The 56,217-nt window shown below is 66.9% G+C and carries 57 protein-coding genes, 3 pseudogenes and 1 riboswitch (2 of these 61 only partly in view); of the genes and pseudogenes, 39 read left to right on the top strand and 21 right to left on the bottom strand.

All coding sequences use genetic code 11. The features are described from left to right. The 3 genes in view from A5651_RS03020 to A5651_RS03010 are tightly spaced (at most 37 nt apart) and all read left to right on the top strand, a layout consistent with a single transcriptional unit that may run on beyond the window. Positions 1–201: the end of an acyl-CoA dehydrogenase family protein gene (locus A5651_RS03020; RefSeq protein ID WP_066975396.1), read on the top strand. It extends 762 nt beyond the left edge of the window; only the last 201 of its 963 coding nucleotides appear in the window; its start codon lies beyond the left edge, outside the window; it ends in the stop codon at positions 199–201. A 13-nt stretch (positions 202–214) separates the two neighbouring features. Beyond that, positions 215–1,930, top strand: a complete 1,716-nt coding sequence (locus A5651_RS03015) for a thiamine pyrophosphate-binding protein (RefSeq protein WP_066975394.1) — start codon at positions 215–217, stop codon at positions 1,928–1,930. A gap of 37 nt (positions 1,931–1,967) precedes the next feature. Continuing rightward, positions 1,968–3,395 carry an aldehyde dehydrogenase family protein gene (locus tag A5651_RS03010; RefSeq protein WP_066975392.1) on the top strand — a complete coding sequence of 476 codons (1,428 nt, stop codon included), beginning with the start codon at positions 1,968–1,970 and terminating at the stop codon, positions 3,393–3,395. On the opposite strand, the gene A5651_RS03005 is transcribed toward A5651_RS03010, so the two are convergent. The 4 genes from A5651_RS03005 to A5651_RS02990 are packed head-to-tail and all read right to left on the bottom strand — an operon-like array spanning position 3,392 to position 7,803. Continuing rightward, positions 3,392–3,868, bottom strand: a complete 477-nt coding sequence (locus A5651_RS03005; protein WP_066975390.1) for a (2Fe-2S)-binding protein — start codon at positions 3,866–3,868, stop codon at positions 3,392–3,394. The two genes, A5651_RS03010 and A5651_RS03005, sit on opposite strands and share 4 nt — an antisense overlap. Continuing rightward, on the bottom strand, positions 3,861–4,757 hold the full coding sequence (locus A5651_RS03000) for a xanthine dehydrogenase family protein subunit M (RefSeq protein WP_066975388.1): 897 nt from the start codon (positions 4,755–4,757) through the stop codon (positions 3,861–3,863). The genes A5651_RS03005 and A5651_RS03000 overlap by 8 nt, the downstream gene beginning before the upstream one ends. Next, complete coding sequence (locus A5651_RS02995) at positions 4,754–5,449, bottom strand: SRPBCC family protein (RefSeq protein ID WP_066975386.1); 696 nt, start codon at positions 5,447–5,449, stop codon at positions 4,754–4,756. The genes A5651_RS03000 and A5651_RS02995 overlap by 4 nt, the downstream gene beginning before the upstream one ends. A gap of 2 nt (positions 5,450–5,451) precedes the next feature. Continuing rightward, the gene (locus A5651_RS02990) at positions 5,452–7,803 is read right to left on the bottom strand and encodes a xanthine dehydrogenase family protein molybdopterin-binding subunit (RefSeq protein ID WP_066975384.1); all 2,352 of its coding nucleotides are present in this window, start codon (positions 7,801–7,803) and stop codon (positions 5,452–5,454) included. Positions 7,804–7,965: 162 nt separating this feature from the next. Here A5651_RS02990 and A5651_RS02985 point away from each other — a divergent pair, with 162 nt between their 5' ends. After that, positions 7,966–8,433: an SRPBCC family protein gene (locus A5651_RS02985; protein ID WP_066975382.1), complete on the top strand. Its 468-nt coding sequence runs from the start codon at positions 7,966–7,968 to the stop codon at positions 8,431–8,433. Between the two features lie 6 nt (positions 8,434–8,439). On the opposite strand, the gene A5651_RS02980 is transcribed toward A5651_RS02985, so the two are convergent. Then, positions 8,440–8,865: a hypothetical protein gene (locus A5651_RS02980; protein WP_066975381.1), complete on the bottom strand. Its 426-nt coding sequence runs from the start codon at positions 8,863–8,865 to the stop codon at positions 8,440–8,442. Positions 8,866–8,956: 91 nt separating this feature from the next. Between A5651_RS02980 and A5651_RS25625 the strand changes: the two genes are divergently transcribed. From A5651_RS25625 to A5651_RS02970, 3 genes are all read left to right on the top strand, one after another. After that, positions 8,957–9,133 carry a hypothetical protein gene (locus A5651_RS25625; protein ID WP_197496517.1) on the top strand — a complete coding sequence of 59 codons (177 nt, stop codon included), beginning with the start codon at positions 8,957–8,959 and terminating at the stop codon, positions 9,131–9,133. 63 nt (positions 9,134–9,196) lie between these two features. Further along, positions 9,197–9,760 carry a hypothetical protein gene (locus A5651_RS02975; protein ID WP_066975379.1) on the top strand — a complete coding sequence of 188 codons (564 nt, stop codon included), beginning with the start codon at positions 9,197–9,199 and terminating at the stop codon, positions 9,758–9,760. A 59-nt stretch (positions 9,761–9,819) separates the two neighbouring features. Next, the gene (locus A5651_RS02970) at positions 9,820–10,194 is read left to right on the top strand and encodes a DUF732 domain-containing protein (RefSeq protein WP_156662545.1); all 375 of its coding nucleotides are present in this window, start codon (positions 9,820–9,822) and stop codon (positions 10,192–10,194) included. On the opposite strand, the gene A5651_RS02965 is transcribed toward A5651_RS02970, so the two are convergent. After that, positions 10,191–10,940, bottom strand: a complete 750-nt coding sequence (locus tag A5651_RS02965) for an SGNH/GDSL hydrolase family protein (protein ID WP_066975478.1) — start codon at positions 10,938–10,940, stop codon at positions 10,191–10,193. The genes A5651_RS02970 and A5651_RS02965 overlap by 4 nt on opposite strands. A gap of 29 nt (positions 10,941–10,969) precedes the next feature. Beyond that, positions 10,970–11,770: an LmeA family phospholipid-binding protein gene (locus A5651_RS02960; protein ID WP_066975377.1), complete on the bottom strand. Its 801-nt coding sequence runs from the start codon at positions 11,768–11,770 to the stop codon at positions 10,970–10,972. Between the two features lie 88 nt (positions 11,771–11,858). Here A5651_RS02960 and A5651_RS02955 point away from each other — a divergent pair, with 88 nt between their 5' ends. From A5651_RS02955 to A5651_RS02945, 3 genes are all read left to right on the top strand, one after another. Beyond that, entirely contained in the window at positions 11,859–12,590 is a 732-nt protein-coding gene (locus A5651_RS02955; RefSeq protein WP_156662543.1) for a hypothetical protein, read from the top strand. 87 nt (positions 12,591–12,677) lie between these two features. Beyond that, on the top strand, positions 12,678–13,997 hold the full coding sequence (locus tag A5651_RS02950; protein WP_066975373.1) for an NAD(P)/FAD-dependent oxidoreductase: 1,320 nt from the start codon (positions 12,678–12,680) through the stop codon (positions 13,995–13,997). Between the two features lie 36 nt (positions 13,998–14,033). Continuing rightward, positions 14,034–14,225 (top strand): hypothetical protein, encoded by a 192-nt coding sequence (locus A5651_RS02945; RefSeq protein WP_066975476.1) that lies wholly within the window; start codon positions 14,034–14,036, stop codon positions 14,223–14,225. 4 nt (positions 14,226–14,229) lie between these two features. Here the strand turns inward: A5651_RS02945 and A5651_RS02940 are convergent, their stop codons facing one another. Genes A5651_RS02940 through A5651_RS02930 form a run of 3 tightly spaced genes read right to left on the bottom strand, consistent with a single transcriptional unit; the run spans position 14,230 to position 15,686 of the window. Further along, positions 14,230–14,451, bottom strand: coding sequence for a hypothetical protein (locus A5651_RS02940; RefSeq protein WP_066975371.1), 222 nt, complete (start codon positions 14,449–14,451; stop codon positions 14,230–14,232). Positions 14,452–14,455: 4 nt separating this feature from the next. Continuing rightward, positions 14,456–14,824 (bottom strand): hypothetical protein, encoded by a 369-nt coding sequence (locus A5651_RS02935; protein WP_369803903.1) that lies wholly within the window; start codon positions 14,822–14,824, stop codon positions 14,456–14,458. 10 nt (positions 14,825–14,834) lie between these two features. Continuing rightward, positions 14,835–15,686 carry a family 16 glycosylhydrolase gene (locus A5651_RS02930; protein WP_231988522.1) on the bottom strand — a complete coding sequence of 284 codons (852 nt, stop codon included), beginning with the start codon at positions 15,684–15,686 and terminating at the stop codon, positions 14,835–14,837. A gap of 60 nt (positions 15,687–15,746) precedes the next feature. Here A5651_RS02930 and A5651_RS02925 point away from each other — a divergent pair, with 60 nt between their 5' ends. After that, entirely contained in the window at positions 15,747–16,232 is a 486-nt protein-coding gene (locus A5651_RS02925) for an NUDIX domain-containing protein (RefSeq protein ID WP_066975367.1), read from the top strand. A 28-nt stretch (positions 16,233–16,260) separates the two neighbouring features. Here A5651_RS02925 and A5651_RS24775 read toward each other — a convergent pair. From A5651_RS24775 to A5651_RS02905, 4 genes and pseudogenes are all read right to left on the bottom strand, one after another. Next, positions 16,261–16,650: pseudogene (locus A5651_RS24775) on the bottom strand (nuclear transport factor 2 family protein); the annotation flags it as partial. 79 nt (positions 16,651–16,729) lie between these two features. Next, positions 16,730–17,758 (bottom strand): annotated as a pseudogene (locus A5651_RS02915) (serine/threonine-protein kinase); the annotation flags it as partial. 20 nt (positions 17,759–17,778) lie between these two features. After that, the gene (locus A5651_RS02910; protein WP_066975360.1) at positions 17,779–18,882 is read right to left on the bottom strand and encodes a PDR/VanB family oxidoreductase; all 1,104 of its coding nucleotides are present in this window, start codon (positions 18,880–18,882) and stop codon (positions 17,779–17,781) included. Further along, the gene (locus A5651_RS02905; RefSeq protein ID WP_066975358.1) at positions 18,882–19,781 is read right to left on the bottom strand and encodes a metal-dependent hydrolase; all 900 of its coding nucleotides are present in this window, start codon (positions 19,779–19,781) and stop codon (positions 18,882–18,884) included. The genes A5651_RS02910 and A5651_RS02905 overlap by 1 nt, the downstream gene beginning before the upstream one ends. Before the next feature lie 92 nt (positions 19,782–19,873). Between A5651_RS02905 and A5651_RS02900 the strand changes: the two genes are divergently transcribed. Beyond that, complete coding sequence (locus A5651_RS02900; RefSeq protein ID WP_066975356.1) at positions 19,874–20,719, top strand: lysophospholipid acyltransferase family protein; 846 nt, start codon at positions 19,874–19,876, stop codon at positions 20,717–20,719. Further along, on the top strand, positions 20,719–21,153 hold the full coding sequence (locus tag A5651_RS02895) for an SRPBCC family protein (protein ID WP_066975354.1): 435 nt from the start codon (positions 20,719–20,721) through the stop codon (positions 21,151–21,153). Before A5651_RS02900 ends, A5651_RS02895 begins: the two co-directional genes overlap by 1 nt. On the opposite strand, the gene A5651_RS02890 is transcribed toward A5651_RS02895, so the two are convergent. Both A5651_RS02890 and malQ read right to left on the bottom strand, forming a co-directional pair. Continuing rightward, positions 21,150–21,557, bottom strand: coding sequence for a hypothetical protein (locus A5651_RS02890; RefSeq protein ID WP_066975352.1), 408 nt, complete (start codon positions 21,555–21,557; stop codon positions 21,150–21,152). The genes A5651_RS02895 and A5651_RS02890 overlap by 4 nt on opposite strands. A gap of 79 nt (positions 21,558–21,636) precedes the next feature. After that, positions 21,637–23,781 (bottom strand): 4-alpha-glucanotransferase, encoded by a 2,145-nt coding sequence (gene malQ, locus A5651_RS02885; protein WP_066975350.1) that lies wholly within the window; start codon positions 23,779–23,781, stop codon positions 21,637–21,639. A 71-nt stretch (positions 23,782–23,852) separates the two neighbouring features. Between malQ and A5651_RS02880 the strand changes: the two genes are divergently transcribed. Beyond that, entirely contained in the window at positions 23,853–25,052 is a 1,200-nt protein-coding gene (locus tag A5651_RS02880; protein ID WP_066975348.1) for an MFS transporter, read from the top strand. Here the strand turns inward: A5651_RS02880 and A5651_RS02875 are convergent. Then, positions 25,024–25,347: a multidrug efflux SMR transporter gene (locus A5651_RS02875; RefSeq protein ID WP_066975472.1), complete on the bottom strand. Its 324-nt coding sequence runs from the start codon at positions 25,345–25,347 to the stop codon at positions 25,024–25,026. The genes A5651_RS02880 and A5651_RS02875 overlap by 29 nt on opposite strands. Then, positions 25,347–25,685 carry a multidrug efflux SMR transporter gene (locus A5651_RS02870; protein WP_066975346.1) on the bottom strand — a complete coding sequence of 113 codons (339 nt, stop codon included), beginning with the start codon at positions 25,683–25,685 and terminating at the stop codon, positions 25,347–25,349. The genes A5651_RS02875 and A5651_RS02870 overlap by 1 nt, the downstream gene beginning before the upstream one ends. Positions 25,686–25,755: 70 nt before the next feature. Here A5651_RS02870 and A5651_RS02865 point away from each other — a divergent pair, with 70 nt between their 5' ends. The 10 genes and pseudogenes from A5651_RS02865 (at position 25,756) to A5651_RS02825 (ending at position 35,497) form a co-directional block, all read left to right on the top strand. Beyond that, complete coding sequence (locus tag A5651_RS02865) at positions 25,756–27,303, top strand: carboxylesterase/lipase family protein (RefSeq protein ID WP_066975470.1); 1,548 nt, start codon at positions 25,756–25,758, stop codon at positions 27,301–27,303. Positions 27,304–27,385: 82 nt separating this feature from the next. Further along, complete coding sequence (locus tag A5651_RS02860) at positions 27,386–28,273, top strand: sterol desaturase family protein (protein ID WP_066975344.1); 888 nt, start codon at positions 27,386–27,388, stop codon at positions 28,271–28,273. Positions 28,274–28,312: 39 nt separating this feature from the next. Then, the gene (locus A5651_RS02855) at positions 28,313–29,719 is read left to right on the top strand and encodes an FAD-binding oxidoreductase (RefSeq protein ID WP_066975343.1); all 1,407 of its coding nucleotides are present in this window, start codon (positions 28,313–28,315) and stop codon (positions 29,717–29,719) included. A gap of 96 nt (positions 29,720–29,815) precedes the next feature. Further along, positions 29,816–30,508 carry a hypothetical protein gene (locus A5651_RS02850; protein ID WP_197496516.1) on the top strand — a complete coding sequence of 231 codons (693 nt, stop codon included), beginning with the start codon at positions 29,816–29,818 and terminating at the stop codon, positions 30,506–30,508. 152 nt (positions 30,509–30,660) lie between these two features. Continuing rightward, positions 30,661–31,131 carry a VOC family protein gene (locus tag A5651_RS02845; RefSeq protein ID WP_066975341.1) on the top strand — a complete coding sequence of 157 codons (471 nt, stop codon included), beginning with the start codon at positions 30,661–30,663 and terminating at the stop codon, positions 31,129–31,131. Beyond that, on the top strand, positions 31,128–32,621 hold the full coding sequence (locus A5651_RS02840; protein ID WP_066975338.1) for an FAD-binding protein: 1,494 nt from the start codon (positions 31,128–31,130) through the stop codon (positions 32,619–32,621). The genes A5651_RS02845 and A5651_RS02840 overlap by 4 nt, the downstream gene beginning before the upstream one ends. Positions 32,622–32,671: 50 nt before the next feature. Then, a pseudogene (locus A5651_RS26370) lies at positions 32,672–33,627 on the top strand (FAD-dependent monooxygenase); the annotation flags it as partial. Positions 33,628–33,756: 129 nt separating this feature from the next. Further along, the gene (locus tag A5651_RS26365) at positions 33,757–34,182 is read left to right on the top strand and encodes a hypothetical protein (RefSeq protein WP_369803905.1); all 426 of its coding nucleotides are present in this window, start codon (positions 33,757–33,759) and stop codon (positions 34,180–34,182) included. Further along, positions 34,179–34,844, top strand: a complete 666-nt coding sequence (locus A5651_RS02830; RefSeq protein WP_066975336.1) for a TetR family transcriptional regulator — start codon at positions 34,179–34,181, stop codon at positions 34,842–34,844. Before A5651_RS26365 ends, A5651_RS02830 begins: the two co-directional genes overlap by 4 nt. Then, positions 34,841–35,497 carry a hemerythrin domain-containing protein gene (locus A5651_RS02825; RefSeq protein WP_066975334.1) on the top strand — a complete coding sequence of 219 codons (657 nt, stop codon included), beginning with the start codon at positions 34,841–34,843 and terminating at the stop codon, positions 35,495–35,497. Before A5651_RS02830 ends, A5651_RS02825 begins: the two co-directional genes overlap by 4 nt. Before the next feature lie 68 nt (positions 35,498–35,565). Here the strand turns inward: A5651_RS02825 and A5651_RS02820 are convergent, their stop codons facing one another. Further along, a complete protein-coding gene (locus A5651_RS02820; RefSeq protein ID WP_066975333.1) occupies positions 35,566–37,494 on the bottom strand; it encodes an ABC transporter ATP-binding protein/permease in 1,929 nt (642 codons plus the stop codon). 46 nt (positions 37,495–37,540) lie between these two features. Further along, positions 37,541–39,451: an ABC transporter ATP-binding protein/permease gene (locus A5651_RS02815; protein ID WP_066975331.1), complete on the bottom strand. Its 1,911-nt coding sequence runs from the start codon at positions 39,449–39,451 to the stop codon at positions 37,541–37,543. A gap of 171 nt (positions 39,452–39,622) precedes the next feature. Here A5651_RS02815 and A5651_RS02810 point away from each other — a divergent pair, with 171 nt between their 5' ends. The 15 genes from A5651_RS02810 (at position 39,623) to A5651_RS02740 (ending at position 55,114) form a co-directional block, all read left to right on the top strand. Next, positions 39,623–41,275, top strand: a complete 1,653-nt coding sequence (locus A5651_RS02810; RefSeq protein ID WP_066975329.1) for an acetolactate synthase — start codon at positions 39,623–39,625, stop codon at positions 41,273–41,275. A gap of 64 nt (positions 41,276–41,339) precedes the next feature. After that, on the top strand, positions 41,340–42,188 hold the full coding sequence (locus A5651_RS02805; protein WP_066975466.1) for a GNAT family N-acetyltransferase: 849 nt from the start codon (positions 41,340–41,342) through the stop codon (positions 42,186–42,188). Positions 42,189–42,325: 137 nt separating this feature from the next. Further along, positions 42,326–44,671 (top strand): accessory Sec system translocase SecA2, encoded by a 2,346-nt coding sequence (secA2, locus tag A5651_RS02800; protein ID WP_066975327.1) that lies wholly within the window; start codon positions 42,326–42,328, stop codon positions 44,669–44,671. Between the two features lie 9 nt (positions 44,672–44,680). Further along, the gene (locus A5651_RS02795) at positions 44,681–45,280 is read left to right on the top strand and encodes a CDP-alcohol phosphatidyltransferase family protein (RefSeq protein ID WP_066975325.1); all 600 of its coding nucleotides are present in this window, start codon (positions 44,681–44,683) and stop codon (positions 45,278–45,280) included. After that, positions 45,273–46,187, top strand: coding sequence for a DUF881 domain-containing protein (locus A5651_RS02790; RefSeq protein ID WP_066975323.1), 915 nt, complete (start codon positions 45,273–45,275; stop codon positions 46,185–46,187). The genes A5651_RS02795 and A5651_RS02790 overlap by 8 nt, the downstream gene beginning before the upstream one ends. Continuing rightward, a complete protein-coding gene (locus A5651_RS02785) occupies positions 46,184–46,516 on the top strand; it encodes a small basic family protein (RefSeq protein WP_066975321.1) in 333 nt (110 codons plus the stop codon). Before A5651_RS02790 ends, A5651_RS02785 begins: the two co-directional genes overlap by 4 nt. Before the next feature lies 1 nt (position 46,517). Further along, positions 46,518–47,342 carry a DUF881 domain-containing protein gene (locus A5651_RS02780; RefSeq protein ID WP_066975318.1) on the top strand — a complete coding sequence of 275 codons (825 nt, stop codon included), beginning with the start codon at positions 46,518–46,520 and terminating at the stop codon, positions 47,340–47,342. Positions 47,343–47,364: 22 nt separating this feature from the next. Further along, entirely contained in the window at positions 47,365–47,760 is a 396-nt protein-coding gene (gcvH, locus tag A5651_RS02775; protein WP_066975316.1) for a glycine cleavage system protein GcvH, read from the top strand. 200 nt (positions 47,761–47,960) lie between these two features. Then, the gene (gene garA / locus A5651_RS02770; protein WP_066975314.1) at positions 47,961–48,440 is read left to right on the top strand and encodes a glycogen accumulation regulator GarA; all 480 of its coding nucleotides are present in this window, start codon (positions 47,961–47,963) and stop codon (positions 48,438–48,440) included. Positions 48,441–48,500: 60 nt separating this feature from the next. Then, the gene (locus A5651_RS02765) at positions 48,501–49,232 is read left to right on the top strand and encodes a MerR family transcriptional regulator (protein ID WP_156662537.1); all 732 of its coding nucleotides are present in this window, start codon (positions 48,501–48,503) and stop codon (positions 49,230–49,232) included. Positions 49,233–49,280: 48 nt separating this feature from the next. Further along, positions 49,281–49,775: a bifunctional nuclease family protein gene (locus A5651_RS02760; protein WP_066975312.1), complete on the top strand. Its 495-nt coding sequence runs from the start codon at positions 49,281–49,283 to the stop codon at positions 49,773–49,775. A 214-nt stretch (positions 49,776–49,989) separates the two neighbouring features. Continuing rightward, positions 49,990–50,610, top strand: a complete 621-nt coding sequence (locus tag A5651_RS02755) for a MerR family transcriptional regulator (protein WP_066975310.1) — start codon at positions 49,990–49,992, stop codon at positions 50,608–50,610. A 72-nt stretch (positions 50,611–50,682) separates the two neighbouring features. Next, a riboswitch (glycine riboswitch) is annotated at positions 50,683–50,780 on the top strand. A 131-nt stretch (positions 50,781–50,911) separates the two neighbouring features. Continuing rightward, on the top strand, positions 50,912–53,749 hold the full coding sequence (gene gcvP, locus A5651_RS02750) for an aminomethyl-transferring glycine dehydrogenase (protein ID WP_066975308.1): 2,838 nt from the start codon (positions 50,912–50,914) through the stop codon (positions 53,747–53,749). Next, positions 53,749–54,228, top strand: a complete 480-nt coding sequence (locus A5651_RS02745) for a hypothetical protein (protein ID WP_066975306.1) — start codon at positions 53,749–53,751, stop codon at positions 54,226–54,228. The genes gcvP and A5651_RS02745 overlap by 1 nt, the downstream gene beginning before the upstream one ends. Positions 54,229–54,241: 13 nt before the next feature. Then, positions 54,242–55,114: an alpha/beta fold hydrolase gene (locus tag A5651_RS02740; RefSeq protein WP_082943550.1), complete on the top strand. Its 873-nt coding sequence runs from the start codon at positions 54,242–54,244 to the stop codon at positions 55,112–55,114. Here the strand turns inward: A5651_RS02740 and A5651_RS02735 are convergent. Beyond that, positions 55,111–56,217 carry the 3' portion of a hypothetical protein gene (locus A5651_RS02735; RefSeq protein WP_066975304.1) on the bottom strand. It continues 948 nt past the right edge of the window, so 1,107 of the gene's 2,055 nt are visible here — the last part of the coding sequence; its start codon lies off the right edge, out of view — the gene reads right to left on this strand; the stop codon is at positions 55,111–55,113. The two genes, A5651_RS02740 and A5651_RS02735, sit on opposite strands and share 4 nt — an antisense overlap.

The following is a 56,217-nucleotide window of genomic DNA, read 5'->3' as shown; positions in this document are numbered from 1 at the left end:
GATGTGGCGGCAGCCATGGCCAAATCTCACACGTGCAGTACTGCCGTCGACATCGCCGGCAAGGCCATGCAGCTGCACGGCGGCATCGGCTACACGTGGGAGAGCGGCATCCACGTGTACCTGAAGCGCGCCGCGCTCAATCGCTCGTTGTTCGGCTCTCCCGCATCACATCGTCTTCAGCTCGCAAAACGCTACGTCTAAAAGGAGTTTCACCATGGGTGTGCCCGTCTACAAACGCATCCTCGACCTCTTCGAGGCCGAGGGCGTCAACACGCTGTTCGGTATCCCCGACCCCAACTTCGTGCACATGTTCACCGAGGCCGAAGCGCGCGGCTGGTCGGTTGTGGCGCCGCATCACGAGCTGAGCGCCGGGTTCATGGCCGAGGCGGCGTCACGCATGACGGGAAAGCCGGGGCTGTGCATCGGCACGCTCGGACCGGGCATGGCCAACATCGCCGGCGCCATCCAGTGCGCGCTCGTCGAGAACTCACCCGTCGTCTTCCTTGGCGGCCAGCGGGCCCGCGTCACCGAGCGCCGAGTGCGCCGCGGACGCATCCAATTCGTGCAGCAGGAGCCCCTTTTCGCCGCATCGGTGAAGTACAGCAGCTCCATCGAGTACGCCGACCAGACCGACGAGATCATCCACGAAGCGATCCGCAAAGCGATGTCGGGCACGCCGGGACCGACCTACGTCGAATACCCGTCGCACGTCATCCTCGAAGAGCTCGACGTGGCGGATCCGTTACCGCCGCACCGCTACCGCCTCGTCAACCAGGGCGCCGGCAGCCGCGAGGTCGCCGAGGCGGCCAAGCTGATCCGCGAGGCGAAGAGCCCGATCCTGCTGGTGGGCCACGGCGTACACACCTCCCGGACGCAGCGGGAGGTGAAGCAGCTTGCCGAGCTGATGAACTGTCCCGTCATCCAGACCTCCGGCGGCACCTCTTTCATCCCCGGCCTGGAGGACCGCACCTTCCCCTACTTGTTCTCGCCCGCCGCGAACGAGGCCGTGGAGCAATCGGATCTCTGCGTGGCGCTGGGCACCGAACTCGGTGAGCCGATGCATTACGGCCGGACCCAGCACTGGGCCGGCAACGACGCCAACCGCAAGTGGGTGATGGTCGAGCAGGACCCCACTGCCATCGGCGTCAACCGCCCGATCGACGTGCCGCTGGTGGGCGATCTGCGCGGTGTTGTGCCTCAGCTCGTCGAGGCGCTGCGCGACACGCCGCGCGCCGCGTCGCCCGACCTCGAGACCTTGGTCAAGGCCGACGCCGCCGAGCTCGCGCGGGTGGCCGAAGAAGCTCCGAGCGGGCGCACCCCGATACACCCCGCCCGCTTCGTCGTCGAGGCCACCAAGGCGTTCAACGAATTCACCGAAGACGGCATCATGGTGCGCGACGGCGGCGCGACCGTGATCTTCCAGTGGACCTACTCACAGACAAAGCCGCGCGACGTGATCTGGAACCAGAACTTCGGTCACCTGGGCACTGGGTTGCCGTACGCCGTCGGTGCGTCGGTCGCCGAGGGCCGCAAGCGCCCCGTCATGCTGCTGACCAGTGATTCAGCGTTCCTGTTCCACATCGCCGAACTGGAGACCGCCGCGCGGGAGAACCTGCCGTTGGTCTGTGTCGTCGGGGTGGACCACCAGTGGGGCCTCGAGGTCGGTGTCTACAAACGCACTTTCGCCCAGCCGTCGCCACAGCCGGGGGTGCATTGGAGCAAGGACGTCCGGATGGACAAGATCGCCGAGGGCTTCGGTTGCCACGGCGAGTTCGTCGAGAAGGACGACGAGATCGGCCCGGCGATCCAGCGGGCCTTCGCCAGCGGCAAGACCGCCGTGGTGCACGTGTGCATCGATCCCAAAGCCAACTCCGAGGAGATGCCCAAGTACGACCGATTCCGTACCTGGTATGCAGAAGGAACCCAGTAAGGCCCCGGCACGCGACGATTTAAGAGAAGGTAGAGCCATGCGTGATTATCTGAAGTTCTACATCGACGGCCAATGGGTTGACCCGACCGAGCCCAGGACGCTCGACGTCGACAACCCGACCACCGAGCAGGTGTCGGGAAAGATCGCGATCGGCTCGGCCGCCGACGTGGACAAGGCGGTCAAGGCGGCACGGAAAGCGTTCGGGACGTGGGCGGTTACCACCCGCGAGGAGCGGCTGGACCTGCTGGGCGCGATTGCCGCGGAGTACCAGAAGCGGTCGGGTGATCTGGCAGACGCGGTGCACGAGGAGATGGGCGCGCCACCGTCGCTGGCCTCGGGCCCGCAGGTGATGATGGGGTTGGGCCATCTGATGGGCGCCATCGACGCGTTGAAGAACTTCTCGTTCGAAGAGCAGCGCGGGTCATCGTTGATCGCCAAGGAACCCATCGGCGTCTGCGGTCTGATCACTCCATGGAACTGGCCCATAAATCAGATTGCGTGCAAGGTGTTTCCGGCGCTGGCCACCGGCTGCACGATGGTGCTCAAGCCGTCGGAGGTCGCCCCGTATTCGGGCCAGATCTTCACCGAGGTGATGGATACTGCCGGTGTGCCCGCCGGTGTCTACAACATGGTGTTCGGTGATGGTCCCGGTGTCGGCGCGGCGATCTCGAGCCACCCCGACATCGATCTGGTGTCGTTCACCGGCTCGACCCGCGCCGGCGTCGACGTCGCCAAGAACGCGGCCGCCACCGTCAAGCGGGTGACCCAGGAACTCGGCGGCAAGAGCCCGAACATCGTGCTCGACGACGAGAAGTTCGCCGACAGCGTCGCCGCTGGCGTGACCGCGATGATGCTCAACACCGGCCAGAGCTGTAATGCGCCGTCGCGCATGCTCGTTCCGCGCAGCCGCATGGCCGAGGCCGCCCAGATCGCGCGCGGTGTGGCCGAGTCGGTGGTGGTGGGGAATCTGGAGGACAAGCGCGCGATCGGCCCGGTGGCTTCCAAGGCGCAGTTCGACAAGGTCCAGGGGTTGATCCAGAAGGGCATCGATGAGGGCGCGACGCTGGTGGTGGGCGGTCCGGGACGGCCGGACGGGCTCGACAGCGGCTACTACGTCAAGCCGACGGTGTTCTCCGACGTCACCAACGACATGACAATCGCCCGCGAGGAGATCTTCGGACCGGTGCTGTGCATCCTGGCGTACGACGACATCGATCAGGCCGTCGACATCGCCAACGACACGGATTACGGTCTGGCGGGCTATGTTTCGGCTGCTGACCTGGAGGCCGCGCGTTCACTGGCGCGCCGGATCCGGGCGGGCCAGATCGCCATCAACCATGCGTTCGACCTGAACACTCCGTTCGGCGGATACAAGCGCAGCGGCAACGGCCGCGAATGGAGCGAGTTCGGATTCGACGAGTACCTGGAGATCAAGGGCACGCTGGGATACGCGCCCGCGTCCTAACCAGCGGGCGTTTGCGCCGCGCGGTGCACCGCATTGATGATCCCCTGATACCCGGTGCACCGGCAGAAGTTGCCGGACAGACCCTCCCGGATCTCCTCATCGGTGGGCTGCGGGTTGTCGCGCAGCAGTGCGGTGATCGAGGTGACGAAACCCGGTGTGCAGAAGCCACATTGCAGTCCGTGGCATTCGCGCAGCGCGGCCTGCACCGGTGACAGCTCACCGTCATCGCCCGAGATGCCTTCGACCGTGGTGACCTCCTGGCCGTCCACCTGCACGGCGAAGATCAGGCAGCCCCGCACGGCCTGGCCGTCGAGCAGCACCGTGCACGCGCCGCACGCGCCGTGCTCACACCCAAGGTGGGTACCGGTGAGCCCGCATTTGTCGCGCAGGAAGTCGGCCAGCGTCAGCCGGGGCTCGACGACGTGCCGGTGCGCGCGTCCGTTGACGGTCAGCTCGACCGGCACCTCATGCATGAACAGCCTCCGTTTCGGATGTCTGCGCCTGCCGCGCGGCCGCGGCCCACGCGCGCGCCACCATCGTGGCGCCGACGCGGGACCGGTATTCGGCAGATCCCTGTAGGTCGGCGGGAATCTCACTGAGCCCACCCATCGCAATCCTCCCGATCTCGTCGGCGGTGACGGCATCGACAGGCTGGCCGACGACGGCCTCCTCGGCGGCCGAGCCGCGCAGTGGCGTCGAGCCAAGGCCCAGCAGGCCGATGCCGCAGCGCGCCACCCGGTCGTCGCCGTCGAGCTCGACCGCGACGGTGGCTCCGGCGATGGCGAAATCTCCGTGCCGCCGAGCGAATTCCTCCACCGCGAAGCCCGACCGTCCGCCCCACACGGGGAACCGGACGGCGGTCAGGATCTCGTCGGGCGCCAACGACGTCTCCCACAGGCCGGTAAAAAAGTCGGCAGCGGGAATCTCGCGTCGCCCCCGCGCCGACGCCGCCTCGATCGTCGCGTCGAGCGCGAGCGCGACCGCCGCGTACTCGGCGGCGGGATCGGCGTGTGCGATCGCCCCGCCCAGCGTGCCCCTGGTCCGAATCTGAAAGTGGCCGATGTGCGGCGTCGAGAGCGTCAGCAGCGGAACGGAATCGGCGACCTCGTCGTCCATGCCGACGAACACATGCGGGGTACCCGCCGCGACCGACAGCTCGTCCCCGCGTAACTCGATGTTCTTCAGTTCCTCAATACGCGAGATGTCGATCAGGTTGTCGAAGTGGGTCAGCCGCATGGCGAGCATCGGGACCAGGCTCTGGCCGCCGGCCAAGATCTTGGCGTCGTCGCCGAACTCGGCGAGCATCTGGACGGCCTCCGACACCGTGGCGGGTCGGTGATAGGCGAACGCTGCAGCCTTCATGACAACAGCCGCGCGAGAGCCGTCTGGAGCTCGTCGGCGAGGTCGGCAGCGGGGTGCGACCGCTTGCGCCGGCCCAGCAGGAAGCCGACCGCCAGACCAGCCGCCACGGCGGCGAGCGCCGGCGCGTACCGCTTGGCTACCGGCACCGCAACGACTTTCAGCAGATCCACCGATTCGCCTGTGCCGGTCGGAGCTGCCGCGGCCGTGGCAGCCTCCGTCGAAAACGGCGCTGCGCCCGACGGTGCCGCGCCGCCGAGAAGTTCCGCCTCGAGGTTGCGGGCGAACTGGCCGATCAAGTTCGTCGACACGTCGGCAAGGACGCCGCGGCCGAACTGGGCGGCTTTACCGGAGATGGTGAGGTCGGTGGTGATCACCACGCGGGTCGCGGACCCCTCGTCCTTGAGCTGGGCGGTGACGAGCGCGGCGGCGTTACCGCTGCCCCTGGTCTCCTTGCCGCTGGCCTTGATGACCACCCGCTGCGCGGCAGCATCCTTCTCCTGGAAGGCGGCCTCTCCCTTATAGGACACCGTGATCGGACCGACCTTCACCTTCACCGCGCCGGTGAAGTCGTCACCGTCGACCGAAAGCAATTGGGCCCCTGGGATACACGGCGCCACCCGCTCCACATCGGTGAGCACCTGCCATGTTTTCGCCGCGGGCACCGCGACTCGGAATTCGTTGTTCAGCTCCATCTCTAGTGGTCCTTTCCGGCTGCGGCGGCTCTGGCCTCTTCGATGAGTTCGACGATCGCGGCGGGGCTGGCCGGCAGCCGGGTGAGCGTCACACCCAACGGGGCCAGCGCGTCGTTGATGGCGTTGATGACCGCGGGCGTCGAGCCGATCGCACCGCCTTCGCCGCAGCCCTTGTATCCGCCGACACCGGGGCCGGGAATTTCGACGTGGCCGTACTCAATCGGCGGCACCTCGGTGGCGGTCGGCAGCAGATAGTCGACGAACGTCGACGACAGTGGGTTGCCGTCGTCGTCGTAGACCATGCTCTCCAGCAGCGCACCGCCGATGCCCTGGACGGTACCGCCGGCGATCTGCCCCTCGACGACGTTGGGGTTGATCATCGGTCCCACGTCCTCGCTGACGATGTATCTGGTCAGCGTCACGTGGCCGGTCTCGACGTCGACCTCACAGGTGCACGCGTGGGTCGCGTTGGCCCAGTGGATCATTGCCTGCGACGTGAACCGCGCGGTCGCCTCGAGCGTCGCCGCCGTTCCTGGCGGCAGCTGCGCCGGCTCGTAGTAGGAGCGGTAGGCGATGTCGGCGAAGCTGACGCTCTTGTCCGGGTCGTCGCGGACGCTGGCCCGGGAGTGGGCCAACTCGATGTCGGACTCCTCGACCTCCAGCCGATGGGCCGCCATCGCGACGATCTGCTTACGCAGGATCGCAGCCGCCTCGTTGACCGCACCTGCGGTCATCGGTCCGCTGCGGCTGCCCTGGGTGCCGGCGCCGTAGGGCGTAACCGCGGTGTCGCCCTGGATCGTTGACACGTCCTCGATGTCCGCACCCAGCGCGTCGGCGGTCAGCTGGACCACCGTCGTCTCGATGCTGTTACCGGTCGATCCGCCGTTGACGTAGACATTGATCTTTCCGGTGGGCTCCATCCGGATGGTCGCGCCCTCGGTGGCGAGGTGACCGGTCGCGGCGCCGGTCGGCTCGATGTAGGCCGAGAATCCGAGGCCGAGATAGCGGCCCTGCTCCAGCGCGTCCTTCTGCTCCTTGCGGAAGCCCTCGTGGTCGAGGATCTTGACCGCCTGCTCGAACGTGTCCGCCGGCGCGACGTGTTCATAGGGCATGCCGTTGGCGTTGAAGTAGGGCATCTCGTCACCGCGCAGGATGTTGCGCCTACGCAGCTCCACCGGGTCCATGTCCATCTGCCGGGCCGCGATGTCGAGAAGTATTTCGCGCGTGAGGGTTTCGTACTGCCACGGACCGCGATAGGCCGCCAGCCCCGCCGTGTTGGAGAACACCGTCTTGTAGTTGAAGCTGGCCTTCGGCACGCGGTACGGGCCGGGGAAGAACATGCCGATGGCGGCTGTGGTCAGCACCGGATACGGCGTCGGGTAGGCGCCGATGTCCTGCATGAAGTCGATGTCGGCGGCCAGGATGTTGCCATCGCCGTCGAACGCCATCCGCGCGTCTCCGTCGACGTGACGGGCCTGTCCGGCCGACATCAGGTTTTCGCGGCGGTCCTCGATCCACTTCAGCGCGGCGGAAACTTTCCGTGCGGCCAGCATGATGCACATGTCTTCGCGCATCGGGACGACCTTCTGGCCGAATCCGCCGCCGGTGTCGCGCATGATGACCCGAACGTTCTGGGCCGGGATTCCGAGCAGGCGGGCGGCAAACGCGCGCAGCTCGTGCGGGGTCTGCGTGGACGCCCACATCGTCAGTTCGCGGGACGCGGCTTCCCACTCGGCGACAAGGCCGCGTGTCTCGATCGGGACCGGAGCGTAGATCTGCTGGTAGACATGCGCCGACGCGACGTGTGCGGCCGCCGCGAAGGTCTCCTCGTCGGGCGGCGCACCGCCCATCCCGCCCGCCACATTGTCGGGATACGCGTCGTGCACGACGGGAATCCCGGCCTCGGAGCCGCCCACGGCTTTGGTGAAGTCGGCGACGGCGGGCAGCGGGTCGTAATCCACATCGACCAGCTCGACGGCATCCTCGGCGACGTACCGCGATTCGGCTACGACGAGCGCGACGGGATCGCCGACGAACTTCACCTCGCCCTCGGCCAGCGGCGGGCGTGGCGTGTCGGGGATGTCCTTGCCCGCGACGGCGTGCCAGGCTTCCTTCACCTCCGGGTTCAGGTCCGCGGCCACTAACACCGCGTGCACCCCCGGCAACGCAAGGGCCGCGGCCGCGTCGATGCCGTTGATGCGGGCCCTGGCAAACGGGCTCCGGACGAAACAGGCGTGCAGCATGCCTGGCCGCGAGATGTCGTCGACGAACGTGCCATGGCCGGTGAGCAGGCGGGTGTCCTCGACTCGAGGAACGCGCGCCCCGGCATACCGGGCGGCGACGGTCTCGGTCATGGCGAACGCTCCATTCCGTCGTCGGTGGGGACCCCCAACAGGCTGCTAAGCAGTTGCTCAGCGAGCCTACCGGATACGCGATTCTCGCTATTGAGCATATGACATTCTCGGGCGCGTTCCGGGCAGGATCAAGCGTCTGCAGTTGTCGTCTACATTGGCCGAGTGGGCCGCTGGATCACCGAATCGGAGCACACGTTCACCGAAGACGTTCCGGCTCCGCCGGGCGACGTCCGCGCGTTCTACGTCGACCTCGACAACATCAGGCTGGTGCACCCGCTCGTGGTGTCGGTGCGGTCGCTCGACCGCACGCAGACCGCGGGCGGGTATGTGCAGACCTATCTCGTCGGCGACCGAATCCCAGTCGGGCGGCTGCGGCTGCGCACCAGCTATGTTGCGCGGCTTCATGTTCCGGCGGCAGGCGAGGTGCGCTCCGAGGCCAGGCAGTTTCCGCGGGTACGGCTGCGCAGCACTGTGTCGTTCGAACCCACCGCCGCGGGGACGCGCGTCGTCGAGCGAATTGTGATCGAGGCGCCGCGCCCGCTCGCGGCGCTCACCACCCGCAAGGCCGTCGAGGCGCACACGGCGATGCTCGCCGGCATTCGTCGGCGATTCGCCACCGCGTCGAGCTAGTGGGCTTTATGTCGGCCAGTACCCGGTGCCGGTGAAGAAGCCGGGCTGCCAGCCCTGCTCACCGAGGCAGAGCAGCGGGCGACCGTCGGGGGCCTGCGCGGCGGCCTGATCGCTGGGGCACGGCGTGCCGATCTCCTGCACGCCGTGAATCTCCGGTGAGATCTGCCAGAAGCCGGTGTACACCGGCGGCCACTGGTTGGGGATCCAGTGGCACTGCAGCGGTTCGCCGCCGGGCCCGCGGCCGAACGTATTGATCTCGAAGTTGTCGCACGGGGCGGACAGGCGCGCCTCATAGTTCATGAACGGCACGTCTGAGGCGTAGCGGCCTGGCTTGTCGAAGTACAGGTTGTCGTTCGGGTCGGCCAGGGCGACAGGTGCACTACCGACTGCGGTGCATGCCAGTGCGGCGGCGATGACTGCTTCGCGGATCATTGTCCCACCTTTCTCGAAGGAGAAGCCTATCGGTCCAGCGCGGGTCAACGCGAGAGTTTGGGTCGCTCCGCTAAGTGGTAGATACGGCGTCATGACCTCAGGTGACGACGAAAAGAGCGAAGAAGACGTTCAGAACGACCGCAAGGTCGCGAGCTCGCGGGCCGGCAAGGACGGCGACGACGGCAGCTACGTCGGGGAAACGTCCTCCGACGACGCCATCGATGCAGGCGAGACGGGAGCCGAGGCCCGCAGCGAGAACAACAGCTGACCGGGGCCGCCGTTCGGGAGCAATGGACGAGTTATGGCATCGGGCATGAGACGGTAGACACCTATGGATGGCTACGAGTACGTGTCCTACGAGGAATTCGGCCGCAGGTTCTTCGATGTCGCGGTGAGCGAGGAGCGCGTCGGCGATGCGATCGCCTCGATCGCCGGCGACGAGTTCGAGATGGGGCCGATGGGACAAGGACCGGGCAAGATCGCCAAGGTCACCGCCAAGGTCAGGATCCAGGAGCCTCGGGTCACCCGCGAGGTGGGTGAGCTGATCACGTTCTCGATCCGCATCCCGCTGGAGATCGACATGGTCATCGACCTGAAGATCGACCGGCCGAAGTTCATGGTCTACGGCGAGATCGCCCTTGGCGCCACCGCGCGGGCGGCCACGCCGCTGCTGCTCATCCTCGATGTGCAGAAACCGCGGCCGTCCGATATCGCGATCCACGTGACGTCGAAGTCGCTGCGGGCGGAGCTGCTCCGGATCGTCGCGGGTGTGGACGCCGAGGTCCGCCGGTTCATCGCCGCGCACGTGGCGGGGGAGATCGACAGCCCTGAGTCGGTCAAGGCCAAGGTCATCGATGTGGCCCAACAACTCGACGAAACCTGGACGGGCGTCTAGCTCTGGCGCGGTGACGTGCTGGTTAGTGCCGGCGCGTGTGCTCCATTACGCTGCTGCAGGTGCGCAGATTTTCTCGCCCCGTCCGGGTGATCCCCGTCCTGGCTGGGCTCGCCGCGACGGCTTCCCTTCTCGCGGCTCCGGCGCAGGCCGAGCCAGATACCGACGCGTTCCTCAACGCGGTGACCAGCGCCGGCCTGGGCGCGGGCACTGATCCGTCAAGCCTGGTGGCAGCAGGCCAATCGGTCTGCCCGATGCTGTCGGACCCCGGCCAGAACGCGGCCGACGTCGCGGCGAAGGTCGCGGACTCGACGGGCATGTCGGTCGGTGGGGCGAACATGTTCACCGGGCTGGCGATCTCCTTCCTCTGCCCACGGGTGATCGACTCGGTGGCCAACGGGCAGTCACCGATTCCGCTGGGTCTCCTGGGTTTTTAGCGGCTTCGAGACAGGCTCTCCATGCTGGGCCTTTTGGGCGCCCGGCCGTCGCCGCTGGAGATGCCTCGGGCGTGGTGCCACAGCCACGGCGCCAGCATGTTCTTGGTCCACAACAGCTGCGAGTAGGCGCGCGACCGGACCATCGGACGTTCCGCACCGGGGTCGGGATATGCCCAATCATGGCTGCTGCCAGGCAGTTCCAGGGCCTCAGCGGCCGCGGCGGCGAAAAGGATGTGGCCCTTCGTGGACCCGTGCACGCGGTCGGCGCTCCATACGTCGGGCTCAACCATCGACGGCGCGTGATACAGGTCGACGAGCCTGAAGCCGTAGCGGTCGGCCGCCGCGGTGATGGCGTCGTTTGCGCGGTGCAGCCGCGACGACATCACTCTTCCGATCGGCACGATCTGCTCGATGTCGGGGAACGTTGTGGTCAGCACGGTCGCGCCAGACTGGGCGAGCCGTTCGTGCACGAGCGCGAGATCGGCCAACGCCCGATCGAATTGCAGTCCGGGTTGGGTGATGTCGTTCATTCCGACGCACACGCTGACCAGGTCGGGACACATTGCGAGCGAATGAGGGAGTTGGTCGTCGAGGACGTCGCGGATCCGACGGCCGCGGATCGCCAGGTTGGCATACCGTAGGCCAGGATTCAGGTCGTCCAGCATGGCGGCCAACCGGTCGGCGAAGCCGACGATGCCCTGGCAATCATCTCCGTCCCACAAACCTTCGGTCTGGCTGTCGCCCATGGCGACGTAGCGGGTGTACACGCCGTGCGCTACCCGCGGGCCAGCCGCGACAGGTTCAGCGGCCGACCCACCATGCTGAGCTGGTTGATCACGTCTTCCAGGCGCGTGCGGGGGGCGTCGATGCGCCACTCCGTCAACGTGCCTGCCAGACATAGCGTGTCGGGCTGAAAGCTGATGTCGGTCAACCGAAGTCCGTGGGGCAGGTCTGGCAGCTGGACGCGGTAGGCCGGCGTACGCGGGGGTAGGCGCAACCGCTTGCGGCGCAGCACCAGGGCGCGGGGTTTTAGCCACAGCGTGGAATCGTCCAGGTGCGCGTCGACCTCGAGATGTCCCAGCGACGGCCGGCGCGCCAGCCGCAGCCGTGCGATGCCGTCCTGGTCGATCTCGCCAACCAGCCGTGGCGCGACCAGGCGGAACAGGTCGTCGAGTGTCTCGGCGGGCAGCTCGACGGTCAGGTCGACCGGCGCTGCCACCAGCGCCGACGGCCGCAGCTGCACATTGTGCAGCACAGCAGTGGCGCGATCCAATCTATTTGTGTCCCAACGGATATCGCGTGCCGCCAGCCGAACATCGCTGAGCTGGCCGACCGTCAGCCCGCGCACGTCCACCCGGGAGTCGAACTCGGTGACCGTCAGGGTGATGTCGCCCTCGTCCAGACGGACCGACAGTTCCCGCCCCACCACCATCCGGCGCAGGGTCAGCAAGAGCGTCCGGTAGGCCGCCGTCGCGCCGGTGCTCAGCGGTGCCGTCGCAGCCGTCGACCACACCGACATCAGCATGTCGAGAGGCCGGAACACATCCCATCGGCGCAGCGGGCGCGGCCCCGTCATGAAAGCCACTCTCCTCGCTTTAGCGACCTGGTGACCGAACTATGCGGTTCGCCCGCGACACCAACGTAACCTATCGGATCATCGCGTTGTGGATACTTCCATAGCGCTCGCCCTGATCGCAGCGATGACCAGCCTCCTCTCGTCGATCTGGACCTTGCAACGCCAACATCAGTCGCGGCAGGCCCTGGCGGAGGTGCAGCACCGACTCGACATGCGATCACGCGTCGAGGAGCGCCAGTATGCCGCACGAGAACAACTCGACAAGTATCGCGAACCGCTCATCGCCGCTGCCGAGGGCCTGAAGTACAGGATCGAGAATCTTCGCACGAGAGGGTTCGGCCAGATCTATTTCAATCTTCGGGATGACGAATGGCGCACCCGTATCGCGATGCTGGGAACGCTCTACCGATTCGGTAGCTACTGGAGCGTCGTGGAACAACTGGCTCAAGCGGTCAACCAGCTCCGGTTCGAGACGGAGGACGAGACCAAGGCCGTTGCCGCTCTAGTGACTGCTATCAAGAACACCTTCGGCAGCGACGCGCCAGACCACGAAGGTCGCAGTCTGATGGTTTGGCGGGAGGAACAGCGCGGGATCGCAGAACTAATGCGTTCAGCCGAAACTTCAGGAACAGTCGCGACGATTGGTTTCGCCACCTTCGTCGAGATCTACGAGTCGCGTTTGTCCAACTGGTTCGCCGAATTAGAGATGGGCTTGCGATCGGCCGGATTGAGCGCGCACGGTCGGTTAGCGGAGTTACAACGTCTTCTCGATGAGCTCATCGCCGCGCTGAAGCGGGGCCGCCGACTCGCGTTCGACTAGCGGGCCAAACCGACGACCACGTGACCGCGTCGGAAGTGGCCGAGAATCACCACGCTGATTCCGGCCGATAGTGGGTAGACCCGTACCGTGAGTTCTAAGACATCGGTCGTCATCGTTGGCAGTGGTTTCACCGGATTCGAGTGCGCCCGTCGCCTGTCGCGGATAGTGCGCAAGCACGACGCGAACGTGGATATCAAGATCGTGTCGCCGGTCGACTACATGCTCTACACCCCGCTGTTGCCCGACGTCGCGGGCGGTCTTGTCGACGTCCGGTTCGTGACGGTTCCGTTGGCGAACACGCTGCGCGGCGTTCGCGCCATGCGCGGGCGGGTCGACAGCGTCGACTTGGACGGCCACAGCCTGACCTACTGCGATCCGGAGCAGAGGTCGCACACCCTGACCTGGGACCGGCTGGTACTGACGCCGGGTTCGGTCACTCGGCTGTTCGACATACCCGGCCTCGCCGACTGCGCCCGGGGGCTGAAGTCGCCGGCAGAGGCGGCTTATCTGCGCGATCACGTGCTCGAACAGCTCGAGCTGGCCAACAGCGACGACGACGAGGCCCGCATTAGGGCCAGGCGAACGATCGTCGTCGTCGGCGCCTCGTACTCGGGCACCGAACTGGTGGTGCAGCTGCAGGCATTGGCCGACGCCGCGGGCAGGCAGATGGGCTTCGATCCCGCGGAGGTGAAGTTCCTACTGCTCGACCTCGCCGAGCAGGTGATGCCCGAGGTCGGGGACAAACTCGGCGAAAGCGTGCAGCGGGTATTGCGCAAACGGGGCATCGACGTGCGGCTGGGCGTCACCTTGAAGGAGGTCTACCCCGATCACGTTGTGCTGAGCGATGATTCGCGCGTCGACACCCATACCGTGGCCTGGGTCACCGGCGTCACCGGCGCGCCGTTGATCGAAAAGCTCGGCCTCGAAACCGAGCGGGGCCGACTGAAGGTGCAGGCCAACCTGCAGGTCCCAGGTCATCCCGATGTGTTCGCCGCCGGGGATGCCGCCGCGGTGCCGGATCTGACGCAGCCCGGCAAGATCACCCCGCCCACGGCGCAACATGCGATGCGGCAGGGGAAAGTGTTGGGCCGCAATGTTGCCGCCAGCCTCGGTTACGGCAAGCCCAAAGACTATCGGCACCGCAACATGGGCCTGGTCGTCGACCTCGGTCCGCACTACGCGGTGGCCAACCCCCTCAACATCCATCTGTCCGGATATCCCGCCAAGTTCGTCACCCGGACCTATCACCTCTACGCCATGCCGCGCTTCGTCAACCGCTGGGCGGTGTCGCTGGCGTATTTGACCGACGTGTTCTTCGATCGCTCAGTCGTCTCGGTGGGTCTGTCCAGTCAGGACGACGCGAGGTTTTCCACCAGCGAAGGGATCCCGCTGCCGAAGGCCAATTGACGTGTGAAAGACCGCCAATCGGGAACCCCGTTGGGCATGGCTACCTATCGCGTATTGAACCCGAAGGGCGATGTCGTCGACACCAAGGACATCGAGAGCGCGGACGACGCGCACGCCTGGTTCGTCGACCAAAAGGCCGACAATTCCGAACTCGGCTGGCGCATGGAAGTCAAGGCCGACGACGGCCACTGGGCTTTCTTCGACGATACCGAGGGTGACCGGAAGTAGCGCCTCACTCCTCGCCGGTGACGTACCACTTGCCGATCGGCGGCGCGTGGCTGCTGCGGACACGCAGAAGCCCGGGCTCTTCGACCATGAACGACGGATAGTCACCTAGACAGCAACTCTCGCCGGTGGTGATCTTGGTGATGGTCGCTGTCGTCGAGTCGAACGCGACGGTGACGTCGTCGTCGACGTTGAGCCGCCAGCGCGGTTCGAAGTGGTTGTCGCTCATCTCATCACGCGATAGTCAGGGTGACATTGTTCAGGGATATCGCGACGTCGGTCGGCAAGATGTCGACGAACGTCGGCTGGTCCCGGATGGCTTCGCCGCTGGCGATGATATGGGCAGGGAAATTCCCCGCGCACGGGAAGTTGTTGCAGCGCAGCCAGAAACCGGGCGGGCTCAGATAGGGGTACATGCTGGGGGACTGGTCCACGCGGTACCTGCCCGGCGGGATGCTGGCGGTGGCCCAGCCCTCCGGCGGCTTGGCACCGACGCCGAACACGCCGTTGCTGCCGTAGGTCACAGGATCGGCCTGTGCCGACGCGGCTCCCGCACCGGCCAGCACTACGCCCGCTGCGGCTACCACCAGCGCCGTATTCACGAATTCACCGTTACCAGACGCGCACGTAGTCGACAAGCATCTCCGGGGTTTCGAACGGGCCGAACTGCGGATCACCGCCGCCGGGACCGCCGACCGCAAGGTTGAAGATCGTGAACAGCAGATAGTCGGGTGCGTTGAACGGCCATACCCCGTTGATCGGCGCCGCAGGGACTGTGAAGAACGGGGCGCCGTTGACGTCGTCGCGCCAGAACCGGAAACCGGCGTCGTCCCACCGGACCCGGTAGGTGTGCCAGTCGCCGTCGACGGGCCACCTGTTCTCCTTCCAGGTCCTGCCGTCCGAGCGTGCGTGGACTGCGGTGCCCGGGGCCCACTTGCCGTTGCCGTACCACTCGAGGATGTCAACTTCACCGTCGGGCAACGGGCCCCGTCCGTCCGGGGTCGGCTCCCGATTGACCAGCCAATAGGCCGGCCAGCAGCCCGGGACCAGGCAGTTCAGCTTGATCCGGGCTTCCCAGGTGTGCCCGATGCCGATCTTCATCCGGCTCTCCACCCGGCCGCTGAAGTACGTGTCGCCCTCCCGGGTCGCGCGCAGCGCCAGATTGCCGTTGCCGTCGAGGCACACGTTGCGCCGGTCGTCGCGGAACAGACCGAGGATCGGCGGGGTCACCGGTTCGTTCCAGCCCACCACCGTCCACCTCGACAAATCGGGTGCAGCGCCCGCCGGTCCGTCGAAGTCGTCGGCGAAGATGTAGTCGACGGGTGCCGGGTTGGCGTTGGGCGCGGGCGCGCTCGGATTTTCGGGCTGACCTGGCGGGAGCGGCTCGGCTGACGCAGAGGGCGAGGTAACGGCGGCTCCCAGCGCGGCGGCGCCGGTCATGAGCATCAGGTTGCGGCGATTAATCTTGTGCACAGACGAACCTTATCCTCGCTTAATCAAAACGTTAACTAGGCTCGGGCCACAATGCCGAAATTGAGTGCGGGCCTCCTGCTCTACCGCCTGATGGGCGGGTCTCTCGAGGTGCTGCTCGGCCATCCGGGCGGCCCGTTCTGGGCCAAAAAAGACGATGGGGCCTGGTCCATCCCCAAGGGCGAGTACCTCGAGGGTGAAGATCCCTGGCTGGCCGCGTGCCGGGAGTTCGAAGAGGAGCTGGGCAAGCCGCCGCCGCAGGGCCCGCGCATCGATTTCCCGCCGCTGAAGCAGCCCAGCGGGAAGATCATCATCGCGTTCGCGGTGCGCGGCGACCTCGACCTGGACGGCACCGTCAGCAACACGTTCACCCTGGAGTGGCCGAAGGGGTCGGGGAACGTCAGGGAGTACCCGGAGATCGACCGGGTGGGCTGGTTCTCCGTGCCTGCGGCGCGGTCGAAGCTGCTGAAGGGTCAGCGCCCGCTTCTCGATCGGCTGACCGATGCGGTCGCAGCCGCCGAATCGGCCTCGCCTCAATAGCATTGATCGTCAGCGCCCGGCCGTGTATGCGCCAGCCCGAACGCGTTCGCAGATACTCGTCGTCGTAGCGCAGGTGCCACACCAGATCGGAGGGCTCGTTGCCGGTGGTGAAATGGTGTGCGACGCAGGTGATCCGGCCCAGTGCGTAGTCGGCGTCCGTGCCAGGGGCGTAGACCTCGCCGACGATCGCATGCTCGGTGCGCGCCACGTTCGACAACGCCGCCATCGCCGTGCGGACACCCCCGCGGCCTTGGTGATGACGGACGGGATCAAGCGAGCGGGGCGGATCGGGTAGCCGCAATTCGGCTGTTTCGGTGAACAATTCGACGACATCGCCGAACCGGCGGTCATCGACCGCCGCCGCGTAGAGGTGGACGAGATCGGTCAGCGCCAACCGGTCGGCGACGGCGAGGCTCATGTCGCCGTCACGGCGCTGGGGCCCGCGGAGCGGTAACGGCGGGCGACGGCGGCGGAGTGTACTGATCGTTGAGCAGCCGCTCGATCTCGTGGAACTGGATCAGCACCAGCGCGATCGCGATCACCAGCAAGACCGCAAGGACGGCGAGCACGATGTACACCGGGCGCAGGTACTTTCCTCGGCCCCCCTGCGCCTCGTGCTTGCCCCCGCGAGCCCTCGTGGCGATGGGCACCGAGGCTGCAGTCAGCTCGTTGTCGGCGTTCGGCTCCACACCCAGCCGGTGGGCCAGCGCCCGCGCGAAGTCCATGCAGCTGTTGAACCGGTCCTTCGGATCCTTCGACAGCGCCTTGCTCAAGACGGGGTCCAGCGCCGACAGCTCGGGGCGACGGTCGGCGATGGGCGGCGGCGAGGCGGTGAGGTGCTGGCTGATGACGACCGTCGGATTCGAGTGGTGAAACGGGGGCGACCCGGTCAGCAGATGGAACGCGGTAGCGGCCAGCGCGTACTGGTCCGCGCGCCCGTCGATCGCCTCACCCATCAGCTGTTCGGGCGCGGCGTAAAAGACCGTGCCCACGGTCATGTTGGTCGCGGTGAGGTTGCTGGTGTCGTCGACCCGTCGAGCAATACCGAAGTCGCCCAACAAGATTCGCTGCTCGCCTGCGGCTGCGTCGGTCAGCATGATGTTGGCGGGTTTGACGTCGCGGTGCAGCAGGCCCTGTTGATGCGCATAGTCGAGGGCACCACCGACCGACGTCATGATGTCGAGGACTTCTTCCTTGGGCATGCCGTCGGGATACCGTTCGCGCAGCAACTCTGCGGCGTCCGTCCCATCCACGTAGTCCATCGAGATCCAGATCTGGCCGTCGACGTCGCCGCGGTCGTGCACCCCGACGATATGCGGGTGCCACAGGGTGGCGGCGAGGTCGGCCTCGCGGTTGAACCGCTCGCGATATTCGTGGTCGGCGCAGACGTCGGCCGGCAGCACCTTCAACGCGTCCCGCCGGGGCAGCCGAGGATGCTCGGCAAGGTAGACCTCACCCATGCCCCCGGAGCCCAGAAGCCGCACGATGGTATAGCCCGCGAAGGTCTGACCAGCGGCTAATGGCATGGCCGAATAGTACAGACGGATCAGAGATCCAGGATGATCCTCTCGCCGTTCTGCGCCCTGGAGACGCACACCAGCATCAGGCCGTTCTCGCGTTCCGGCGTGGTCAGCAGCGTGTCGCGATGATCGACGGCACCGGCGAGGACGCGGGTGCGGCAGGTACCGCAGAAACCCTGTCGGCACGAATACGGCGTGGCGACACCTGACCGCTGCAGCGCCGCCAGCAGCGTCTCCGCGGCACCGACGACCACCTCTTTGCCGGTGGAGGCGACGGTCACCGTGAATTCCTCGCCGTCGACCACGGGCGGCTCGGCGAACCGTTCGAAGTGCAGCTCGACGTCGTCGCGTCCCGCCAGCTCCGCACGGATAGCCGTCAGCATGGGCGCGGGCCCGCAGGCGTACACCGTGGTGCCCTCGGGGCAATCGCCGAGCAACGCGGCGGCGGTCGGGATTCCGCTGACGTCGTCGGTGCGCACCTCGACGCGGTGGCCGAACCGGCTCAGCTCGTCGAGGAACGGCAGGGTGTCGCGGCTGCGGCCGGTGTACACCATCGACCAATCCACGCCGAGCCGCTCGGCATAGGCCAGCATGGGCAAGATCGGCGTGATGCCGATACCGCCGGCGATGAACCGGCAGCGCCGGGCGGGGGAGCCGTAGCCGGGGACGGTCAGCGGAAACGCGTTCCGGGGGCCGTGGGTGGTCACGCGGGCGCCGACAGGCAGCTCGTGCATCTCGATCGAACCGCCGCCCCCGTCGGCGATGCGGCGCACGGCGATGCGGTAGCTGTCCCTGTCGTCGGGGTCACCGGACAGCGAGTACTGTCGCACCTTGCCGCTGGGCAGGTGGATGTCCAAGTGGGAGCCGGGGTGCCAGCGCGGCAGCGGCTCGCCGTCGGTGGATGCCAGCCGCAGTGCCACCACGTCCTGATCGTGGGCCACCACACGGCGTTCGATCACGGTCAACCCGAGCAGCCCTTCTGTGGCGGGCGGGAGATTGAGCTTTCTGGTGGCGCCCGACAGCGCCCACAGCGCGCTCACCGCCGCATCCGCGATGTTGAGCACGACGTCGTGGCGCAAACGCCCTGAGACACTCGGCGGGGTCGACCGGTAGCGGTCGCGCAGTCTCATCAGGCGTGCGCGGCCCGTGCCGCGGGCGAGCTGGCCAAGTAGGCCACGGCCTGCGCCGTCGAGCCCATCTCGGCCGGGGTGAAATTGCGTCGGAAGTACATCGCCGTGTTGGACCCAAACAGCTTGCGGTACCTGGGAAGGAGGCCGAGTTTCGAGTCGGCCATCCGCAGCCGGTTGAACCGCCACCAGCCGATGTCGGTATTGGGATCGTTCTTCACCAGGAACCAGGCCGCCCGCTGGAAGAAGATGAAAATCGCCACCACCGCCATCGTCATCGCGCGGATCCGGTCGACGTAGCTGTCATGGAAATACACGGCCACGTCGTGGGCGACGCTGCGGTGCTCGACTTCCTCGCTGCCGTGCCACCTAAACAGGTCGACCATCGTCGGGTCGGCGCCGTGGTCGTCCCACGCGCAGTTGAGCGCGAAGTCGCCCAGCACCGCGGTGTAGTGCTCGATCGCGGCGATGAACCACAGCCGGTCGCAGAGGTGGTTGAGCCGGCGCCTTGGGTCAGGGGAGGTTGACGGTGCGAGCACTTTGGAGAACAGGAAGTCGACTTGGTCCAGCATCGGCTTGGGGTCGATGCCGTTGACGACGAGATAGTCGCGCAGCATCTGGTCGTGCACCTCGGCATGGGTCGCTTCCTGACCGATGAACCCTCGCATGTCGTCGGCGAGCTTCGGATCCTTCACCAGTGGCAGGGCCTCGTTTAAGGTCTCGACGAACCAGCGCTCGGCCGCGGGCAGGACCACGTTGAGCAGGCTGACAACATTCGAGGCGACGGGGTGGCCCGGGATCCAATGCAACGGGACACCGGCGGCGTCGAAGTGCACTTTGCGTGCCTGAATCTGGACCGGTCCCGGATCGACTTCCTGATCGAAACGTCGTGGACGCAACATTGCGTGTTCCTCTCGATCTCGTGGGGTGAGTCTACGACCAGTAGGTGGGAACACAGGTTTCAGATAGTTGGGCACTGTCAATATGAACCGACATGGCGGGGTTGAACGACGTCCTCGATTGGGCCAAACACCAGGTCGGTTCCCGGGTCCCGAAAGCCGATCTCGACCAGCGTGATCCGGACTACATCCGCGAGCAGCTGCCGGGCCTCTGGCTGTTGGCATCGCTATACTTCCGGGCCGACGTGCGCGGACTCGACCGGATTCCCGCCGACGGCCCGGTGCTGCTGGTCGGCAACCACAGCGGCGGCAATCTGCCGCCGGACACCTTCGTTTTCACGCTGGCGTTCTGCACGTACTTCGGCGTCGAGCGGCCGTTCTACCAATTGGCGCACAACCTCGTGGTATCGATGCCGGGGCTGGGATCGCTGCGTAAGTTCGGCACCGTCGCCGCCAACCACGAGAACGCCACGCTGGCGCTGAAGTCCGGCGGCGCGCTGCTGGTGTACCCCGGCGGCGATTATGAGGTGTTCCGGCCGTCGTGGAAGCGCCACGAGGTCGACTTCGGCGGCCGCAAGGGCTACGTGAAACTGGCCCGCGAGGCCGGCGTGCCGATTGTGCCGATCGCCAGCGTGGGCGGCCAGGAAGCGGCGCTGTTCCTCGACCGCGGCCAGTGGCTGGCCAAGCTTCTGATGGTCGACAAACTGGCCCGGTTGAAGAGTGTGCCGATTCTGCTTGCGCCGCCGTGGGGGCTGGCGGTCAGCGACTTCGTGCCGCGCCTGCCGCTGCCGACGAAGATCGCAATCGAGGTCCAGGAGCCGATCGACGCTGCCGACATCGCCTCCAGCGACGACGACGTCATTAATAAAAAGGTGCTGAGCAGCCTTCAGGGTGGGGTGGACCGCCTTGCGGCCGAACGACGGTTCCCGGTGATCGGCTAATGAGACTGCAACGGCGAGTGGTCATCGATGCCGACCGCGACACGATCTGGAAGCGGGTCAGCGACCCGTCGTCGTATCCCGACTTCATGACCAACCTCGAGCGCTGGGATGCCATCACCGACGGCCCGCCCGGAGAGGGGTCACGCTACCGGGGGCATTGGAAGATTGGTTCGGTGCCGGTCGGCGGCGTGATCGAGGTGGTGGAGTTCGACGAGGGCCGCGACCTGGCCTGGACCAGTATCACCGGAGTCACCCAACGCGGCCGGTTCCGACTGCGCGACTGCCCCGACGGCAAGGTCAAGGTGTCGTTCCGGATGTCCTACGAGGCGCCCGGCGGCCTGCTCGGCCTGATCGCTGACCGGGTGGCGGCGCGCCAGGTCGGCCGGACCATGAAGGAGACGCTGGAGAACCTGCGCCGGTTGGCCGAGTCCTAACCGGCAGGTGCCGGAGCGGGCGCGATCGGGATCTGCGGCGGCCGCAACGTTCCGTCGTTGGGCCTGCCCGGCACCGGGGCCGCGCCCGTACCGAGGCTTCCTTGTTCGGCCATCTGCTGGGCCGCTTCCTCGGTGCAGTCGAGGTTCAGCAGCATCCTGTTGTTGCCGGCGAGCTTCTGGCTGGACACCATGCACTGCGCCTGCGGCAGAGCACTGCCCACCGAACCGCCGAAGCCAGTGCCGAAGCCCATGCCCTTGAGGATCCTGACGGCCTTGTAGTAGGGCTCGCCGATGACATTGGCCTGGTTGGGGTTCATCGGGTCGGCACCGGTGCTGCCCGCGCTGAGCAAGCCGACCGTGCCCGCGGCGACCGCGCCTGCAGTGAGGACGACGAGCTTTTTCACGTGACTCTCCTGGTGTCGGTGCGCCTGCGAACATATCGCAGCGGTGACGAATGTGAAACCGGTGACGAAAGGCCGGGCGTTACACCGCGGGGTTAACCGCCTCCCGCAGCGCTTCGCAGAGCGCCGCCGCGCGGGGGTCGACGAACACGTCCTCGAGCAGCAGGCGACGCCCCTTTGGGCCGCTCAGCGGGACGCGCCAGTTCGGATATTCGTCGGTGGTGCCCGGCTGGTTCTGGGTTCTGCGATCACCCACGGCGTCGGCCAACGACAGCCCGAGCAGCCGTGACGGCGTGCGGCCCAGGTACCGGTAGAGCGCCAGCACGATGTCGTCGACGTCGGGGTCGTCGCCCAGGAGATCGGCCCGTCGCAATTCCTCGAGCCAGGCCGCCTGCTGGGCTCGGTCGTCGGCCAATTCCTCATCGGCAGGACGGGTGAGCAATCCCAGCTCCTGACGCAGCCGCACGTGTTTACCCGCGAGATACCCCGCCGTCGGCGGCAGATCGTGGGTGGTGACCGAGGAAAGGCAGAGCTCGCGCCAGCGCTGCGCCGGCAGCGGTCCGCCGGTGGCGTCGGGGCCGTCGCGGTCGGCCTCGAACCAGAGGATCGATGTGCCGAGCAGCCGCCGATCCGACAGATAGTCCCGCACCCACGGTTCGACCGTGCCGAGGTCCTCACCGACGACGACGGCCTCGGCACGGTGGGCCTCCAGCGCCAGGATGCCGATCATCGCCTCGTGGTCGTAGCGTACGTAGGTGCCGTCGGTCGGCGGTGATCCCTTGGGGATCCACCACAACCGGAACAGCCCGATGATGTGGTCGATGCGGACACCGCCTGCGTGCCGCAGCACCGCGTTGACCATGGCCCGAAAGGGCTCGTAACCCTGCTCGACGAGCTGATCGGGCCGCCACGGCGGCTGGGACCAGTCCTGGCCGAGCTGGTTGAACTCATCCGGCGGTGCACCGGCGGTCACCCCCAGGGCGAGCACATCCTGAAGAGCCCACGCGTCGGCGCCGTTGGGATCGACGCCGACCGCGAGGTCGTGCATGACGCCGAGTTCCATGCCGGCCCGCTCGGCGGTGGACTGCGCGGTGGCCAGCTGTTCGTCGAGCTGCCACTGCAACCAGCAGTGGAAGTCCACGGCGTCGGCGTGCTTGGCGGCGAACTCGGCGACCGCCGGGCTGGCCGGGTGGGTGAGCGGTTGGGGCCAGTCGTGCCAGTCGGGGCCATGGACCTCGGCGAGCGCACACCAGATCGCGAAGTCTCGCAGGCTGTGGCCCTCGCGTTCGCGAAACACGTTGTAGGCCAATTGCCTACCGGCAGAGCGTTTGACGCGGTACACGGTCTCCAGCGCGGCGCGCTTGGCCTTCCACGCGGCGTCGCGGTCGATGAGCTCGGCGCGTCGGGTCTTGGTCTGCAACTCCGTGCGCGCCTTGCGGATGCGGCCGCGTTGGCGGACGTCGGCGTACTCGACGACCGCTTCTGGACGCAGATACAGCGGGTTGACGTAGCGCCGCGATGTGGGCAGGTACGGCGAGGGCTCCATCGGGGCGACCGGGGCGGCGGCGTGTAAGGGATTCACCAGAATGTATCCCGCGCCGTGCAACGCCGCCGACCACACGGCAAGATCGGATAGGTCCGTCAAATCGCCGATGCCCCAGGACTTTTCGGAGATCACGCTGTAGAGCTGGGTGGCCAGACCCCAGGCTCGCTTGGCGCCCAGCCGAGGAGGCAGCTCGAGCTTGGCGGGCGCGACGATCAGCGGTGTGCTGGCCTCGGTGGAGCCCTCTTGGAGATGCAGCCGGTGGTAACCGAGAGGGAGGTCGCGGGGTAGCTCGAAGGTGGCCTCGCCGGCCAGCCGGCCACCGAGATCGTATGGGGGAGTATTGTTTTCGAGTTGACGTAGGCCGGTGCGGACGCTGCCGTCCTCGAGCCGGATCCACAAGCCGACCGGGTTGCCATGGGTGACGTGAACCCAGAATGACGATTCCCGGCCTGCGCGCGTGACGATCGCCGGGGGCAGCGGTCGACTCCAGTAGTCACGATCGTGGGCGGCCAGCGCCGCCGCCCGTTCGTTCTCGGTGGCGGCCGACACGCCGAGCGCGGCAAGCACCGCGATCAGCGTGGACTCCGCCACATCGACGTCGCGCCCTGTCCAGTCCTGGTACTGCGTGGCCACGCCGTAGCGGCGGGCAAGGTCGCCGAGCGACGACGGGGTCTCGACCATGCGGGTTATCTTGCCCGGTAATCGGCTGCGCTAATCGGGTAGTGAGCGAGTCGTCGGTAACGTCGGCATCAATGCCACCCCAACCGTTCGCCGACGGCATCGCGCTGCGCAACCGTCGAGCCAGGGCCGCCGTCGCGGCGTTGTTCCTGACCAACGGGGCGTTGTTCGCCAACCTGCTTCCGCGTTATCCCGAGATCAAGGCGGACCTCGCGCTGTCCAACGCACAGTACGGCTTCGCGATCGCCGCGTTCTCCGGCGGCGCGCTGTGCGCCGGGTTGACCGCGGCGGCCCTCATTCGCCGTTACCGCTCCGCCCGGGTGGCGGTGGTGGGCAGCGTCGGCCTGGCGATATTCATGCTCGTGGCCGCGTTCGCTCCGTCGGCCGTCACGCTCGCCGCGGCGCTGCTCCTCGCCGGGGGCTGCGACGCGGTGACAGATGTCGCGCAGAACGCGCAGGGGCTGCGTCTGCAGCGAACCTACGGCCGGTCGATCATCAACTCGTTCCATGCAGTGTGGTCGGCCGGCGCGGTGCTGGGCGGTGCGATGGGTGCGGTCGCGATCGCGCTGCAGATACCGCGCACCACGCACCTGGCGGTGTCCGCGGTGCTGTTCGTGCTGGTTGTGCTGACCGCCTATCCGTTTCTGCTCCACGGGCCCGACGAGGATGGGCACCGCTCGGCGCGTGCGGCGTCGTCCCGGCGGCCCGGTGTCGTCGTCTACGCGACGTTGGTTGCGTTGGTGTTCCTCGCGATCGCAGGCGCTCTGGTTGAAGACACCGGAAGTTCTTGGGCCACAGTCTATTTGCGTGACAGCCTGGGTGCGCCGGGTGCGATAGCGGTGCTCGGTTACATCGCGATGGTGGGGTGTCAGTTCATCGGCCGCATCATCGGTGACCGGCTCGTCGACCGGTTCGGCGAACGGGCCGTCGCGCGGGCGGGGGGCTTCGTCACCGTCGCGGGCATGGGTGCGGCGCTGGCATTTCCGACCGTGCCGGCCACCGTGGCGGGGTTCGCCGCGGCCGGTTTCGGCGTGGCGACGCTGGTGCCTGCCGCCATGCACGGTGCCGATCAGCTGCCCGGCCTGCGGGCGGGCACCGGCCTGACGGCCGTGACGTGGCTGATGCGGATCGGCTTCGTGGCGTCGCCGCCGGTCATCGGTCTGATCGCCGACGCGACGAGCCTGCGGGTCGGCCTGTCGATCGTGCCGGTCGCCGGCCTGGCGGTGATGCTGCTGGCTGGCGCACTCAGCCCGCGGCGCCGGCCATCTCGATAGTCAGCACGCCGGCCACGATCAGCGCGATGCCGACGGCCATCAGCCACGTCAGCGGTTCGCGAAAGAGGACACGGGCGGCCACCGCCACCAGCGCCACGCCGCAGGCGGTCCATACGCCGTATGCGATGCCGACGTGCATGCCGAGCCGCAGCGTCAGCCACAGCAGATAGAACGACGCCGGGTACCCGAGCGTCACGGGGATGATCCAGAGTTTCTTTTTGAACCCTTCCGATGCCCGCAGCGCGAGGGTGGCGAGCACCTCCGAGGCGATGGCGCCGATCAGCGCCGCCCACATCACGGCGCGGCCTCGTCGTGGTGCCGTGCACCCAGCTCGACGAGCAGGACGCCCGCGATGATCAGCCCGATGCCGACGGCGATGGGCCAGGTGAGCGGGTCCCCGAAGATCGCGGCGGCCAGAACCGCGGTTGCCGCCGTGCCCAGCGCGCCCCAGATGCCGTAGGCCACGCCGATGGACAACCCCGCCCGAAGCACCAGCGTCAACAGCGCAAAGGCGCCAACGTAACCGGACACGACGACGACCAGCCACCCCGAATGATCCTGGGAGGCGCGCAACGACAGGGTGGCAGCCACCTCGACCGCGATCGCCGCGCCGAGCAGCACCCACTTCCGCACGGCTAACAAGCTAATCGACGGCGTTGCGCTGCGCGGCCGCAGCCGCTACCCGCCGGTAATCTGGAAGGTGATGACGGATAGCTTCGCCCTGGTAGAAACCGTCGACGGCCCGGTTCGCGGCGTCGACGACGGCCGGGTCACCGCGTGGAAAGGTGTGCGCTACGCGGCGCCGCCGATCGGCGACCTGAGGTGGCGCGCCCCGCAGCCCGTCACACCCTGGAAGACCGTCGCCGACGCCACCCGCTACGGGTTCGTCTGCCCGCAGCCCGTCGACCCCCGGATTCCGATCGAGCTTGGTGCGCCGCAGGGCGAAGACTGTCTGACCCTCAACGTGTGGGCATCGTCGGACACGGCCGCGGGTGACCGCAAGCCGGTCATGGTCTGGATACACGGCGGGGCATACATCATCGGCTCGGCCAGCCAACCGCTCTACGACGGCCGGGTGTTGGCCGGCGGCGGCGGTGTGGTGGTCGTCACCGTGAACTACCGGCTCGGTGCACTGGGCTTCCTCGACCTCTCCGAGTTCGACAGCGCGCGGCGCCATTTCGACTCGAACCTCGGCCTGCGTGACGTGCTCGCGGCGCTTCAGTGGGTGCGCGACAACGTCGCCGCGTTCGGCGGCGACCCGGACCGCGTCACCCTGTTCGGCGAGTCGGCGGGCGCAGGCATCATCACCACGCTGCTGACCATGCCGGCCGCTGAGGGGCTCTTCGCGGGCGCAATCGCCCAGAGTTCGCCGGCCACCTCGGTGTACGACATCAGCCGGGCCCGTAGGGTCGCACGGCAGGTGCTGGACCGGTTGGGGCTCACTCCCTCCGACATTCACCGGCTGCCGGATGTTCCCGTCGAGGCGATCGTCGCGGCGTCCACCGACGTGTTCTACGAGACGCCCGTGAGCAGCCCGGGCACGCTGGCGTTCGCACCCAACGTCGACGGCCAACTGGTGCCGGACTACCCGGTCAAGGTCGCCAGGGACGGCCGCGCCCATCCCGTGCCGCTGGTCATCGGCACCAACAAGCACGAGGCGGCGCTGTTCAAATGGATGAAGTCCCCGCTGATGCCGATTACCCCCGAGGCGATCAACGCGATGTTCACCCAGATCGCCGCGGAGCAGCCGCACGTGCAGCTGCCGACCCGCGATTTCGCGGGCACCGCGTACGCCCGGCTGCGGGGGAAAGCACGCGGCATGAGTGTCGCCCGAGACATCGGTTTCAGAATGCCTTCGGTATGGCTGGCCGAAGGGCACAGCGCCGTGGCGCCGGTCTACCTGTATCGCTTCGATTTCGCGACGCCCATGCTGCGCCTGCTGCGCATCGCCGCCGCCCACGCCACCGAGCTGCCGTTCGTCTGGGGGAACCTGGTGACCAGTTCCAAAGACCCGACCTTCAAGCTGGGCGGCTTGAAGACCGGCAGGGTGGTATCGGCGCGGGTGCGGGCCCGCTGGACGAACTTCGCGATCCAGGCCAAGCCGACGGGTCTGCCCGGGGAACCGGAATGGCTGCCCTATCAGGAGCCAGACCGGTCGAGCCTGCTCATCGACCGGCAGGACACCGTCGTCAATGACATCGACGCCGACATCCGGGCCACCTGGGGCACCGAAGTCCTCAATTTTCGGTAGCGGACACTCTGCTGGCTAAACTCGTCCAGGAGGTGCCGCTGTGGACTGGGCTAAGGCATGGGAGCACGTCCTCCCGCCGCTGATGCATGACCCGGTGACGTTCGCCGTCCCGTTCTTCTTGATCCTGCTCGTCATCGAGTGGGTGGCCGCGCGCAAGCTCGCGCACATCGAGGAGGACCGGCCACCGTCCGGGGCCTATCTGCGGCCGGACGCCTGGGCCAGCATCTGGATGGGCACGGTGTCGATCGGCACCAGTGCGCTGATGAACGGCATTGCGCTGTTTCTCTACGCCGCCCTCTATGTGTATGTCGCGCCGTGGCAGCTGCCGTCGAACGCCTGGTACACCTGGGTGATCGCGATCGTCGGCGTTGACTTCCTCTACTACTGGTATCACCGCATGGCGCATCGCGTGCGGCTGTTCTGGGCGACGCACCAGGCGCACCACTCCAGCCAGTATTTCAACCTTGCCACCGCCCTGCGCCAGAAGTGGAACATCAGCGGTGACGTGTTCCTGCGCGCGTTGCTGCCGCTGCTGGGTGTACCGCCGTGGATGGTGTTCGCCAGCTTCTCGATCAACCTGATCTACCAGTACTGGATCCACACCGAGCGCATCGGGAAGCTCTGGCGGCCAGTCGAATTCGTCTTCAATACCCCGTCGCATCATCGCGTGCACCACGGGATGGACGCGATCTACCTCGACAAGAACTACGGCGGCATCCTGATCATCTTCGACCGGCTGTTCGGCAGTTTCTGCGACGAGCAGTTCCGGCCGCACTACGGGCTGACCAAACAGGTGAACACCTTCAACATCTGGAAGCTGCAGACCCACGAATACGTGGCGATCGCCCGTGACGTCCGCGCGGCGGCCCGGTGGCGTGACCGGCTCGGCTACATCTTCGGTCCGCCAGGCTGGATGCCGCGTCAATCGGTGCAACCCGACATCCCGGCGCCGATCACCGCTGCCCCGTAACGCCTAGGGGCGACGGCGGCCCGGCCGTAGGGTTCAACCGTGCAGACGGTGTTCGATTCGCCGGTCGACCCCGAGCTCGTCGAACGGTCGCTGGAGGCAACCGCCTTCGGCTCGATGTGGCTGAACATCCCACGGCCCCGCTACCACACGCTCTCCGGTTCGATCACCGCCGACCTGCTGGTGGTCGGCGCCGGCTATACCGGTCTGTGGACGGCTCTGCATGCGGCACAACGTGATCCGGGCGCCAGAATCGTTCTGGTCGACGCCCATCGCGTCGGTTGGGCCGCGTCAGGCCGTAACGGCGGCTTCGTCGATGCCAGCCTCACCCACGGCGCCGCGAACGGCAAGGCGCGCTGGCCCAACGAGATCGACACGCTCGAGGCGATGGGGCGAGAGAACCTCGAGGGTATGCAGGCCGAGATCACGCGCCTGGGCCTGGACGTCGAGTGGCAGCGCACGGGGATGCTGACGGTGGCGACCGAAGCGCATCAGGTCGCCTGGCTGCGCGACGCCGCCGACGCCGGCGAAGGAGAATTTCTTCCGCAGGAAGCGGTCCGTGCCGATGTGGCCTCGCCGACTTATCTCGCCGGCCTGCTCAATCCGGAAACAACAGCGATCGTGCATCCCGCCAAGCTCGCGGTCGAACTGGCGCGCGCCTGCGAGGAGACGGGTGTCGACATTTTCGAGCGAACCAACGTCACCTCGATGAGCCGGTACGGCGGGAGCATTCGGTTTTCGACGGGTGATGCTTCGATCATCGCCGGCCGGGCCGTCCTGGCCACCAACGCCTTTCCGAGCCTGGTGGCCCGCAACCGGCTGCACACCGTGCCGGTATACGACTACGTGCTGGCCACCGAGCCGCTCACCGACGCCCAGCTCGACCGCATAGGATGGGCCAACCGGCAGGGAATCAGCGACTGCGCCAACCAGTTTCACTACTACCGGCTCAGCGCGGACAACCGCATCGTGTGGGGCGGCTATGACGCCGTCTACCACTTCGGCCGCCAGGTCGACCCCGCCTATGAGGACCGGCCGGCGAGCTTTCGGAGATTGGCTCGACACTTCTTCATCACGTTCCCGCAACTCGACGACGTCACGTTCAGCCACCGCTGGGCCGGTGCGATCGACACCAATACCCGGTTCTGTGCCCACTGGGGTCTGGCGCACGGCGGCCGGGTGGCATACGTCAACGGATTCACCGGTCTTGGTGTGGGCGCGGCGCGGTTCGGCGCCGACGTCTGCCTCGACCTTCTCGATGGAAATGCGACCAAGCGCACCGCCGTGGAGATGGTCCGCACCAAGCCGCTGCCGTTCCCGCCGGAGCCGTTGGCGAGCATCGGAATACAGGCCACCAGATGGTCGCTCGACCGCGCCGACCATTCCGCGGGACGACGCAATTTCCTGTTGCGCACGCTCGATGCGCTGGGCCTGGGCTTCGATTCCTGATCGACATGGGGCCTTCCGGACCGAAATGTCCGGTCTGCCTTGCTGTGTGCACCCGCGACGGTAGGGTAGAAGCCCATTGACCCCTAGGAATCGGAGATGACCGTGCGCCGACAATGGTTGCGCTCGCTCGCCGCGGCAGCGGCCACCTCGATCCTTGCGCTGAGTCTCACCGCGGTGTCGGCACAGGCCACACCCGGCGTCTTGGTCTTCCCCGGGATGGAAATCCACCAGGGCACCAACGTGTGCACGCTCGGGTTCGTCGACCCCACTGCGCGCATCGCGTACACCGCCGGCCATTGCCGCGGGGAAGGCGTGGTGGTCGACAAGGTCGGTAATCCGATTGGGGCGCTGGCGATGTTCCGCGACAACACCCCCGACGGGGCCACGGTCGCCACCGACCACATGATCTCCGACTGGGAGAGCATCAACTTGGCGCCGGACGTCGCGCTGAACGATGTACTGCCCGGAGGACGCGTGTTGATTTACGACCCGGCCATCGTGCCGACGAACGGGCTTGCCGTCTGCCATTTCGGCGTGGTCACCGGTGAGAGCTGCGGCATCATCGAAGCGGTCAACAACGGCTGGTTCACTATGGCCAACGGCGTGGTGAGCCAGAAGGGCGACTCCGGAGGGCCGGTCTACGTCGTGACCTCCGACGGGCGCGCGGCGATCGTCGGGATGTTCAACAGCACCTGGGGCAACTATCCGGCCGCGGTGTCGTGGCAGACCGCCAGCCAGCAAGCGCGCGAGGACATCGTGCAATCCGCGTCGGCGAGCCTGCCTCGCTGAAGTCTCGGGGCTCGGCGCGTCGAGTTCTGCGGCAGGGTCGCGCTTCGGCGAATCCAGCGACCTTCGCGCAGAACTCGGCGATGTGTTCCCGGAGAGGCGATAACTAGAACACGTTCTAGCCAGCGGGACGGCCCGGAGATATCCTCGATGCGATGCCTGACCAGACACCTGTCCAGATAGCGTGGGTGACGAAGGACCTCGAGGCCACCGAGAAGGCCCTGACCTCGTTATTGGGCGCCAAGAAGTGGGTTCGGGTGCCCGATGTCCACTTCGGTCCCGACACCTGTACCTATCGGGGTGCGCCTGCCGACTTCACCGCGCATATCTCGTTCAGCTACGCCGGCGACACCCAGCTCGAACTGATCGCGCCGGTGACGGGCGACAGCGTCTACACCGAATTCCTCGATCGGGGCGGCCCGGGCCTGCACCACATCTGCGTCGAAGTCGACGACGTCGAAGCCGCCGTCGGCTCGGCAGAAGTCGTGCAGCGCGGAACCATGCCCGGCGGAATGGAATTCGCCTACGTCAGTGCAGAGTCTGCCGGCGTGCCCTACATCGAGATCGCGCGTATACCGCCGGACATCAAGGCCTTCTTCAACCTCATCAAACAGGAGCAGCAATGACGTCCTCGCAGATCCCCGAAACCGTCGACGCGGCCGAGGTGACGAACTGGTCGGACGAGGTCGACGTCGTCGTCATCGGCTTCGGCATCGCCGGCGGCTGCGCGGCGGTCAGCGCGGCCGCGGCGGGCGCGTCGGTGCTCGTGCTGGAAAAGGCCGCGGCCGCCGGCGGTACCACGTCGATGGCGGGCGGCCACTTCTACCTAGGCGGCGGCACCGCGGTGCAGAAGGCGACCGGCTATGACGATTCGCCCGAGGAGATGTACTCCTACCTCGTCGCGGTGTCACCCGAGCCCGACCACGAGAAGATCCGCGCGTACTGCGAGGGCAGCGTCGAACACTTCAACTGGCTGGAGGATCTGGGCTTTCAGTTCGAGCGCAGCTTCTACCCGGGCAAGATCGTCGTCCCGCCGGGCACAGAAGGGTTGTCCTACACCGGCAACGAGAAGGTCTATCCGTTCATCGAGAAGGCCAAGCCGGCGCCGCGCGGCCACTCCGTGCCGGTGCCCGGCGAGCTGGGTGGGGCCGCGATGGTGATCGATCTGCTCGTCAAGCGTGCCGAGGAGCTCGGTGTGCAGACCCGCTACGAGACCGGGGCGACGAACCTCGTCGTCGAGCACGGCCCCGACGGTGGCCGCATTGTCGGGGTGCGCTGGAAACACTTCGGCGAGACCGGTGAGGTCAAAGCCAAGGCCGTCATCATCGCCGCCGGCGGGTTCGCGATGAACCCCGAGATGGTCGCCGAGCACACTCCGGCGTTGGGACACAAGCGACGCACGAAGCACCACGGTGTCGTGGAGCCCTACATTCTGGGCAATCCGAACGACGACGGCCTCGGCATCCGGCTGGGGATTTCCGCCGGGGGCGTGGCGAAAAACCTTGACGGGCTGTTTATTACGGCTGCCGCGTATCCGCCGGAGATCCTGCTCACCGGGGTCATCGTCAACAAGGACGGTCAGCGGTTCGTCGCCGAGGACTCCTACCACTCCCGCACGTCTGCCTTCGTGCTCGAGCAGCCCGATCAAATCGCGTATCTGATCGTCGACGAAGAACACATGCAGATGCCCGAGATGCCGCTGATCAAGTTCATCGACGGCTGGGAGACCGTCGAGGAGATGGAGAAGGCGCTGGGCATTCCCAACGGCAACCTGGTCAAGACCCTCGATCGGTACAACGAGTACGCGACGCGCGGGGAAGATCCCGACTTCCACAAGCAGCCGGAATACGTTGCGGCGCAGACCAAGGGCCCGTGGGCGGCGTTCGATCTGTCCCTGGGACGGGCGATGTACTCGGGCTTCACCATGGGCGGGCTGGCGGTGACCCTCGACGGGCAGGTGATCCGCGAAGACGGCAGCGTCATCGGTGGCCTATACGCCGCTGGCGCCTGCGCCTCCAACATCGCGCAGGACGGCAAGGGTTACGCCAGCGGCACCCAGCTGGGTGAGGGTTCGTTCTTCGGCCGTCGCGCCGGAACCCATGCGGCCCGAACCTGAAGTCGCGCGAAAACCCTGCAGTTAGTCTACTAACATGTTAGTTTAATAACATGTTAGTGCGACGCGCGCCGGTCGTCGTCGTCGGGGCGGGTCCCAGCGGGTTAGTGGCTTCAACGGCGCTCCGCGCGGCCGGTGTCGACGTTCGAACGCTCGATGCCGCATCGAAACCGGCGACCACATCACGAGCATTGGGTTTGCAGCCACGCGGCATCGAAGTCCTGGACAGAATCGGCGCCTTTGAACCCCTGCGAGAGAGCTCTGTGCCGTTGTCGCGCTCGATATTTCGAATCAACGGTAAGCGCGTCGGGGAATTGTCATGGGTCAACACCAGCCGGTCGGGACCCACCAATCCGTTGATCATCTCGCAGGCCGACATCGAAGCATCGCTGCGCAACCGTCTCGCCGCCGCTGGTGGGGCCGTCGAGTGGGACCAGCGGGTGGTGAGCGTCGAAGATTGCGGCGCGCATGCCTGCGTGCAACTCGCCGATGGAACGGTCATCGCGGCCGACTGGGTGATAGCGCCGATGGCGCGCATAGCGTGGTGCGCAAAGCCGCGGGTATCAGTTTCCCTGGTGTGCCGCGGGCGGAACGAATGTTCATCGCCGATGTGTGTGCGCACTTCGAGAGCCCGCGAGAGGCTGTGGTGTTCTTCGCCGGTCCGACGGGTCTGCTGGGCGCCTTTCCTCTGCCGGGTGAGAACGTATGGCGGCTGATGGCTCCGGCGACCGATGCAAATCGCGCCGATCCGGCGCCCGAGGAGATCGTCGACGAGCTCGCGGCCGCTTTGGTGCAGCACACTGGCGCTGCTGTGAAATCGGTGGTATGGGCATCATCGTTTCGCATACACCCCCGACTGGCCGACGCCTACCGGCGAGGCAGGCTGCTGCTAGTCGGAGACGCCGCCCACGTCCACAGTCCGGTAGGTGCTCAGGGGTTGAACACTGGAATCGGTGACGCCGAGAACCTCGCCTGGAAGCTCGCCCTCGTGGTGAGTGGCCGTGCACACGAGGCACTGCTCGATACCTACGAGGCCGAGCGGCGGCCGATCGCCGCCGACGTGCTGTCTGGCACTTCCGACGTCACCGAGATCCTGGCCGGCAGCGAGCTCGTGTCACGGCTGATCCGTGATCACATCATGCTGCCGACGTTGCGCCGTCGCTGGGTGCAGCGACGCATCTCGGACAGGGCTTCGCAGCTGTCGGTGACCTATCGCAAGGGGCCGCTGGGTAGTGCACCGCGACCACGGACGTGGGGCATCCGTGCACCGAGACGGGGTCCGGGTGACAGAGTGCCGGACGCCGAATTCACCTGTGAGAATGGAGATGTGGTGCGGCTGTTCACCGCGCTGGGCCCTGGTTGGGCACTGCTTGGCCGAGAATCACTGGGTGCGGTCGCGCAGACTCGACTCGGCAATGTCACGGTCTTGCCCGCCGACGGCGACGCCCTTCTTGTGCGGCCAGATGGTCATATCGCCTGGCGCGGAAGAGATCCGCGCAACCTTTCGGAATGGCTTGACAGCACGTTGGGTCGTCAAGACCCCGTGAAAGCGGTGCGGCGATGACAGACGACTGGCGCAGCCGTAAGAAAGCGGCCACCCGAAGGTCGATTCAGGAACACGCACTCCGCCTGTTCGCCGCCAACGGGTACAACAACACCACGGTCGAAGACATCGCCGCGGCCGCGGGTGTGTCACACATGACGTTCTTCCGCTACTTCCCCCGCAAAGAAGACGTGGTGGGAACACGTGAATACGATGCGATGATCGAAGCGCACATCATCGCCCGACCACTGCACGAGTCACCCCTGGCTGCAATCAAAGCCGCATTGTCAAGCAGCTTCGCGACAATCCTTCCGATCGATGGACCGCGGATTTACGACCGCGTTCGGCTCATGGTCAGCACTCCGGAATTACGTATGCGACAGATGATCGCCATGGATGAGACGCGCGACCTGTTCGCGCGTTCGCTCACGCGACGCAACCGGCGAGCCCCCGACGATTTCGAGGTGACCGTTCACGCGGCGATCGCCGTCGCCGTCTTCGTGGCCGCCCTGGAAACTTGGGCGCGGACTGACGATGGCGATCTCATCGGGATCCTCGATGCGACATTTCGCGCCGCTGAAACCGCGACTGCCGGTCCCGCTGCGGATCCTGCGCCGCCCCGCCGTTTGCGTTCTGCTCGACCCGCACCAGTTGCCCAACCGACGGTAAGGAGCCGACGATGACCTCACCTGCCGCATTCGAGATGGCAATCGTTCATCGCGCGTTCCGAAACGAGCTACACCGCCTCCCGGAACTGATCGATTGCGTCCGTGAAGGCGATGCCAGACGCGCTGCGGTGGTCGACGCGCACTTGAAGTTTGTCGTTGCCGTGCTGCACCACCATCATTCAGCCGAAGACGACCTCATCTGGCCGAAGCTGCATGCCCGGGCGCCCTTGCACGACAGCGATATCTACCGCATGGAGGATGCGCACCGCACCATTGCGGCGGCCGTCGACAGGGCAAAAGCCGAGGGCTCGGCATGGGCGAAATCAGGTGCACTCTCGGCGGCAGAACGGTTGCGGACGGCAGTCGATGACTTGGTCCGATGCGTCGACGCGCACCTCGAGGAAGAGGAACGCGACGTCGTACCGTTGATCGACGAGTACCTCACCGAGGCCGAGTGGAAGAAGGCGACTGTGCGTGGCGCGTCGTTTCTGCGCACTCATCCCAGGTTGGGACTGGTCTTCGGGGGCTGCATCCTCGAAGGGGTATCGCAGGAAGACAAGGACCGCTTCCTTGCCGGTACACCGCCGGCCGCCAGACTGATGTGGCGACTGGCCGGTACCCGTACCTACGAGCGTTACTGCGCGAGGCTTCACGGCCCAGCTTCTTGACATCGCCGAGGCGATGAGCTCGTCGGGCGACGACGTAAACGTTCCGTGCCGAGCGGCTGCCCCGGCGGTCACACGGGCGCGGGTGCGGACTCCCTGCCCTGCACCCGACCGAAGCGCCATTCGCCGCCGCCGAGGAGTTCGAGTTCGTGGGTGTGATGCTGCTCGACCGTGCTGCGGTGGCTGACGCTGACCAGGATCGTGTCCGGCAGCTCGGTACGCACCAGGGAGTAGAGAAGATATTCCAGTCCTTCGTCGAGCGCAGAGGTCGACTCGTCGAGGAACGCCGCTTTCGGTTTGGTCAGCAGGATGCGGGCGAACGCAATGCGCTGCTGCTCGCCGGGGGAGAGCACCTTGGCCCAATCCAGCACCTCGTCGAGCCGCTCGGTGAGGTGTGACAGCGCCACCTTTTCCAATGTGCGCTTGAGCTTTTGATCGTCGATCGCGCCTACTTCGTTCGGGTAGCTCACGACGGCGCGCAGATCGCCGAGAGGGACGTACGGCAGCTGCGACAGGAACATCGTCTCGTTGGGCCCGCACGGGCGCGTCAGCGTTCCGGAGGTGAACGGCCACAGCTCGGCGAGGCTGCGCAGCAACGTCGTTTTGCCCACACCCGACGACCCGGTGACGACGCAGGTGTCGCCGACCTCCAGCCGCAGATCGAGCGGGTTGAGAAGCTGCTTGCCGTCGGGGGTGCGCACCTCGACGTCGCTGAGGACGACGGTGCCGTCGACGCACGGTGTGGTGGTGATCTCGGGCAGTGCGCGGCCTTCCTCGTTGGCCGTGACCAGGCCATGGAGGCGGATGATCGCGGCGCGATAGCCGGCGAACATGTCGTAAGCATTGCGAAACCACGACAGCCCGCTCTGGATCGAGCCGAACGCCGACGCGGACTGCGTCATCGCGCCGAGCAGGATCTCGCCGTTGAAGAACCGCGGGAACTGCAGCAGGTAGGGCAGCGGCACGATGAGTTGGCCCATCGACCAGTTCCAGCCGTTGAAGCCCAGAGAACGGGCGACATACCGCTTGTAGTTGCCGACGACGGAGTCGAACATTCCGCGTAATCCGGTGCGTTCGGCGGCCTCGCCGCGGTAGAAAGCGACGGCCTCGGACGCGTCGCGCAGGCGGACCAGCGCATAACGGAAGGCCGCGTTGAACTTCTCGTTGCGGAAGGACAACCAGATGATGGGCCTGCCGATCCAGAAGGCGATCACGGATGCGAACAGCACGAACACGATTCCTATCCAGAACATTGCTCTGGGCAGTTCGTAGCCGATCAGCGGGATCGTCAGCGGGCCCGACAGGCTCCACAGGATCGCGGTGAATGACAGCATCGAGGCAACCGCGCTGATCGCCCCGAACAGCAGGGTGTTCTGGGAGTAGTAGTACGGCACGTTAGGCAGCGGCCCGTTGCAGGCGGTGAAGATGTCGATGTCACCCTGAATGCGCTGATCGGGGTTGTCGATCTTGTCGTCGATGAACCGGGCGCGGTAATAGGCCTTGCCGTCCAGCCAATCCCCGGTGAGCCGGTCGGTCAACCACGCGCGCCACGCCAGGCAGAAGCGCTGGATCAGGAACATGTCCAAGAGCAGGCGGGCGATGAAGATCGCCGCGAGAATCGAGAAGACGCCGATCGATACCCAGAAGCCATGGGCGCCCGAGGCCTTCACCGCTTCGTTGCCCGCGCTGCGGCCTCCTTCGACGGTCTGGAAGCTGGTCAGCATGTCGTTGCTCTGGAAGCTCAGCAGGACGTCGAGGCGTACGCCGACGATCACCAGGAACAGGATCGCGCCGAGCCAAACCCAGACGCGGACGCTCTCGGCGCCGGTGAAGTAGTCGCCGGTGATTCGCCAGAACTGCCTGCCCCAGGTGGTGAACCGTGCGATCAGGACACAGATCACCAGCGTGGCGACCGCCGCGATCGCCCAGCCTTTGATCACCCACACCAGCGACGTGCCCAGCTCATTGCCCCAGTCCAGCGTGGGGGTGAACATCTCCATGCGGGCAACGTACCTTGAGTAGCTGGAACCAGCGCCGGAAGACACATCAACTACGCGCGGCCAGTGGCTCCAGCCGCCATTCACCGGCGCCTACAAGCTCGAGCTGGCGGGCGTGGAACCGCGCGAGCGTTGCCCGATGGCTCACGCTGACCACAATCATCTCCGGCAGCTCGCTGCGGATCAGTTCATACAGGGTCAGCTCGAGGCCCTCATCGAGCGCAGAGGTCGATTCGTCGAGGAACACCGCCTTCGGCTTGGTCAACAGGATGCGGGCGAAGGCGATTCGCTGCTGCTCACCGACGGAGAGCACCTTGCCCCACTCGCCGACCTCGTTGAGCCGGATCGCCAGCTGCGGCAGCGCAACCTTGACCAGTGCCTGCTGGATCTCGCGGTCGCCGACCGCGCCATCGTCATTGGGGTAGGACGCGACGGCGCGCAAATCACCCAGCGGAAGGTACGGCAGCTGCGGCACGAACATCGCGGCCTGCCTTCCCGCGGGCAGCTCCACGCGCCCGGTGACGAACGGCCAGAGTCCGGCGAGGCTCTGCAGCAGCACCGTCTTTCCGATTCCGGACGGCCCGCTGACCAGCAGCGTGTCGCCGGGCTGAAGGCGAATGTCAAGTGCGCGAATGAGGTTGGCGCCGTCAGGGGTGTGCACTTCGACCCCGTCGACGGCCAGCTCACCGTCGGCTGAGCCGGCCGTCGTCACCTGGCTGAACTTGCGGGCGCGCATGTTCTCCTCGATCAGCCCGTCGAGGCGGATCACCGCCGCGCGGTAGCCGGCGAACTCGTCGTAGGCCTCCCGGAAGAACGACAGCGCGTTATGGATCGTGACGAACGCGGTGGCCGACTGGATGACGTCGCCGAAGGAAATCTCACGGGCGAACAGCCGCGGCGCCTGCACGACGTAGGGCAGCGGGTTGATCGCCTGGCTAACCGTGAGATTCCAGCCGGTGAAACGCACCATGCGGTTGAGCCAGTGGCCGTAGTTCGACATCACTTCCGAAAGCCTGCCGCCCAGCAGCCTGCGCTCGACGTTTTCGCCGCGGTAGAGGCCGATGGCTGCGCTGGCGTCGCGCACGCGCACCAGCGCGTACCGGAAACCGGCGTTGCGCAGTTCGTTGAGATAGCTCAAACGGATCAGCGGCCTGCCGATGACGAATGCGATCAGGGTGGCTGCGAGTACATAGCCGATAACTATCCAGAACAGCGCGCGCGGAAGCGTGAAGTCACCCAGCGTCAGCGAGCCGGACAGCTGCCACAGGATGGCGCCGAACGCGATCACCGACAGCACCGCCCCGACCGCTCCGAACAATAGTGTGCTGCTCGAGCCGTAGGCCGGATTGTTCGTCTGGCCGCCAACCCCCGTCGTGAAGATGTCGATGTCCTGCTGGATGCGTTGGTCGGGATTGTCGTTGGGCCTGCGCAGGAACTGGCGGCGGTAGTAGGCGAAGTCGCCGAGCCAGTCGTCGATCAGTCTGCGGCTCAACCAGATTCGCCATCGCATAATGAACCGCTGTGTCAGGTACAGGTCCACCAGATTCAACACGACATGCACCACCGCAAGGATGAGGAAGATGCCGATGCTCACCCAGAACCCGTGGATGCCCGAATCGGTGATTTCGGTTCTGCCCGAGGCGATTCCCTGCAGGGCAACCTGCAGGGAGGTGAAGACGTCGTTGGTGTAGTAGCTGATGAGCACCGTGATGCGAACCGCGATTATCGTCGACAACAGCAGCCCCGCGAGCATTGTCCACACCAGCCGGCTCTGCGCGCCGGTGAAATACGGTCCAGTGATCCGCCAGAACTGCCGTCCCCACTCAGTCGTCCGCCGGATCACGACGAGGATCACGATGAGGCACGGCGCAGCGATCGCGAAGGCCACCAGCACCCACACCGTCGAGTGGAAAAGTTCGTGGCTCCACTCGATCGAGGACCGGAAAGTGCCGGTATTCACGCCACGACACCTCCTCCCCGCCGGAGCCGATCTGCGGCGAAGCTACCGCAGGTCGGGCGCCGCCGTGGCCGACACGCTGGCGATGGGACACCGCATCGCCGGTGATTTCGGCGTGGCTGGGTTGTGCTGCGCGCGACCAGCCACGCCAAGACCGCTGGCTAAGCTGCGGCCATGAGCATCGAAGCCCAGTCCGGCGGCAGGATCGGCGCCGGCCATTTGATCGCGCGGCGGCTGCGGGCCAGCGGCATCGACACGGTTTTCACCCTGTCGGGCGGCCACCTGTTCTCGATCTATGACGGTTGCCGTGCCGAGGGGGTCCGGTTGATAGACACCAGGCACGAACAGACCGCGGCCTTCGCCGCCGAGGGGTGGTCGAAGGTCACCCGCGTGCCTGGGGTGGCGGCGTTGACCGCCGGTCCCGGTGTCACCAACGGGATGAGCGCGATGGGCGCCGCCCAGCAGAACCAGTCGCCGCTGCTGGTACTCGGCGGGCGCGCACCCGCGCTGCGCTGGGGTCAGGGGTCACTTCAGGAAATCGATCACGTGCCGTTCGTGGCGCCGCTGGCCCGGTTCGCCGTGACGGCACCGTCGGCCGACGCGGTCGGCGGACTCATAGATGATGCGCTGAGGGCTGCGATGGGCTTCGGGAACGCACCGACCGGTGTGGCCTTCGTCGACTTCCCGATGGATCACGTCTTCGGCGAGGCAGGCGATTCAGGGGAACCGGGCGCTCTCACGCTTCCGCCGGACCCGGTGCGGGCCGACGGCGGAGCGATGGAGATCGCAGCCGCCGCGCTTGCCGGAGCGGAGCGCCCAGTGATCATGGCGGGCACCAACGTGTGGTGGGGCCACGCCGAAGCCGCTCTGCTGGAACTGGCCGAGGCGCACCGCATTCCGGTGCTGATGAACGGTATGGCGCGCGGAACGGTGCCCGCCGACCACGACCTGGCGTTCTCGCGGGCTCGGTCAAAAGGGTTGCGGGAGGCCGATGTTGCGCTGGTGATCGGTGTGCCGATGGACTTCCGGTTGGGCTTCGGCGGCGTGTTCGGCGAGCAGACGACGCTGATCGTCGCCGACCGGGTGTTACCGCAGCGGCCCCATCCGCGCGCGGTGGCCGCAGAGCTGTACGGCGACCTGACGTCGACGCTGTCGGCCCTTGCGGCTGGCAAGGCGGGCGACCACGAGAGCTGGATCGGCGATCTGCGGGCGACCGAATCTGCGGCCCGCGCCGCCGAGGACGCCGAGCTGACCGACGACCGCAGCCCGCTGCACCCGATGCGGGTGTACGCCGAGCTGAAGCCGCTGCTGGACCGCGACGCGATCGTGGTGATCGACGCCGGCGACTTCGGCTCGTACGCAGGGCGGGTCATCGACAGTTACGTACCGGGTGCGTGGCTGGACAGTGGGCCGTTCGGTTGCCTGGGGTCGGGGCCGGGCTATGCGCTGGCCGCCAAGATGGCCAGGCCCGACCGTCAGGTGGTGCTGCTGCAGGGCGACGGTGCGTTCGGATTCAGCGGCATGGAGTGGGATACGTTGGTGCGACACGGTATTCACGTCGTTTCGGTGATCGGCAACAACGGGATCTGGGCGCTGGAGAAGCACCCGATGGAGGCGTTGTACGGCTATTCGGTGGTGGCCGAGTTGCGGCCGGGCACCCGCTACGACGAGGTTGTCACCGCGCTCGGCGGCCACGGCGAGCTGGTGGCGGCGCCCGCCGAGCTACGGCCCGCGCTGGAGCGGGCGTTCGCGGCGGGCGTGCCCGCGGTGGTCAATACGCTGACCGACCCACAGGTCGCATACCCGCGTCGGTCGAACCTCGCCTGACGGTGCACGGCCGCGCCGGTAAATCGCTGGACGCCCAAAACATTCGATGGCCATCCTGGTGAGCATGTCCGTGCGTGTACACGACTCGGTGGAGGAGTTCCGTGAAATCGCCGAACCGTTGTACCGCCGCGATCCCGTCGGCAACACGATCGAACTGACGGTTCTGCAGGGCGCCAGGTTCGGTGACGACACACTGCTGCTGTCCGTCTGGGACGGCAGCACGGCCATCGGCGCCGCGCTGCAAACACCGCCCTATCCGTTGGCCTGCAACGGCTTACCCGTAAAAGGCCGCCGCCAGGCCGCACTGGAGCTGGCGCATATCCGTCCCGACTTCACCGGCGTGCGCGGCGCCCGCGACAATGCGCTGGCATTCGCCGACGCCTGGCAGGCGATCACCGGTCGCCGCGGCGCGGTGACGATGCACGAGCGGCTCTACCGATTGGGCATGCTGCAGCCGCCGAGTGGTGTCGCCGGCGAGCCACGTCAGGCGAGTCGCGACGACACCGCGGTGCTCCTCGACTGGGTCGAGCGATTCTTCGTCGAAACCTTCAGCCATCAGCGCGACGACGCCGCCGGTCGGCGATTCCTCGACAACGCCCACGCGGTCGGCGACCGCTTCGTCCTCTGGGAGATCGACCGCACGCCGGTGAGCATGGCGATGCTAAGGGCGCCCGCGGCAGGCGTGTCTCGTATCGGCCCGGTCTTCACGCCGCGCGCCTTACGTGGTCGCGGCTACGGGTCGGCGGTGACCGCGGCTGCATCGGTGCTCGCGCTCGGCAGCGGTGTCAACGAGGTGGTGCTGTTCGCCGACCTGACCAACCCCATGTCGAACGCCATCTATCAGCGCATCGGATTCGAGGCCGTCATCGACTCGGTGCGGGTCGATTTCACGTCGTCGTCGTCGTCCGGCTGACACTCGTGCGCCGCGGGCGTGCGCAGAATGCGCAGTTGCGGCGGCGTGTCGCGCAGCAGACGCGCACGCTCGCGGGGAGGGGGCGGCAGCTCGCCGTGCCGGGTTGGCGGATCGGGCGGCCGCGTACCGTATCTCTCGTGGCGAAGACGAAGACCCGCACCTCAGGTCGTGTCAGCAACCGGTTCTGGAAACTGCTGGGCGCAAGCACCGAACGCGACCAGGCCCGCTCGATGTCGCAGGTCAGCGCCTCCGAGGGGTTCCAGAAGAAGGCCGCCGACCTCGACGACGAGCAACTCAACAAGGCCGCACAGCTGCTGGAGCTCGACGACCTTGCCGACTCCAGCGACATCCCGCAATTCCTCGCCATCGCCCGCGAAGCCGCCGAACGCACGACCGGACTGCGGCCGTTCGACGTCCAACTGCTCGGCGCGCTGCGGATGCTCGCAGGCGACGTCATCGAGATGGCCACCGGTGAGGGCAAGACGCTGTCGGGCGCGATCGCGGCGGCAGGCTACGCACTGGCGGGCCGGCATGTCCACGTCGTCACCATCAACGACTACCTGGCCAAGCGCGACGCCGAATGGATGGGCCCACTGCTGGAGGCGATGGGCCTCAGCGTCGGCTGGGTGACCGCCGAATCGACCGCCGACGAGCGTCGGGCCGCCTACAAGTGCAACATCACCTACGCCTCGGTCAACGAGATCGGCTTCGACGTGTTGCGCGACCAGCTCGTCACCGATGTCCACGATCTCGTCTCCCCGAACCCGGATGTCGCGCTGATCGACGAGGCCGACTCGGTGCTCGTCGACGAGGCGCTGGTGCCGCTCGTGCTGGCGGGCACCTCACACCGGGAGACCCCGAAGCTCGAAATCATCCGGCTGGTAGGCGAATTGATCGCCGGCGAGGATTACGACACCGACGCCGACAACCGCAACGTCCACCTCACCGAGCGCGGCGCACAGAAGGTCGAGGCCAAGCTCGGCGGCATCGACCTGTACGCCGAGGAACACGTCGGCACCACCTTGACCGAGGTGAACGTCGCCTTGCACGCGCACGTGCTGTTGCACCGCGACGTGCACTACATCGTCCGCGACGACGCCGTGCACCTGATCAACGCCAGCCGCGGCCGCATCGCGCAGCTGCAGCGCTGGCCGGACGGGCTGCAGGCCGCGGTCGAGGCCAAGGAAGGCATCGAGACCACCGAAACCGGTGAGGTGCTCGACACCATCACGGTGCAGGCGTTGATCAGCCGCTATCCGACGGTGTGCGGCATGACCGGCACGGCGCTGGCGGCAGGCGAGCAGCTGCGGCAGTTCTACAAGCTCGGCGTCTCACCGATTCCGCCGAACACCCCCAACATCCGCGAGGACGAGCCGGACCGCGTCTACATCACCGCCGCCGCGAAGTTCGACGCGATCGTCGACCACATCGCCGAGGTGCACAAGACCAAGCAGCCGATCCTGGTCGGTACCCGCGACGTCGCCGAGTCCGAAGAGCTGCACGAGAAGCTGGTCAAGGCCGGCGTACCCGCCGTCGTGCTGAACGCAAAGAACGACGAGGAGGAGGCCCGCGTCATCGCCGAGGCGGGCAAGCTGGGCTCGGTGACGGTCTCCACGCAGATGGCGGGCCGCGGCACCGACATCCGGCTGGGCGGGTCCGACGTCGGCGATCATGCCGCCGAAAAAGATGAGGTGGCCGAACTGGGCGGCCTACACGTCATCGGCACCGGGCGGCACAGCACCCAGCGGCTGGACAATCAACTGCGTGGCCGCGCCGGCCGCCAGGGCGATCCCGGCTCGTCGGTGTTCTTCTCCAGCTGGGAAGACGACGTGGTGGTGGCCCACCTCGAGCCCGAGAAGCTCAGCAAGCTGCCCACCGAAACCGACGAGGACGGCCGCGTCGTCAACAAGAAGGCCGTCGGTCTGCTCGACCACGCACAGCGCGTCGCCGAGGGCAGGCTGCTGTCGGTGCACGCCACCACCTGGCAGTTCAACGAGTTGATCGCCCAGCAGCGGGCGATCCTGGTGGAACGCCGAAACGCGTTGCTGCGCACGGCGACTGCGCGCGAGGAACTGGAGAAGAAAAGCCCGGAGCGCTACGAGGAGTTGGCCGAGCAGCTCAGCGAGGAACAGCTGGAGCGGATCTGCAGGCAGATCATGCTGTACCACCTCGACCGCGGCTGGGCCGATCACCTGGCCTACCTCGCCGACATCCGGGAGAGCATCCATCTGCGCGCCCTGGGTCACCAGAAACCGATCGACGAGTTCCATCGGATGGCCGTCGACGCGTTCGCCTCGCTGGCCGCCGACGCCATCGAGGCCGCCCAGCAGACCTTCGAGACGGCGAACGTGCTCGACGAGGAGCAGGGCCTGGACCTGTCCAAGCTCGCCAGGCCGACGTCGACGTGGACCTACATGGTTCATGACAATCCGCTGGCAGAAGACTCGATGTCAGCACTGAGCCTGCCGGGTATCTTCCGCTAGGTTTATTCCATGAACCGCGGGCCGGGGGAGCGGGACCGCGTGGTGACGGTGCCCAACGCGCTCTCAGTGCTGCGTCTGGTGCTCGTCCCGGTCTTCCTGTATCTCCTACTGGTCGTGCACGCCAACGGCTGGGCGGTGGCCATCCTGATGTTCAGCGGCGCCTCGGACTGGGCCGACGGCAAGATCGCCCGGATGGTGGACAACCAATCGTCGCGGCTGGGTGAACTGCTCGATCCGGCCGTCGACCGGATCTACATGCTGACCGTGCCGCTGGCGTTCGGGTTCGCCCACATCGTGCCGTGGTGGATCGTGGCGACCTTGATCGGTCGCGACGCCGTGCTGGCGGCCACCCTTCCGCTGCTGCGCACCCGCGGGCTGACGGCGCTGCCGGTCACCTACATCGGTAAGGGCGCGACGTTCGCGCTCATGTCGGGGTTCCCGCTGGTTCTGCTGGGGCAATGGGATGCGTTGTGGAGCAGGGTGATTCTGGCCTGCGGCTGGGCGTTTCTGATCTGGGGACTGATGCTCTATCTGTGGTCGGGCGTCCTGTACCTCATGCAGGTCGGCCTGGTGCTGCGGCAGATGCCGAAGGTGCCCTCCAATGGCTGACGACCACCGGGCCCTTGGTGGCTACGACCCCGAAGCCGGACGCAATCAGCACGAAGCGGGCGCCCCGACGCTGATTCCCGTGCCGTCGCTGCTGCGGTCATTGTTGTCCGACCACCTCGACCCCGGTTATGCGGCCGCGGCCGCCGAGCGCGCCGCCGGCCACCCCCGCAGCCGGGTGGTTTCGGCCGGCTGGCAGGTGCTGGCCGCGGTGGCGGTCGCGACCGTGTTCGCTTTCGCGGTCGGCCAGGCGCAGGCCACCGCCCCTGGCGTGCGCGAGACCCAACGGGTGCTGTCGGGCAGCGTGCGTTCCGCCGAGGAGGCCGCCGATTCCGCGACCTCCCGCCGCGACGCGCTAGCTGCCCAGGTCGACGCCGAGCGCCGCAGCCGCCTCGAAGGCGACGAGCGCGGCAGGGGGCTGCTCAGCGAACTCGACGGTGCCAACTTCTCCGCGGCGGCCACCGCTGTGAGAGGCCCGGGGCTGATAGTGACCGTCACCGATCCCGGCGTCTCCAAGGACCTCAGCGACGTGTCGAAGCAGCGCGTCGAGGGCAGCCGGCAGGTCATCCTCGATCGGGACCTGCAGATTGTGGTGAACTCGCTGTGGGCCAGCGGCGCCGAAGCGATCTCGGTGGGCGGGGTGCGGATCGGGCCGAACGTGACCATCCGGCAGGCAGGCGGCGGCATCCTGGTCGACAATCGACCGATCAGCAGCCCATACGTGATCCTCGCCGTCGGTCCGCCACACGGCATGGCCGACGTGTTCGACCGCAGCCCCGGCCTGCACCGGCTCCGGCTGCTGGAGGCCAGCTACGGCGTCGTCGTGACGGTCAGCTCGACCGACTCCCTGACCGTGCCCGCGGGCTCGGTGCGAGATGTCAACTTCGCCAGAGAAATCGGAGACAGATGATAGGAATCGCTGCCCTCGTCATCGGCATCGTCCTCGGCCTGGTCTTCCACCCCAGCGTGCCGGAATTCGTCGAGCCCTATCTGCCCATCGCCGTGGTCGCCGCACTCGACGCGGTGTTCGGCGGACTGCGGGCGTATCTGGAGCGGATCTTCGACTCGAAGGTTTTCGTCGTGTCGTTCGTCTTCAACGTCCTCGTCGCCGCTCTCATCGTCTACGTCGGCGACCAGCTCGGCGTCGGTACGCAATTGTCGACGGCGATCATCGTGGTGCTCGGCATCCGCATCTTCGGCAACGCCGCCGCGCTGCGGCGCAGACTGTTCGGCGCATGACATGACCGACGACGGCCACGGCGCACACGAGGCGGACCACGCGGGCCGCCACGAAGTGCCGCCCGACCAACCGACCGAAGCAGGCGGTCTCATAGCCCGTCTGCGGGGCGCGGCGCGGCGCGGGCGCTCGCAGCTGCTGTTCGGGGCCCTCGGCGCCCTGCTTTGCGTGCTGCTCGGCATCGCGATCGTCACGCAGGTCCGCCAGAATGAGTCGGGCGATTCGCTGGAAACGGCCCGGCCGGCCGACCTGCTGGTGCTGCTCGACTCGCTGCAGCAGCGAGAAGCCGCGCTCAACACCGAGGTCGCCGACCTGCAGCGGACGCTGGCGTCACTGCAGGCGTCAGGCAACAGCGACCAGGCGGCGATCGAGAATGCCAGGGCTCGGCTGGCTGCGCTGTCGATCCTGATCGGGACGGTGCCTGCGATGGGCCCGGGGGTGACCCTGACCATCGACGACGCCGCCCCGGGGGTGGCACCCGAAACCATGCTCGACGTCATCAATGAACTGCGCAACGCCGGCGCCGAAGCGATGGAGGTGCGCGGCGGGAACGGCGATCCGAAGGTGACCGTTCGCGTCGGGGTGGACACCTGGGTCGTCGGCGCACCGGGGGCCCTGCAGATCGACGGTCAAACCCTCAACCCGCCGTATACCGTTGTGGCCATTGGTGATCCGCCCACGTTGGCGGCCGCGATGAACATTCCCGGCGGCGCGATGGACAGCGTCGAACGCGTGGGCGGATCGATGGTGGTACAACAGTCCGACCGGGTGGACGTGACCGCCTTGCGGCAACCGAAAGCCCGCCAATACGCTCAGCCCGTGAAGTGAGCCGACCTGCCATAGGAGCCCTGTGAGCGAAATCCCGCCCGACCTGTCCTACACCTCCGAGCATGAGTGGGTGCAGCGCATCGGTGACGACACCGTAAGGGTCGGCATCACCGATTTCGCCCAGTCCTCCCTCGGCGACGTGGTGTTCGTCCAGTTGCCCGACGTCGGCAGCGACGTGACCGCGGGCGAGTCGTTCGGAGAGGTCGAGTCGACCAAGTCGGTATCCGACCTGTATTCACCGGTCACGGCGAAAGTCGTTGCGGTCAACAGCGATCTCGAGGGCAGCCCCGACTTGGTCAACTCCGATCCCTACGGCGCGGGGTGGCTCATCGAGCTGCAGGCCGACGCCGGCGCGCTGGCCGGAGAACTCGACGCGCTGCTGGACGCCGAGGGCTACCAGGCTCTTGTCACCGAGTGAGATCTTGTTAGGGTGCCAGCGATCGGTTCCACCCGCCGCCCACGAGATGTCCCGCGTGAGGCGCAGGCGTTTTATCCGGCGGGGGTGGACCCAACGGCGACCGCAGCGCGGTACGGTCGACGGAGACGAATGACGGCTGGAGAGGGGCCCACAGGGGGTCCGGCCGAGATATCGCCACAGCAGCCAGTGAGGAGCAGCGGGTGACGGACAAGGATCAGAATTCTGGGACTGACCAGACGTCTGACGATCTCACCGTAGAAACGACATCGGTATTCCGCGCCGACTTCCTCAACGAGCTGGACGCGCCTGCCGCCGCGGGTGCCGAGGGGGCCGTCTCGGGGGTTGAGGGGCTGCCGGCCGGGTCGGCCTTGCTCGTGGTCAAACGCGGCCCCAACGCGGGCTCGCGGTTCCTGCTCGACCAGCCGACCACTTCGGCGGGTCGACACCCCGACAGCGACATCTTTCTAGACGACGTGACGGTGAGCCGCCGCCATGCAGAGTTCCGTCTCGAAAACGGGGAGTTCCAAGTGGTCGACGTGGGTAGCCTCAACGGCACTTACGTCAACAGGGAGCCGGTCGATTCCGCGGTGCTGGCCAACGGCGACGAGGTGCAGATCGGCAAATTCCGCCTGGTGTTCCTCACCGGGCCCAAGACCGACGACAGCGGTTCGAGCACGTAGCAACGCCGACGAGCGCTTGAGCGTGGGGCGCCTCCCGCGCACGGCGCAGGGAGAGAGCCGATGACCCAGCCCGACACGCCCGCGCTGGCCGGGATGTCGATCGGAGCGGTTCTCGACTCGTTGCGGCCGGACTTCCCGGACGTGACCATCTCCAAGATCCGCTTCCTGGAGGCCGAGGGATTGGTGACGCCCGAGCGGACGGCCTCAGGATATCGGCGGTTCACCGCATATGACTGCGCTCGGCTGCGCTTCATTCTGACCGCTCAACGCGACCAGTACCTGCCGTTGAAGGTGATCAAGGCTCAGCTGGACGCCCAACCCGACGGTGAGCTGCCGCAGGCCGGATCCCCGTACGGCGTACCGCGTTTGGTGCCGGTGGACGGTGAACCCGTCGAGGTCGACACGGCCGCGACGCGGACCCAGGTGCGGGTGAGCCGCGAAGACTTGGTGGCGCGCTCCGGTGTGGACGACAAACTGCTCACCGCGTTGATCAAAGAGGGCGTGATCACGACGGGGCCCGCGGGGTTTTTCGACGAGCACTCCGTGGTGATCGCCCAGTGCGCGCGTGCGCTGTCCGACTACGGGGTGGAGCCGCGGCATCTGCGGGCCTTCCGGTCGGCCGCCGACCGGCAGTCAGATCTGATCGCGCAAATCGCCGGGCCCGTGGTCAAGGCCGGTAAGGCGGGTGCGCGTGACCGCGCCGACGACCTGGCGCGCGAGGTTGCGGCGTTGGCGATCACATTGCACACGTCGTTGATCAAATCGGCCGTGCGCGACGTACTCGACAGGTGAGGATTAGACTCGTCGCAAGAGGCTTCGGCGTGCGGAGGGCAGGCACAGATGGGTGAGGTTCGTGTGGTCGGCATTCGCGTGGAGCAGCCCCAGAACCAACCTGTGTTGCTGCTGCGCGAAGCCAACGGTGACCGCTATCTACCGATCTGGATCGGCCAGTCGGAAGCCGCGGCGATCGCCCTCGAGCAGCAGGGCGTCGAGCCCGCGCGTCCGTTGACCCACGATCTGATCCGCGATCTGATTGCCGCGCTTGGCCATTCGCTCAAAGAGGTGCGGATCGTGGATCTGCAAGAAGGCACCTTCTACGCCGATCTGATCTTCGATCGCGATATCAAGGTGTCGGCGCGACCGTCGGACTCGGTGGCCATCGCGCTGCGCGTCGGAGTGCCGATCTACGTCGAGGAGGCGGTGCTCGCCGAGGCAGGCCTGCTGATTCCCGACGAAAACGACGATGAGGCCGCCGGCGCGGTGCGCGAGGACGAGGTCGAGAAGTTCAAGGAGTTCCTCGACAGCGTGTCGCCCGACGACTTCAAGGCGACCTGAGGGGCCAAACATCACGGATGCGTCTCAACTGACGCATCCGCGCTCGACACGCGGCGCGAGTTTCCGACAACCATGATCAGGGCAGCCATACTTTGATGGTCGCGACGGGCAGTCAGGGTTCGTCGGGAAGCGTATGCTCGACACATTCGAGCTTGGGCAAACGTGCCGCGGTGCAGGTCACAGACGCGAGTTCGGTCGGTGAGAGGATTCGAGAGTGGAAGACACACCACGTCAAGAGCAGCTGGACCTTTCGACCGACGATGCACCCCCCGCGTCTGCCCCGGTCGCCAGCGAACCCGTGCAGGCCGGCCTGTTCCCCGACGACTCGGTGCCAGACGAACTCGTCGGCTACCGCGGGCCGAGCGCCTGCCAGATCGCCGGCATCACCTACCGCCAGCTCGACTACTGGGCGCGGACCTCACTCGTCGTGCCGTCGATCCGCAGCGCCGCCGGATCTGGCAGCCAGCGGCTGTACTCGTTCAAGGACATCCTCGTTCTCAAGATCGTGAAACGCCTGCTGGACACCGGCATCTCGTTGCACAACATCCGCGTGGCCGTCGATCACCTGCGTCAGCGCGGCGTCCGTGATCTGGCCAACATCACGCTGTTCTCCGACGGCACTACCGTCTACGAATGCACCTCCGCCGAGGAGGTCGTCGATCTCCTGCAAGGCGGCCAGGGCGTGTTCGGCATCGCCGTCTCCGGTGCGATGCGCGAGCTCACCGGTGCGATCGCCGATTTCCCCGGCGAACGCGCCGACGGCGGCGAGTCCATCAGCGCGCCGGAGGACGAACTGGCTACCCGGCGCAAGCACCGCGACCGCAAGATCGGCTAGTTCCGCGGTTGAGCCGGCATTTTGCCTCGGCTCCTCGATAGGATGCGCCGCCCGGTAAACTCGAGCCCGTATCGCCCTTGTGCGGGAGAGTTCCGTGACCGCCAGCCACGGACGCCGAAGGAGCAACACCTCTCCGTCAACCTCTCAGGCACCCGGACCGCGCAGGGTCACGATGCCTCTGGAAAGCGGTAAGCAGCCCCGTCGGGGACCGCGTACCCGCCCATGGGGAAAGGCGTATCCGCCGAATCTCTCAGGCACCGACGACAGAGGGAGAGGACCTACCGTCAGGAGAGGTCCCGGGATGCCCGAATCACCCACCTTCGCCGACCGCCACATCGGACCCGACGCCGATGCCGTCGCGACCATCCTCAAGACCATCGGCGTGGGCTCGCTCGACGAACTCGCCGACAAAGCGCTTCCTGCAGGGATTCTCGACACGTTGGGTGTCGACGGCATCGCGCCGGGCCTCGACCGGCTGCCGCAGGCCGCCACCGAAGAGCAGGCGCTCGCCGAACTCCGCGCGCTCGCGGATGCGAACACCGTTGCGGTGTCGATGATCGGCCAGGGCTACTACGAGACGATGACCCCGCCCGTCTTGCGGCGCAACATCCTGGAGAACCCGGCCTGGTACACCGCTTACACCCCCTATCAGCCGGAGATCAGCCAGGGCCGGCTGGAGGCGCTGCTGAACTTCCAGACCATGGTCGCCGACCTGACCGGCCTCGAGGTCGCCAACGCGTCGATGCTCGACGAGGGCACGGCGGCCGCCGAGGCGATGACGCTCATGCACCGCGCTGCCAAAGGAAAGTCGAACCGATTGGCCGTCGACCGCGACCTGTTCCGCCAGACCGCCGCCGTGATCGCCACCAGGGCCGAGCCGCTCGGCATCGAGATCATCACCGCCGATCTGCGTGCGGGCCTGCCCGACGGCGACTTCTTCGGGGTGATCACCCAACTGCCCGGCGCCAGTGGGGAAGTGGTCGACTGGACCGAGCTGGTGAACCAGGCGCACCAGCGGGGTGCACTGGTGGCGATCGGCGCCGACCTGCTCGGGCTGACGCTCATCACGCCGCCCGGCGAGATTGGGGCCGACGTGGGGTTCGGCAGCACCCAACGCTTCGGTGTACCAATGGGTTTCGGCGGACCACACGCGGGCTATCTGGCCGTGCACACCAGCCACGCCCGGCAGTTGCCTGGCCGGCTGGTCGGGGTCTCGGTGGACGCCGACGGGTCACCGGCCTACCGGCTGTCGCTGCAAACCCGAGAACAGCACATCCGCCGCGACAAGGCGACCAGCAACATCTGCACCGCGCAGGTGCTGCTCGCGGTGATCGCCGCCATGTACGCCAGCTACCACGGCGCCGACGGGCTGACCGGCATTGCCCGGCGGGTCCATGACCACGCCCGCACCGTGGCGGCCGGGTTGTCGACCGCCGCTGTCGAGGTGGTGCACGACCGGTTCTTCGACACCGTGCTTGCGCGGGTTCCCGGCCGCGCCGCGGCGGTGCGCGACGAGGCCAAATCGCGCGGCGTCAACGTCTGGCTCGTCGACGACAACCACCTCTCCGTGTCCTGCGACGAGGCCACCACGCTGGAGCACGTCGAGCGCGTGCTGGCCGCATTCGGCGCCCGCGGAAGCGGTGAGTTCGACGGCTCCGACATCGCGACGCGCACCTCGAACTTCCTGACCCATCCCGCGTTCACCCGGTACCGCACCGAAACCGAGATGATGCGCTACTTGCGTTCGCTGGCCGACAAAGATATCGCCTTGGACCGCAGCATGATTCCGCTCGGCTCGTGCACCATGAAGCTCAACGCCGCCGCGGAGATGGAGCCGATCACCTGGCCCGAGTTCGCCCGCCAGCACCCGTTCGCGCCGCACTCCGACGCGCCCGGGCTGCGCAAGCTGATCGCGGACTTGGAGGCCTGGTTGGCGCAGCTGACGGGCTATGACGCAGTGTCGCTGCAGCCCAATGCGGGTTCGCAGGGCGAATACGCCGGGCTGCTGGCAATTCAGGCCTATCACGCCGCGCGCGGTGGGGCACACCGCGACGTCTGCCTGATCCCGTCGAGCGCGCACGGCACCAATGCGGCGTCGGCGGCGCTGGCAGGCATGCGCGTAGTAGTGGTCGCCTGCCGGGGTAACGGTGACGTCGATCTCGATGATCTGCGCGCCAAGGTTGCCGAACACTCAGACCGGTTGTCCGCCTTGATGATCACCTATCCGTCCACCCACGGTGTCTACGAGCACGACATCGCCGACATCTGCGCGGCGGTGCACGACGCCGGCGGCCAGGTATACGTCGACGGCGCGAACCTCAACGCGTTGGTGGGGTTGGCGCGGCCCGGCAAGTTCGGCGGCGACGTCAGCCATCTGAACCTGCACAAGACGTTCTGCATCCCGCATGGCGGCGGCGGCCCGGGCGTGGGACCGGTCGCGGTCCGGGCACACCTGCAGTCCTACCTGCCCGGCCACCCGCTGGCCGACGAATTGCCCGACGAGCACACGGTGTCGTCGGCGCCGTACGGGTCGGCCTCGATCCTGCCCATCACCTGGGCCTACATCAGGATGATGGGCCCCGAGGGACTACGTGCGGCGTCGCTGACCGCGATCGCGTCGGCCAACTACATCGCCCGACGCCTCCACGAGTACTACCCGGTGCTCTACACCGGCGAGAACGGCATGGTCGCCCACGAGTGCATCCTCGACCTGCGGGGAATCACGAAGGCCACCGGTGTCACGGTCGACGATGTCGCGAAGCGGTTGGCGGACTACGGCTTCCACGCGCCGACGATGAGCTTCCCGGTGGCGGGAACGCTCATGGTCGAGCCAACGGAAAGCGAGAGCCTCGCCGAAGTGGATGCGTTCTGCGAGGCGATGATCGCGATCCGCGCCGAAATCGATCAGGTCGGCAGCGGCCGATGGCCCGCCGACGACAATCCGCTGCGTGGCGCCCCGCACACCGCCGAAAGCCTGCTGGTTGACGATTGGTCGCACCCGTATACGCGCCAGCAGGCCGCATATCCGCTCGGGAATGCCTTCCGACCCAAGGTGTGGCCGCCCGTGCGACGGATCGATGGCGCGTATGGTGATAGAAACCTAATCTGTTCATGTCCACCAGTGGAGGCTTTCGCCTGATGTCCCGAATTGCAGTCGCGGCGGCCTTGCTCGTCATCGGCTGGTCGGCATCGACGTCTGTGGCCCACGCCGAGCCCGACCCGTCGCCGACGCCTTCGCCCCACGGCGGGGGTGGAGCGCCGGGCCCGGCACAACCCGGCGCGGAAGCCGCGCCGCCGCCCGGTCCGCTGACGAGCTTCGGTGACGGCACCTATCAGGTCGGCACCCAGATCCTGCCCGGCGTGTACCAATCGGCCGGGCCGGTCGAGGGCGGCGTCTGTTACTGGAAGCGCACGAATGGTCAGGGCACCCTCGCCAACGCCATGAGCAAACAGCCGCAGACCGTGCAGATCCAGGCAGGCGACACCACCTTCAAGACCAGCCAATGCCAGGACTGGCAGAAGACCGACGCCCCGCCGCCGGCTAGGCCGAATCCCGGCGAAGTGCTGGGCTCGCTGGGCAGTCTCATCGGAGGCGGCGCCGCACCCGCCGGCGGTTGATAATCTCCAAGCCATGATCCCACCGGAGGTGGTGGCGTGGCGGCGGGCGGGTCGATACGTCGATACCGCCGTCGGCTCCATCTTCGTGCGGTCAGGCGACGGAGACGACCCCATAATTCTTCTGCTGCACGGCTATCCGTCGAGCTCGTTTGACTACCGCTCGGTGGTCCCACGGTTGGAGGGCCGCGCGTGGCTGACGCTCGACTTCCTGGGATTCGGGCTGTCAGACAAGCCGCGGCCCCACCGCTACAGCCTGTTCGAGCAGGCCGACATCGTGCAGCAGGTAGTGGCAGACGCCGGCGGCGGACCGGTGCAGTTGATCGCACACGACATGGGTACGTCGGTGGCGACGGAGTTGTTCGCGCGAGACACCGACGGCCGCTTGCCGTTTGAGTTGCAGCGGGCCGTGATCACCAATGGCAGCGTCATCCTGGAGCGCGCCAGTCTTCGGCCCAGTCAGAAACTCCTGCGCGGCCCACTCGGCCCCCTGATCGCGCGTTTCGTCAACCGCGGCGGGTTTATCCGCGGCTTCGGCCGGCTGTTCAGCGACGACCACCCGCTATCGGCCGTGGAAGCCGAGGCGCAGTGGGCGTTGTTGTCCTACAACGACGGCGCAGCGATCGCGCATCTGCTCATCTCCTATCTCGAGGAGCGGGTCAAGCATGCCGCGAGATGGCATGGCGCGGTGCGTGATTGGCCCAAGCCGTTGAGTTTCCTGTGGGGCCTGCGGGACCCGGTCGCGACCGCGGCCGTGCTCGACGGGTTACGTGAGCTTCGGCCACACGCGGAGGTCATCGAGCTGGCGGGCGTCGGACACTACCCCCAAGTGGAGGTGCCTGACGAGTTCGCCCGTGGCGCATTGCGACTCCTCGCCTCGTCTGGCTAGCTGAGGAACGTGGTGATCGCTGTCGTCAGGTCTGGGGAATCCGACGTCGACAGGTTCTGGTAGCGGCCGCCGCTGGCCTGCGCGACCGCCTCCCACGCTGCGCGGTCGCTGTCGGTGCCGAAGTCGATCACGTTGATCGCGATCGGTCGCGCGGGATCGACGGTGCGCCGGACGTAGTCCTGCAGGCCACCGCCGTCCAGGGTCTGATCGGTGTGCGGGCCCGCCGTGATCACCAGAATCGAATTCGTCTGCCCTTGACGGTATTTCGCAAGCGCCTCGTCGTAGATCATCCGCAGCGTGGTAAACGACACCGCTCCGCCGCCCGAGGCCGTCTGCTGGTCCAGCGCGGCGGCCAGCGCGGCCGAGCGCGGCTTGCCGTCGACGGGATCGGACAGCGGACCCGTGGTGACCTCCGGTCGGCCTTCGACGCCGTCGAAGGTCCACAACCCGACCGCGGCGGTGGGCGGCATCGCCTGCAGCCGGGCGCCGAGTGCCGCGACTACGTTGGCCAGCCGGGTCTTGCCGCCTTCCTGGTTATTCATCGACTGGTCGAGCATGATGGTGACCGCCGGGTTGCCCGCCGGCGCGGTCAGCGCGTTGGCCAGGGTGGCCCTCATCGCCGAGTCACCCACCGACAACGGCGCCGACACCGGCGCGAAGTTCGTGACGTCGCTCTTGGGCATGTCGCCGCCCTCGGTGCGGAAGCCGAGCTTGGCCAGTTCGGTGAGCTGCTCGGGCTTGCGTAGGAAGCGTGAGAACTCGCTGGCGGCGGCGACCTGTTCCTGCGACAGCCACGAGCCCTTGAGTAGAACCGTCGGATAGTCGGCTATCGCGGTCGGACCCGGCGGCAGCCACGACGCCACAACGTTTTTCGCATCGGGGAGCGAGGTGCTGCGCTGATAGAGCTGCTGCTCGGTGGTGACCACCGCGTGCACCGGCGCCGCGGCCGGATCGTTCGCGGTGAGCAGTGCGTCCATCGCCGTTTTCGCCGTGGTGTCGGCGAGCTTGGGCTGCGCCGACATCAGCGTGTTGACTGCGCCCGTGCCCGCAGTCGGGGCCGCGCCGGCGGGCGCGGATGCCGCAGCGACCGCCTCGGCGGCGAG

It is taken from the genome of Mycobacterium sp. 1274761.0, from assembly GCF_001668615.1.
Taxonomy (GTDB): domain Bacteria; phylum Actinomycetota; class Actinomycetes; order Mycobacteriales; family Mycobacteriaceae; genus Mycobacterium.
Note: the sequence above shows the minus strand (reverse complement) of the source record. Positions and strands in the feature narration are given on the sequence as shown.

Bases quoted from the DNA above. Each gene is read 5' to 3' on its own strand.
- A5651_RS02965 (WP_066975478.1), bottom strand. From the start codon at position 10,940: ATGGGCGACAGCCAGACCGAAGGTTTGTGGGACGGAGATGATTGCCAG.
- A5651_RS02880 (WP_066975348.1), top strand. From the start codon at position 23,853: ATGCCACCCCAACCGTTCGCCGACGGCATCGCGCTGCGCAACCGTCGA.
- A5651_RS02790 (WP_066975323.1), top strand. From the start codon at position 45,273: ATGGCTGACGACCACCGGGCCCTTGGTGGCTACGACCCCGAAGCCGGA.
- A5651_RS02900 (WP_066975356.1), top strand. From the start codon at position 19,874: ATGGCGGGGTTGAACGACGTCCTCGATTGGGCCAAACACCAGGTCGGT.
- A5651_RS02805 (WP_066975466.1), top strand. From the start codon at position 41,340: ATGTCCGTGCGTGTACACGACTCGGTGGAGGAGTTCCGTGAAATCGCC.
- A5651_RS02765 (WP_156662537.1), top strand. From the start codon at position 48,501: ATGACCCAGCCCGACACGCCCGCGCTGGCCGGGATGTCGATCGGAGCG.
- A5651_RS02810 (WP_066975329.1), top strand. From the start codon at position 39,623: ATGAGCATCGAAGCCCAGTCCGGCGGCAGGATCGGCGCCGGCCATTTG.
- A5651_RS03010 (WP_066975392.1), top strand. From the start codon at position 1,968: ATGCGTGATTATCTGAAGTTCTACATCGACGGCCAATGGGTTGACCCG.
- A5651_RS03015 (WP_066975394.1), top strand. From the start codon at position 215: ATGGGTGTGCCCGTCTACAAACGCATCCTCGACCTCTTCGAGGCCGAG.
- A5651_RS02990 (WP_066975384.1), bottom strand. From the start codon at position 7,803: ATGACCGAGACCGTCGCCGCCCGGTATGCCGGGGCGCGCGTTCCTCGA.
- gcvP (WP_066975308.1), top strand. From the start codon at position 50,912: ATGCCCGAATCACCCACCTTCGCCGACCGCCACATCGGACCCGACGCC.
- A5651_RS02780 (WP_066975318.1), top strand. From the start codon at position 46,518: ATGACCGACGACGGCCACGGCGCACACGAGGCGGACCACGCGGGCCGC.
- malQ (WP_066975350.1), bottom strand. From the start codon at position 23,781: ATGGTCGAGACCCCGTCGTCGCTCGGCGACCTTGCCCGCCGCTACGGC.
- A5651_RS02905 (WP_066975358.1), bottom strand. From the start codon at position 19,781: ATGTTGCGTCCACGACGTTTCGATCAGGAAGTCGATCCGGGACCGGTC.
- A5651_RS26365 (WP_369803905.1), top strand. From the start codon at position 33,757: ATGCTGCCGACGTTGCGCCGTCGCTGGGTGCAGCGACGCATCTCGGAC.
- A5651_RS02875 (WP_066975472.1), bottom strand. From the start codon at position 25,347: ATGTGGGCGGCGCTGATCGGCGCCATCGCCTCGGAGGTGCTCGCCACC.
- A5651_RS02995 (WP_066975386.1), bottom strand. From the start codon at position 5,449: ATGGAGCTGAACAACGAATTCCGAGTCGCGGTGCCCGCGGCGAAAACA.
- A5651_RS02910 (WP_066975360.1), bottom strand. From the start codon at position 18,882: ATGAGACTGCGCGACCGCTACCGGTCGACCCCGCCGAGTGTCTCAGGG.
- A5651_RS02740 (WP_082943550.1), top strand. From the start codon at position 54,242: ATGATCCCACCGGAGGTGGTGGCGTGGCGGCGGGCGGGTCGATACGTC.
- A5651_RS02840 (WP_066975338.1), top strand. From the start codon at position 31,128: ATGACGTCCTCGCAGATCCCCGAAACCGTCGACGCGGCCGAGGTGACG.
- A5651_RS02895 (WP_066975354.1), top strand. From the start codon at position 20,719: ATGAGACTGCAACGGCGAGTGGTCATCGATGCCGACCGCGACACGATC.
- A5651_RS02960 (WP_066975377.1), bottom strand. From the start codon at position 11,770: ATGACGGGGCCGCGCCCGCTGCGCCGATGGGATGTGTTCCGGCCTCTC.
- A5651_RS02795 (WP_066975325.1), top strand. From the start codon at position 44,681: ATGAACCGCGGGCCGGGGGAGCGGGACCGCGTGGTGACGGTGCCCAAC.
- A5651_RS02785 (WP_066975321.1), top strand. From the start codon at position 46,184: ATGATAGGAATCGCTGCCCTCGTCATCGGCATCGTCCTCGGCCTGGTC.
- A5651_RS02940 (WP_066975371.1), bottom strand. From the start codon at position 14,451: ATGAGCGACAACCACTTCGAACCGCGCTGGCGGCTCAACGTCGACGAC.
- A5651_RS02745 (WP_066975306.1), top strand. From the start codon at position 53,749: ATGTCCCGAATTGCAGTCGCGGCGGCCTTGCTCGTCATCGGCTGGTCG.
- A5651_RS02845 (WP_066975341.1), top strand. From the start codon at position 30,661: ATGCCTGACCAGACACCTGTCCAGATAGCGTGGGTGACGAAGGACCTC.
- A5651_RS25625 (WP_197496517.1), top strand. From the start codon at position 8,957: ATGACCTCAGGTGACGACGAAAAGAGCGAAGAAGACGTTCAGAACGAC.
- A5651_RS02975 (WP_066975379.1), top strand. From the start codon at position 9,197: ATGGATGGCTACGAGTACGTGTCCTACGAGGAATTCGGCCGCAGGTTC.
- A5651_RS03000 (WP_066975388.1), bottom strand. From the start codon at position 4,757: ATGAAGGCTGCAGCGTTCGCCTATCACCGACCCGCCACGGTGTCGGAG.
- A5651_RS02980 (WP_066975381.1), bottom strand. From the start codon at position 8,865: ATGATCCGCGAAGCAGTCATCGCCGCCGCACTGGCATGCACCGCAGTC.
- A5651_RS02925 (WP_066975367.1), top strand. From the start codon at position 15,747: ATGCCGAAATTGAGTGCGGGCCTCCTGCTCTACCGCCTGATGGGCGGG.
- A5651_RS03005 (WP_066975390.1), bottom strand. From the start codon at position 3,868: ATGCATGAGGTGCCGGTCGAGCTGACCGTCAACGGACGCGCGCACCGG.
- A5651_RS02760 (WP_066975312.1), top strand. From the start codon at position 49,281: ATGGGTGAGGTTCGTGTGGTCGGCATTCGCGTGGAGCAGCCCCAGAAC.
- A5651_RS02945 (WP_066975476.1), top strand. From the start codon at position 14,034: ATGGCTACCTATCGCGTATTGAACCCGAAGGGCGATGTCGTCGACACC.
- A5651_RS02825 (WP_066975334.1), top strand. From the start codon at position 34,841: ATGACCTCACCTGCCGCATTCGAGATGGCAATCGTTCATCGCGCGTTC.
- A5651_RS02850 (WP_197496516.1), top strand. From the start codon at position 29,816: ATGACCGTGCGCCGACAATGGTTGCGCTCGCTCGCCGCGGCAGCGGCC.
- A5651_RS02830 (WP_066975336.1), top strand. From the start codon at position 34,179: ATGACAGACGACTGGCGCAGCCGTAAGAAAGCGGCCACCCGAAGGTCG.
- A5651_RS02860 (WP_066975344.1), top strand. From the start codon at position 27,386: ATGCATGACCCGGTGACGTTCGCCGTCCCGTTCTTCTTGATCCTGCTC.
- A5651_RS02820 (WP_066975333.1), bottom strand. From the start codon at position 37,494: ATGGAGATGTTCACCCCCACGCTGGACTGGGGCAATGAGCTGGGCACG.
- A5651_RS02865 (WP_066975470.1), top strand. From the start codon at position 25,756: ATGACGGATAGCTTCGCCCTGGTAGAAACCGTCGACGGCCCGGTTCGC.